Source organism: Egbenema bharatensis FJBBOT/2019, from assembly GCF_048077055.1.
Lineage (GTDB): Bacteria > Cyanobacteriota > Cyanobacteriia > Elainellales > Elainellaceae > Egbenema > Egbenema bharatensis.
On sequence record NZ_CP182236.1, the window covers coordinates 6,875,979 to 6,933,649 of the forward strand.

The window sequence follows — 57,671 nt, forward strand, 5'->3', positions numbered from 1 at the left end:
GTTGACGGCTTGACTCGCAATCAGGTTGAAAACTTGCCAGAATACGATGGACAACGATCCCTGGATGATTTTGACCAGGAAGAACGGGTTAGAGGCGTTTACCGCAATATGGGTTCCTCTAGCGTAGAAAACAGCACGGCGGTTGAATCGGGAGCACCTGTTGATCCAACTCGTCGCGGAACGGCTGCCACCCAAAATCGGGGCTACGATCGCAACACCTATAACTACGATCGGGATCCTGCCCTGTACAACATGAACGAGCAGAATCACCAGAACCTCAGACTCTACGAAGAGCGGCTGATTGCCAATCGTGTCCGTCGCAAGACTGGAGAGGTTGCAGTTGGTAAGCACGTAGAAACGGAGCAAGCGAACGTATCGGTGCCCGTAGAGAAAGAGCGTGTTGTGATTGAACGGGGTACGCCCACGGATGCTGGAAGAGCTGTTAACCCAGGCGCAGAAGCGTTTAAGGACGGTGAAGCAGTACGGATGGATGTGTACGAAGAGACTCCTGACATTCGTAAGGAAGCTTACGTTCGGGAAGAAGTCCGTGTCCGCAAGGAAGTCGATCGGGATACGGTTGAAGCGAATGAAACTATTCGTAAAGAACGACTGGACATCGACAAGGAAGGTCGGGTCATTGATGGCCCCGCGGATCCTTCCGTTGATCGCTCCCGTGATGCTCGCTCCCGCGATGCTCGTCCCCGCGATCGACGGTAATGATCGGTAATTGATCTGTGATGATCTTGCTCAATCGTTTTCCCAATGCCTATCTGAAGACTCACTAGAGTTTTTGGAGTCCAAAACCCCTGACGGGGTTTTTGGATAGGTTCTTAGAACTTCATCAGGACTCTGTTGGAATCTATTTGGAATCTATTAAGGAAAAGACAGGCAAGATTTCATAAGTCGCCGCCTTCTTAACCGAGGCGCAGTGGGGGACGGTAGCCGTTCCCCATTATTCTTTCCACCTGGATGCGGTCAATGCCGAGGAGGCGGAAATAACAATAAATTGCATTCCATTAAACGCCCCATCCATTAAAATCAGAACTGCTTTAAGAACTCAAAATGAACACTAATCGAGACGATCGCTTTATTACCCCTGATCCGGTTCATCCATCTGATCTGCCCAGAAATCCGAACGAGGAACAGAACCTCCGCTTACTGGAGGAGCGAGTGCTGGTTAATCGGTATCGACGCAAAGTTGGCGAAGTCATCGTCCGGAAAGTAGTAGAAACGCAGATGATAGAAGTTCCGGTGCGGCTGGAAAAGCTCGTAGTTGAGCAGATCAGTCCAGAGCGGAAGCAGCTTGCCTGCGTTAACCTGAATCCGGAACTTCTCGCCAATATTGCCATTCCTCAGGATGAACTTGACTCTCAGCAACCTGCAATCAATGAAACCTTTATTGATGCCAGAACCGCCGATCGAATTCTAGAGGAAATTGCAGAGAATCCGGTTTATCGAACTGCCAAAGTCAAAATTGTTTTTGAGGACGCTGCCCTGCAATCTACCTATGAGCAATGGCTGAAGCACCGCCTATCGGAAGAAGCCCAAACCCCAGCAGCTCCAATCCAGTCACCGACCTCCCACCCCGCCAACGAAGTGAGGTACTAGCCCTTTAGAGTAAACTCCGGTTTCGCTCTGAGGTACCCAACTGGAAGGAATTCTGTAGGGGTTGATTCGGTGCGATAGAAGGCGGAAGGGTAGTGGGATTACCCCAGGCTGCCTGAAGTTGCTGGAGTAAAAGATCCTGTTGGGCGTGGGGAATCTGTAAATCCCCGACTCCCAGGTTAATAATCGTGAACCAGATCAGTCCCTGATCCTGAGTGGGAATGACTCCAGCCAGGGAACTGACCCGATTCAGGGTTCCTGTTTTTAGCACTGCCCCAGCCGGAATTTGGCGACCGAGTAGTGTTCCGCCATCGTTGCCAATAATTGGATACAGGTCAGCGATCGATAACTGACGCGGCTGAAGGTATTGCTGAGTGGCAATCAGCATCGCAGTTACTGCGCGCGGGGAAATTTGATTCCCTTCTCCTAAACCTGACCCATTCTGAAGTCGAATTTCTTCCACCGGAACATTCGCCAGTTCAGCTGCCTTTTGGGCCATTGCTCCAGCTCCCCCCAAGTTATCGGCCAGCATATCAGCAATCACGTTATTGCTATAGATGTTCATTCGCTTCAGGATATTGAACAACGGAAGAGACTGATGCAGGACGATCGGCTTGACGGATCCCACCTCAGGGGCATTGGCCAGCCGGACGGTACCAGTGATCGCCACTGAAGGACGAGGTGTGTCGGGCGGCAACGTTTGATACTGAGTTTCCACTTCATTTGACCATTGACTTTGATCCAACCCCTGCTTCAGAAACGCTCCCGATTGAAGCGGATCCGTTTCAAAGTTCATGGCAAAGTTACCCATGATGACCAAATCGCCGCTCACCTGACGAATTCCCATCTGGTTCAGCGTATTGCCCAATCCGATCGCCTCTTCCCAGACAAAAAACGGGTCATTACTACCCTGAATGATCAGGTTCCCTTGCAGCACCCCATCCTGAATCTGTCCATCTGTTGCCACGATCGTCTCAAATTGGTAATCGGTTCCCCAGGTCGCCAGGGCTACCAGGGTAGTAGGAATTTTGGTTAAGGAGGCGGCGGGTAAGGGAGCCGTTCCCAAATGTTCTGCCAATACCTGATTACTGGCGATCCAAATCCCCTGTTCCGCCTGGGCGTAACCCTGGCTGGCCATCGCGGCAATGTGCTGCTGCATCAGAGCGGCGGCGATCGGATCGGGTGGGCTAATGGCGGCAATCTCCGAGTCTGGACTATCCAACAAAGACAGCACGAGGGATTCGTGGACAACGGTATTCCAGTTGGCTGCTTGAACCTCAGTTTGAGGAGGAATACCCAGCAGTAGGGAGAGGAATCCGCTCAGTAGTTCTAGCACAGGCACGTCCCTTTAGATGGTTAAGAGCAATGATTGAGCAATGGTTCAGTGGTTCAGTGGTTCAACTAAACGGGGCAAAACCGATCCAGATCAACGATCGCAATGGATCGGTTTCATCTAGATATCGTACACAGGATCACCAAAATGGGTTGGGGAGGTAAAGGTTTGTGTCAAGATTGAGTTGAGAGTTAGATATGGCATTGGACAGTCAACTCAAATTATGGCAAAAGCAGATCAAAATCAGGTGTTACGGGTAATGCCGATCGCCGTCGGTATTCTGGCAGGGACGCTACTGATGGTGAATCGTTTGCTCACCCCAGCGTTAACTGATTCCCAGGCGCGATCGGATGCTTTGGGCATAGTTTTGAGTGCGCTGTTAATTTTAACTGGCTTACTGTGGCAGCGAGTTCAACCCAAATCCCCCGATGCTGTACAGCTTGTCGGTGAAGAAGGGTTTGATCTGGAGAAGACTTTACCGGATCCGGTCAAAACTGAGCTGGCCTGGGCTTCCCATCTGCTGCTGACCAATACAGCCACCCGATCGATCGTCGTCTGGTATGGTGGGCAGGTTTTAATGCGTCGAGGCATTTTGGGCAAAGCTGAAACCGTGACTCCAGGGGCGATCGTCCAGCGGGCTTTGCAGCTCCAACGTCCGGTTTATTTAGTGAACCTGCCCCTTTACCCCGGCAAGATTGAATTTGACTACTTACCGGAAAACACTCAGGGAGTGATTTGTCAGCCGATCGGCAGTCAGGGAGCCATGATTCTGGGAGCCAACGCACCTCGCAGCTACACCAAACAGGATGAAACCTGGGTTGCTGGGATTGCCGATAAGCTTGCCAGTACGCTGACTCAATTGATGGAACCCGTTCCCGAATCGCTACCCTAAGGTAGAGCAACAGGGGCAGCCAACCCCTGAGAATAAAGATATTGAATGATTGAGTCTATTAAATAATCTAAATAATCTATGGTTGGACTTTACTGGTTTTTAGTGGCTCTTATGGGGGTCGGTGCGATCGGAGCATTTGTTCCCGGTATTCCTGGGGCCATCTTGATCGTCATAGGGGTCGTAGTTTGGGGAATTGCCACCGGGTTTGCTGGACTGGGATTTCCCCTGACCGTAGCAATTCTGGTTTTTCTCGCTGGGATTGGCATTGACTTCCTGGCAACCTATTGGGGAGCCAGACGCGCTGGAGCCAGCAAATGGGGGCAGATTGGAGCCATTGTGGGCTTACTGCTGGGGGTCTTTGGGCTTTTACCCGCCTTACCTTTTGGTGGGCCGATCGTCGGTCTGATCATTGGGCCATTGCTGGGGGCCATTATTGGCGAGTTGCTATATCAGCGAGATCTGCGCCGTGCCTTGAAAGCAGGGGTGGGCATCGTCGTTGGCTCTGTCATGGGCAAAGTCGTGGAAGGGAGTCTGGCAGTTGCTGCACTGATTGTTTTTCTACTCTACACCTGGCCCCAGGTGATGGGCTAACTTGCTTGTGCCTGCGTCAACCCTGCCCAATCTTCCCTAGCTATCAGTCCGCTTAATCAATACTCCTGATCAATCTCTGGATAAATGGGTGGTTCACTGCTCCACTGATTCGGATCGGAACGATACACATCTTCTCGGTTGCGCCGCCGCAAGGGCCGTTCCTCCCGGTAGCCCCCGCTGGAGTAAACATCATCCTGGGGATAGGCTTCCTCCCTGGGTGCGCGACTTTCCCGCAGTAATTTAGGGGGTGGATCGGGACAAAACTCTAAACGGACGCGGATTCTGCCGCGTTGCCAGCCCTGATTGCTAAAGCGCAGAACCTCACATCTTGCGCCGCGATCGTTGAACCAGCCTTCCTGCTCTTCGGTTCATTGGTCTTCCTGTTCGCTGACCAACTGCGCCAGGGCATCTAAAAACTCAATCACTTTGAAGGTCGGGTTGGCCATCAGCACCCGGCCACCCCGCACAAATACCACTTCATCGTCATTGAGCATCCCGAAGTCATTATCCATCTTGACTGTCCTAACTATTGTTTACTGTGCCAACCTGGGACGATCGGATTCTCCCTGAAAAACCACTAGAAAAACCAGCCGTAGCTGTGCAGTCCTTTGCCCAGGAGGTTTACGCCCAGGTAGCAAATCCAAACCACCAAAAAGCCCGATGCTGCCAGGATAGCCGGACGACGGCCCTGCCAGCCACGGGTGATGCGGGCATGGAGATAGGCGGCAAAAACCAACCAGGTAATCAGGGCCCAGGTTTCCTTGGGATCCCAACTCCAGTAAGATCCCCAGGCTTCATTGGCCCAAACCGCTCCCGCAATGATACCAATTGTCAGCAGGGGAAAGCCTAATCCAATAATCCGGTAGCTGATGTTGTCGAGGGTGTCCGCCAGGCTGAGGCGTTGGGGGGATAAAGGAGTCTTGGGTTGAGCAGTGGTCGATGGATGGGTGACAGCATCTAAAACGGCAGTGCCTCCCATGCTGTTGTTTGCAGAGGAGATGTTTGCAGAGGAGATGTTCGCAGATGGGGCGATCGTCGAAGAGTCCAGAACTGAAGCGTCTTTGGATGAAGTTTCTTCTAACTTACGCAGGCGGTACTTCGTATCTCGATAAGCTCCCGTTCCCACTGAGCTGCCCTTGAGTTCGACTTCTTGACCGCGCGTGATCACCAGAAAAGCGATCGCCACCAACGCCCCCACCATTAACGCGGCATAGCTGAGTAACATGACGCTGACGTGCATCATCAGCCAATTGGACTTGAGAGCGGGCACAAGGGGTTCAGACATTTGCATCTGGGACGGCAGGGAGAGGGCGGCAAAGGCGGTAATCCCCATCGCCACGGGAGCGGTCACTGCACCCACCAACGGACTGCGGCTCATGTTCTCCGCCAGGAAATGGACGGCCGTAATGCCCCAGGCAATAAAAAACAGGGACTCGTACAAGTTGCTCAAGGGGAAATAACCCGCCTCAATCCACCGTGCCCCCAATAGGGCAGCAATGCAAAGGTTAGCAATTCCCATCCCCGTCGATCCCAAAATTTGCAGGTAGGGAATTTTGGGGAAGGCAGCACTGGTTCAGTACAGCAGCATGGTGAGAAACAGAATGGCAAATGAGGCATTGTCCAGCCAGCTCTGAAGGGCAACCAAGTCCATGGAAATTTCTCCAATCATCAAACCAACAGTCAGCGTTCATCTTTATCGTATCGAGTCTTGGGATCTTCTGGTTGAATTGGAGAGAGGAGAGAGGAGAGAGGAGAGAGGAGGGGGGAGTGAGGAGTGAGGAGTGAGGAGTGAGGAGTGAGGAGTGAGGAGGGGGGAGCGATGAGATTGCTGGGATAGAGGTTGAGATTTTGTACCTACAACTTCTTGAAGTATCTGGCGATCGATAATAATCTAAAACCCAGCTTTTTGTGGGTGTGACGGGCAGGGGCGTGACCGGGATCTCCTCTAGTTTCGACCATCGCAATCGCCATTCCTGCCGCTTTCATTTGATTCAGATTAAAAAACATCCCGCCAGGATCACTAGCGGGGTAAAACTTAGTAATTATGGCGAAACAAAAACCTTAGGGGGTCGGTACAGAACGCTTTGCTGCTTCTCTTTCAGGATGATAACCCTTGGCAAGTTCATCAACATTTAGCTTTTCGCCCAGAGTACTGGGTTTGTTTTCCTCAGATTCTCTCACTGATGAAGCCTGACTTTGCCACTCCCGACGAGCAGCTCTGGCGGCGGGTTCCTTTCCAGGCATTGCATCACTGCTGACATTATTCGGCTGTCCAAGACGGGTTTGTGTATCCGAGTGATTGGCGGCCATCGCTGCGGTTTGAGTGAAGTTCAGGAGCATCACCACAGTGATGAGCAGTACGGCAACCCGTTTAGCGATCGCTTTAAGAGAATTGAAAGCGTAAAACACAGGATTTCTCATATTTACCTTTTTAAGAGTATTGGACAAAACCATAGTCCAGGGAAATCCGTCAAATGCACGTCTTCCACAAGGCAGAAAAAAGGGACATGAAAAAAATCTCTACCCATGTCGGTAGAGATGTGGATGGAACAGTATCAGAAATCCCAGGACTAAACGCTTTAGCCCCCTCCTGGCTCTACCATAGGGAAAGAGAGGGTTCCACGTCGGAGGAAGGGTAGCATGGATGCAGATATGAATCAGGGACAAACCGCCAATCAGGAACAAACCGTAAAGTCGATCGCGCCAAGCGTTCACCAGACCTCCAATAACACTCCAAATATGGGGGGTGGTGTACCTGCGGTGCAGTATTGGGCAGAGCATACCCTGTCTCCAGAAGGCGTGAAGCTGTGGCAAACGTTATTGCATAAAAGTGCCTGTCTCTCCTGCGCCTGGGGAACGGGGGGACAAAAGGGGGGATTTACGGATGAAACGGGCGAAACGATGCAGCGATGTATGAAAAGCGTCGAAGCGATCTCAGCCGAAATTCAGCCTGCTGTCACCCAATCCTATTTTGATCAGCATCCGATCGCTTCTCTCCAAACCCTCACCTCCCTGGAAGCCGATCGCCTGGGACGGTTGAGCTATCCGATGATCCTGCGGGCGGGTCAGTCTCACTATCAGCGCGTGAGTTGGGATGAAGTCTACTCCATTGCGGAGGCGGCATTCCGTCAACCAGCCGAACGGGTTGCTTCTTACAGTTCCGGGCGATCGTCCAATGAAGCGGCCTATCTGTTGCAGTTGATGATGCGAGCGATGGGATCGAATAATCTGGCGGATTGTTCTGATCTGTGTCATGCTCCGTCTACGGTTGGGTTAAAACAGGTGTTTGGCTCTGGGACTTCAATGGTCAGCCTGGAGAACCTGAGAAAATCTGACTGTGTGGTATTAATCGGTTCCAATGCACCTGCCAATCATCCTCGCCTGATGAATGAGTTGATTAAACTACGCGATCGCGGCGGTAAGGTGATTGTGATTAATCCGATCGTGGAAGTGGGACTTGTTAAATTTGGTTCTCCGGCATTCCCAATTAAATCTCTATTTACTGGGTCGGATATTGCCTCTCTATATCTACAATTGATTCCTGGCAGCGATACTGCTCTATTCACAGGTATCCAGAAAGTCCTGATTGAGCGGGATTGGGTACAGTGGGATTACCTGAAGGCCCATACGGAAGGCTGGGAAGCGGTCATTGAACAGGTGCGATCGACTTCCTGGGAAGCGATTACATCCACCTGCGGCATTTCCCAGGAGGAAATTGAGCTAACGGCACGGGTGATTCATGACACTCAAGGGGTGGTGTTTGCCTGGGCGATGGGGATTACGCATCACGAAAATGGCGTGGATAACGTTCATGCGATCGCCAATACGGCTTTAATGACGGGCAATGCAGGCAAGGAGGGAGCCGGAACCATGCCGATCCGGGGGCACTCGAATGTGCAGGGCTATGGTTCGATGGGGGTGACGGTGCGGTTGAAGCAGGAAATTCAGCAGGCGTTGGAGAAGTTGCTGGGGCGATCGCTGAGTCGGGTTCAGGGGTACGATGCCCGTGCCCTAATTGAGGCGGCAGATGCGGGGAAGGTGGACACGCTGATTTGTATTGGGGGTAATCTCTACGCAGCCAATCCTGACCTGAATCAGGCGAAGCAAGCACTGGGCAAGATTGAGACGATTATCTATCTGGCGACGAAGCCGAATTTAGGACATTTTCACGGATTAGCAAACCAGAATACGTTGATCATTCCGGTGTTCAATCGGTTTGAAAATCCCCACAAGACGACGGTGGAGTCAGGCAATAATTTTGTCCGGCTGAATGATGAGGGCAAAACCCACCTGAAGCAGGCTGATCTGATTTCAGAGGTGGAATTCCTCACGGAACTGGCCCATCGTCGCCTGGGAGACAACCCGATCGACTGGCGCAAACTCCAGGACACCCAGTACGTTCGTCAACTAATCGCCCAAACCATTCCCGGTTTTGAACAAATGGCAGCGATCGACCAAACTCAGGAAGAATTCACCATCGGCGGACGCATTTTCACCACGCCCCATTTCCCCACTCCGTCCGGCAAGGCGACGATGTTCCCCACACCCCTTCCCCACCTATCTTTACCCACTCCAGCAGACTTTGGGCGATCGGATATTGACTCTGGCATTATTCTCACGTTGATTACAGCACGGAGTTATTCCCAACACAATACGGTCGTTTACAAACCCGGTGATCCCTACCGAGGGATGCCCCACCGCAACTGCATCTTAATGAATCGATCGGATGTGAAACGGGCAGAATTGCAGGAACATCAGCGGGTGACGGTGCAGGGGGATGCGGGTCAGTTGGAGCAGGTGGAAATTATCTATGGCGATGTACGGGAAGGTTCGGCTTTGATGTTTTACCCGGAGGTGAATGTACTTTTCAAAGCCAGAATTGACAAACGCTGTGGAACACCTGCCTACAAACGAGTTCCAGTTTTGGTGTTTGCGGAATCTGCGTAGAGGGAAGGGGGAGGGGCGATCGGATTTACAGAAGCATTATCTTTTGGCTCAGAAGTTTCACTGGAGTTTAAAGAAACATCTGAGGCGATCGGTTATTGTCTTTCTTGGTAATTCATTCCTTGTGTCTCAAAATTAAATGAAAATTCTTTCAGATTGTTAGTTGGAAATACATGTGTAGCAAAACTTTAGTATTTCCAAGCCCCTGATGGAGACGTTGAATCCATGCTGTTCCTGGAACCCTTCATAGCCTTTCCTATTTGACAAACTCAAAGATAGAAATTAAACCAAGAAAGATATGAAATTGTATTTCGAGAAACCTATCGGTAAAGGTACCTTTGCTGACATCTGGCTAGGAACTGACGAGATAGGTCGAAATGTTGCAATCAAAATCCTGCGAAAAGAAGGTAAAGATGCTTCCACCGTGCTTCAACATGCTCAGGCTTTGGCTAGAGCGAAGCATCCCAACGTTGTGGCTCTTTACTCAATTGAAAAATTACAAGTACCTGGACAAGGAGAAGAGCAATGTATTGTCATGGAGTATGTGAATGGATTGACTCTAGCTGAGAGATTAGCTGATGGGTTTGAACCTAGAGAAGCTTTTAACATTGGTAAGGCAATACTCTCTGGAGTTCAATTTATTCACGCTCAAGGTTTAGCTCACATGGATCTCCATGATGAAAACATCTTGATTACGAAAGAAGGAGACGTGAAAATCATAGATATTATGTATATGCATTCTTTGTCAGACGTTACTGAGAACGTTCGATTAAACTGTTTGAATTCTGATGTAAGACAACTTATAAAAATTTTAGCTCAAATATTGGCAAAAACTTACTTTGGATATGAGGCAGAAACTCAGTTTTTAAGCAATCTAAACAGCTTGCCTACTCTATGCAATATTAGTCGAAATTACCTTGATATTTTCACAGTTATTAGTGAAAAACTTGAAGATGTAGTTGATTTATTCAAGGTAAATCCAGTGGGTTTGAAGCTTTATAAGTTTCGAGCCGAATGCCAACATGATGTTGATTTAATCGAGAGTGCTTTAGGAGAAGATGTTGTGAGTATAAGTAAATCAAAACATCGTTTTCCTGATATAGAGGTTAAGTTAGTAACGGTTCTGACATTAGACGAAATTCGAGCGAGAATGAGAGAAATAGAAGATTCCCATGTCATGCTTCAGACTATTGCCCACCACTTAGACTACACAGGCAACAGAGAGTACGATCTTATGTAGCCTTAGAGGATATTTAAAAGTGATTTATGGTGATTTGTAAGCACCTCAGTTTTTTAAAGCACCCTCTTATAAAGCTAAGGACAAATAGGAAACGATTTGATGAGCTGAAATGATATTAGAGAACTCACTCTCCCAGCAATTCCCCTAACTCCTGCTGGAATTACAACAGAAGCGATCGCCCTTTACTCCTACATTTACCAAACAGAACAGAAACTTGTTCTCTTACAATGGATGCTAAAGCTTGGAATTGGAGACAGTCATGAATTCTGCGGATCATTCCCAGGAAGATAGGGAAGCTTCAGGGTCGGCTGGTGGGGTGGGCGTGGGGCTAGTTTTAGTTAGCAGACAACGGGGATGGTGTGAGGCAGGTAGTGGGTAATGGGTAATGGATGATGGGTGATGGGGAAGCTGAGTGAGAGTCGATCGCCCCACCCCTCGCGGGATGGAGAACGATCGCCGATAATATTGACAAGGCTTTAGTTGTAAGGAGAACGATGCAATGGCAGTCAACACGTTGAACGTTAGCTTTGAAGAACTAAAAACAATCATTCTGCAACTGCCTGTAGAAAATCTCATGGAGTTGTCCCGCGAAATTGAGGAGAGGCTAGAAACTGTTGGAATAATGCAGTTAGCAGAAAGTGGTTTTCAGGAGTGGAACGACGAGGAAGAAGATATTTACGATGTCGAATCCTAAGCCTGGAGAAATTTGGTTAGTTCGTTTTCCTTTTACTGATCTAGTATCTGCTAAAGTCCGACCTGCTCTAGTATGGGCAAGATATAGACAAGACGCTATCATACTGGGAATTTTTTCAAAGCTCCCTACTGGAACACGCCCTGAAACAGGTGTCTTGATTGCAGATAATCATCCCAGTTTTACAGAAACAGGCTTAAAGAAAGCATCCTTGCTCAGAACCGAGAAGATAGCCACTATCCATGAATCGGTATTTCAGAGACAATTAGGAGATTTACCACCAGATTTGTTGCATCAAACGCAAAAAGCTTTGAGAAGAACCCTCAATCTTGAGTGAAGCGTGCGTAACCGCCGAATGCAGTGAAGACCGATCGCCTGTCGCGCAAGACAATCGGTTACTAGTTCCTTCGTTTTAGCTGGCATGAGCAATCACCAGTTCCACATCGTCGGGAAACGATCGTCCCTTCACAAAAAACACACGATCGCCTGTCTCCCAGCAATTCCCCTGACTCCTTGATGGAATTGCAATAGAATCGATCGCCTTAACGCTCACAGGTTCCTGTTGTAGTCACATGAGAACTTGTAACTTTTTTGGTGGAAACTAGTCTGAACTACATTGGAACTCTTACCATTTGTGCAATCACAGTACCTAATCTTGTGAAGTGACTAGAATTAAGCGTTAGCAGTTGGTCTGCGGATACTTTGAGGGCAGCTTGAGCAATCAATGCATCAAAAATTCCACCGCCCCGAAGATTGAGAGTTGCCATTTGTGCAATTACAGCTTGATAATCTACTATTTCTAATGAAACTTCCAAATACTGTAAGCATCTCTGAAGCAGATTTTGGGCTTCTTGAGGAGACATCCGGGGTTGACTAGGCATTCGAGTCATCACAGAGTAGACCTCTGCCAGGCTATGGGTAGAAAGATAACCCTGAATTTGATTCAATTCTGCCGCCTGTAATTCAGCAAAGCAGGGTGTATGACTTGGGTGCTTTGGGATTACAGCAGCAATGATGACAGAGGTATCAAACAAAACTTTCACTGTTCTATTTACTCCCACGCCCGCTCCTCACGACTTTGAGCAATCAGTGCATTGAAGTCAATATGGTCGAGAGATTCTGTTTCAAAAACGAGAATTCCCTCTTTGTCCCTTAGTCCAGTCTGAGCCGTTGCAGGAGATGACCCAGGTGATTGCAGGCTTTTGACCTTTTCAGTTAAAGTTTGGACAATAAACTCTTCTGGCGAAATCCCTTGTCTTATTGCGATTTGCGCGATCGCCTTTTGTAGGTCAGAAGAGAGATTCATAGGAAAAACTGCGAAATGCAATACTACTAGTTTAGCTTTTGGTGGATTGCCGCTGACCATTCATGCTCACCGATCAACGCCTGAGGACTTGAGAAACCATAACCCCTTGCAAACCGCTGCCACCGCCCTCACTCAGCAATCCCCCTGACCTCCTGCTGGAATTGCAATAGAATCGATCGCTCTTTACTTCTACATCTACCAAACAGGACAACAACTTGTTCCCTTACAATGGATGCTAAATCTTGGAATTGGAGACAGTCCTGAATTCTGCGGATCATTCCCAAGAGGATAGGGAAGCTTCAGGGTTAGCATCTGTAACCGAATTACAGAACCAGTTAAACGACCTCAGTAGATCGCAAATTCTCTAGGAAAGGGGTAGGGTCAGGCTAAACGCATTAAAACAAAGCCATGACGATCTACCCAAGTTCATTATCGCCTGCTCCAGCTTTGACGGATGAAGCGACGTTGGAGGTAGCCCTCGACTGCCTATTGGAACACTTATCCCTGGACATGCAAGGTGGATACACACTCCAAGATCTGTTTGAGATTTTGCTACGGGCCGCCAGTCGCAGCGATAGCATTGAACACACAACACAACGATTGGAGGGCGTACCCAGTGGCAATGGCATTCGCTATCATCTCGATAAGTTAGACGATATCACAACTCTGGAATCTCAACTCAATGCCGCTCTGCAAAGCCGCATCCCCCCAAAAATTCGTAAGGGCAAGCATCGTATTGCCATTGACCTCCATCTGATTCCCTATTACGGCAGTGTGAACGTCGCCACTGAGCCTTACATCTACCGCTCTCAAGCTAAGGCAGGCACGACTTCGTTCTTTGCCTATGCCACCGTCTATGTGATTTGTCGTAACAAACGGGTTACTTTGGGTATTCATGCCGTGCATCGGCATGAAACATTGGTTGCAACCATCACTTATTTATTAGCCATGCTGACTCCCTTACGAGTCCGCGTCAAACGGCTTTATCTTGACCGTGGGTTCTATAGTGTACCAGTCATTCGTTGGCTCAAAGCTCTCAATATTCCGTTTCTCATGCCTGCGGTAATTCGAGGCAAACGTGGAGGTACTCGCCAGTTGTTGATTGGGCGCAAAAGTTATGCCACCCGTTATACCCTCAACAGCCCTCAATATGGTTCAGTTACCTGTCAGATGCGGGTGATTTGCAGCTATTACAAAGGGTTCAAAGGGAAACATGGTATCCAATACACCCTATACGTGGTGCATCGTGTGAGGGTTGCTTTGGAGCAGATGCATCAGCATTACAAAGACCGTTTCGGTATCGAGACCAGCTACAGGATGAAAAATGGGTGCCGTATCCGCACCACGAGCAAGAATCCAGTCACCCGTTTGCTGTTTGTGGCTCTGGCGTTTATTTTGGTCAATCTCTGGGTGTATTTGCTCTGGTTCTTTGTGAGCCGTACTCAACGAGGAGGACGGGTCGTTTACCGAGAACTCTTTAGTCTCAAGACCATGTTGGAGTTTCTCTCTCAGGCTGTCGAGCGACATTTCCCAGTCATCACAGCCATCTATTTACCCTCTCTAGAATGAATTTGCGATCTACTGGACCTGCTCAAACAACTCTCTCCAGAACGGTTGCAGGTACTCACTGAGTTTGCCGCCTACTTAGCCAATGCAGCAAGCGAAGCCGCCACCCAGGAGCTTTTAGAAATTCCGGGGCTGCTAAAGCGAGTGAAGCAAAATCAAACCACTCCCAAAGCCGATTACGCCGACTGGAGAAATCTGCGCTCCAATGTATGATGTCCTGCTCCATCCAGATGCCCAGAAAGTTTACATTAATGCAGACAAAGCTCTGGCAAAGAAAATTGCCCGATGCTTGCAGCAACTCGAACAAACTCCTCGATCGCATCCTAATTTGACTCCCAAGATTAAGTCCGATCGCCCCTTACTCAAAAACCGCGATCGCCCCTCTTGCAGGCTGACTGAACGAACATCGCATTTGGATATACTAGGGCTAGCAAGCGTACATTGCAGAATATCTCACACCCATGTCAAAACGTGAGCAATTAATTCAAGAACTTGAACAAGCTCCTGAAAAGCTAGTTCAAACAGTGTTGGACTTTTTACACCGGGTCAAGGCAACCCGTAAACCTCATCCCCTTGCAAAATTTGCAGGAATTTTGAGCGATGCCAAGGCAGCAGAACTTCAACAAACGATCGCAGCAGATTGTCGGCAGGTTGATTTGCATGAGTGGTGAGATTGCGCTAGATATATCCGTTGCTATTCGTTAATAAGGCGAGAAGCAGGTGAGAAGCAACTTATCTAATCTAAACATGGAGTTTCATTCGAGGAAGCAAAATTATGTCCCACTTCACCTCGATCCAAACCCAGCTTAGGCATCCCGAAGCCCTAATCAAAGCTCTGGCAGACCTGGGCTTGTATACTGTTGAAGTTCATGCGATCGCCCAGCATCTCCACGGATTTGCAGGGGATATTCGATCTGAAACGGCGGAGATCATCATTCGGCGACAGTTTTTGGGGCCGATGAGTAATGACATTGGGTTCAAGCGACAACCCGATGAAACCTTTCAAGCCATCATTTCGGAATACGATCGCCTGCAATATTCTCCACAATGGCTCGATCGGCTGACCCAACGCTATGCTTACCATGCCCTGGTGCAAACTGCCCCAATGGAAGGATTTGCGATCGAACAGGAAGAGGTTTTACCCGACGGCACGATTCGGCTGGTTTTAGGAAGATGGGTTTAAGCTCGCAAGTTGTTCGCCAAACCAGAAAAATGGATTGGCTGGGGCGGACTAATTGAAACCGGATAGAAACCTTAATTTATGCCCCTCCTGCGGTAAGCTGATTAAGTGCTTAAAATCGCCCGACTACTCAACGTTTCGCAGTTTTTCTAAACACTTCTTTACAGATGGTTTCAAGTCCTCCTCGTCCAATTCGGATCGGTTCTCGCAAAAGTCAGCTCGCCCTTGTGCAAACCTACTGGGTGCAGGAACAGCTTCAGCAGCGGTTCACCGATCGCAAATTTGAAGTTCACACCATGAGTACCCAGGGTGACAAGATCCTGGATGTGGCCCTGGCAAAAATTGGTGATAAGGGTCTATTTACCAAAGAATTAGAAGTTGGGATGTTGAATGGCGATATTGACTTTGCCGTGCATTCCCTCAAGGACTTACCGACTCGCCTGCCCGAAGGATTGATGCTGGGTTGCGTCACCGAGCGGGAAGATCCAGCCGATGCCCTGGTCGTCCATGCCAACCATCAAGACAAACAGTTGGATACCCTTCCCGAAGGCGCAGTGGTTGGTACGTCTTCCCTGCGTCGCCTGGCGCAACTGCGCTACCACTACCCCCACCTTGCCTTTAAAGACATTCGCGGCAACCTCAATACCCGTCTGCAAAAGCTGGATGATGGCGAGTACGATGCCATTATTCTGGCTGTCGCTGGCTTAAAACGGTTGGGAATGGGCGATCGGGTTCATCAGGTGATTCCCTCCGAAGTCTCCCTGCATGCCGTTGGACAGGGGGCACTGGGCATTGAATGTCGTGCTGCCGATGAAGAAATCATCGAACTCCTGCTGGCATTACAGCATCAGCCCACCGCCGCTCGCTGCTATGCCGAACGCGCCTTTCTGCGAGAACTGGAGGGTGGATGTCAGGTGCCCATTGGCGTAAACACCACTTTAGAGGGTGATGTATTGAGCTTGACGGGCATGGTGGCCAGTGTTGATGGTAAAAAGATGGTGAAGGGAACCGTGACGGGGCAGGCATCGGATGCAGAGGCGATCGGCATTCAACTGGCCAAAGATCTACGGGAGCAAGGTGCAACTGAAATTTTGGCAGCCATCTTCGCTGAAATTCAAAGGGGTTAGAAACAAGAGAACTCATTGGCAGAACTCATTGAACTTTTGACGGAGGATTGTTGTAGATTGGTAAAAACTTGGTAACAAATCTCAATCTTTAAAGTCCAGCGAGATTTGCGGCCGAAGCTTGTTGATAGCAGGGAACACAGGGATTACTATGCGAATTCTGTTTGTTGCAGCGGAGGCAGTTCCGATTGCGAAGGTCGGGGGAATGGGTGATGTGGTGGGTGCGTTACCCAAAGTCCTCAAGGCGATGGGGCACGATGTCCGAATCTTTATGCCCTACTACGGTTTCCTGCCTGACAAGATGAAGGTTCCCAAGGAGCCAGTCTGGAAGGGTACGGCAATGCTCCAGGACTTTGAAGTGTACGAGTCTAAGTTGCCCAAGAGCGATGTGCCGCTTTATCTCTTCGGGCATCCCTCTTTCTCACCCCGTCGAATTTATTATGGAGAAGATGAGGACTGGCGGTTCACGCTGTTTGCCAATGGAGCAGTTGAGTTTTGCTGGAACTACTGGAAGCCGGACGTGGTGCATTGTCATGACTGGCATACGGGCATGATCCCGGTCTGGCTCCACGAAGATCCCAGCATTAAAACCATCTTTACGATTCACAACCTGGCCTATCAGGGGCCGTGGCGGTGGCGGCTGGAGCAGATTACCTGGTGTCCCTGGTATATGCAGGGGCACAATACGATGGCGGCGGCGGTACAGTTCGCTGACCTGGTGACAACAGTTTCCCCCACCTACGCTGAGCAAATCCGTACGCCCGCCTATGGCGAACAGTTAGACGGGTTGCTGTCCTTCATTAGCGGTAAGACCGTCGGGATTCTCAATGGGATTGACCGCGATTCCTACAATCCTGAAACCGATCGCTATATCAACCAGAATTTCAATGCCGAAACGCTGGATGATCGGATCGAAAATAAAATTGCTCTACAAGAGGAAATGGGGCTGGAGGTGAATTCTAAAGCCTTCCTGCTGGGGATGGTGTCTCGCCTGGTGGAGCAAAAAGGGCTGGATCTAGTGCTGCAAATCCTCGATCGCTTTATTGCCTACAGTGATGCGCAGTTTGTAGTGCTGGGGACGGGCGATCGCTATTACGAAACGCAATTATGGCATCTGGCTTCCCGTTATCCGGGTCGGGTTTCCGCCTACATTCTGCACAATGAAACCCTGGCCCGACGGATCTATGCCGGAACCGATGCCTTCCTGATGCCCTCCCGGTTTGAACCCTGCGGTATCAGTCAGATGATGGCACTGCGCTATGGTTGTGTGCCGATCGTTCGGCAAACGGGAGGATTGGTGGATACCGTCACCCACCACGAGCCGATGAACAATGCCGGAACTGGCTACTGCTTCGATCGCTATGAACCCCTCGACCTGTATACCTGTCTGGTGAGAGCCTGGGAGGCCTACCACTTCCCCGATGCCTGGCGGAGATTGCAGCAGCGTGGCATGGCGCAAAACTTTGGTTGGGATAAGTCGGCGGTGGAGTACGTTAAGGCGTACAAGCGGGTGCTGGGTTTACCGGAAGATAGCCCTGAGCCAGGGGAATCATCAACGGATAGCCCAACGTCTCAACCTATATCTGGAACGCCAACCACCCCAGGGGATAAGCATCCGGAGTTGGTTTAATCCAGGTAAACAGAACACAGATGGCAGGAGTGCGAGCATTACCTGCATGAAAAGTCAGAATCAATCCTCTAAAACTTTTTCTGAAACTCTTGTAGGGTGGGCATCTTGCCCGCCCCTTTCGTTTAGCTGATCGTTTATCTCTGAAATCCTTCCTGTCCTTGAAATCTTCCTTAAGGAGATAGGACAACTTAGGGCAATGAACTTACGCTGATGGTTGGAGATTTACACTACCGTAAACTCCTCATCCGTCACTGAATGAATTTGCCGATAAGGAAGGAAAACTATGCCGCTTTTTGATGTGATCCGGGGCGCACTGAGCAATCCCAATCAACAAGCCAGTAATGATCAACTGGGAACCATCCTGCAAACGGTGCAGCAGATCTCGAATCAGCAAGGGGTAAACCCGATCGCAACCCAGGCGGCCCTGTCTGTTGTTGGCAACTATGTCCGATCGTCGCTGCAACAGCAGCGCAATACCCAGGGAAATGCTAGAGCAGAGGCGATCGTGGATCAGTATGCGGGAACTTCCCCCAATCGATCGGCGTTGGATGCGTTATTCAATTCCAACCAACAGCAGCAAGTTGCCCAGGAAGCCTCTGCCAAGTCTGGAATTAATGCCAGCACGATTCAGGCAATGTTGCCCCTTCTGGTGCCGATCATTCTTTACCTGTTGAAGACGGGAGCCAGCAAATCAAACAATCAGGCTCCGGCTGCGAATACTGCGAGTAATGCGGGGGGTGGGATGAACTCCGTCCTCAGTGCCTTCCTGGATGCAGATAACAGCGGATCAGTGGATATTGCCGATGCTATCTCGGTCGCCAGTCAGTTCCTCAACCGGCGATAAACAATCGGGACTGAAGTTCAGAAATTTAACTTAGAAAAATAGGAACTGCAAAATGCAGCTCAGATGCTTGCTGTGGGGAGGGATGACGGCGATCGTTGCGTTAATGACTCCGTCAATGCTCTTGTTTTCTCCTGAAATTGCTCTAGCTCAACCAACCGACCTTGGGACTGACCATCAAAATGGCGATGGGAGTCCGATCGAGGGTGAGACTACGCCTGAAGCAGAGCGTATTCCGGGTGATTTAACGCGACTATTTGAAAAAATTTGGCTTGTCACTGAGGCAACCACCGAACCTGCCTTCGGTAGTCTCTATGTATTCTTGCCCAACGGTACGCTTTTATCCACATCCTGCGGCGAAACCTATCGCATTGCAACGTGGTTGGTGCCCGATCGAGAAATCCCGGATGTATTGGAAGTGACGGAGGATGGCGAAGTTGCCTACAGGGCGGAATTTCTGGAGTTGACCAGTACCACTTTACGGTTGCGCCAGGATCTAGTTCGTAGTGGTGAGACAGTCGAAGTTACCTTTACTGCGGTTGAGGAGGAGTTCGTCTGTCCAGATTTGCCTCGGTGATCAAGGAGGGGCGCACAGCAGTGCGCCCCTATCTGTGCGTCCCCCTATTAGGTTGGAACTGCCCAATTGGTTTACCGTAATTTACCGCTTCGCCAACTTCTTCGACAGTTTCCGCAGACGAATCGATTTGGGTGTCACTTCTAGCAGTTCATCCGGGCCAATGTATTCCAGTGCCCGTTCCAGGCTCATATCCACCGGAGCTTGAAGCTGCACCAGTTCCTCACCGCTAGAGGCCCGGTGGTTGGTGAGCTGCTTGGTTTTACAGACATTCAGCTCCAGATCCTGCGGGCGATTGTGTTCACCGACAATCATGCCTTTATAGACCTTTGTACCCGGCGTGATGAAGAACACTCCCCGATCTTCCGCGTTCTTCATGGCATAGAAAGTGGCCGTGCCCTCTTCAAAGGCAATCAGAACTCCGTTACGACGAGTTTCCACATCCCCAGACAGCGATCGATAGTCCAAAAAGCTGTGGTTCATGATGCCATCCCCACGAGTCAGGCGCATGAATTCACCCCGGAAGCCGATCAGTCCACGAGCCGGAATCACAAACTCTAGCTGAGTCCGTCCGTTGCCGCCGACCCGCATATCCTGCATTTCGCCCTTGCGCTGACCCAGCCGCTCAATACAGCCGCCCACTGCCTCTTCGGGGACATCCAGCACCAGTAGCTCAAACGGTTCGCAGGGTTGCCCATTCACTTCCCGGTAAATCACCTGCGGCTGAGACACCTGGAACTCATACCCTTCCCGCCGCATGGTTTCGATCAGGATACCCAGGTGCAGTTCGCCCCGTCCGGAAACCAGGAACTTATCAGGCGAATCGGTTTCATCCACCCGCAGGGCTACGTTCGTTTCCAGTTCCCGCATCAGGCGATCGCGCACCTGCCGGGAGGTGACATAATCGCCCTCCTGTCCAGCAAAGGGGGAGTCGTTGACCGAGAAGGTCATTTGCAGGGTGGGTTCATCGACTTTAATTAGAGGCAGGGCCTGGGGTTCATTGGGATCGGTAATCGTTTCCCCAATATTGGCATCCGCGAATCCAGCCACCGCGACAATGTTTCCGGCCAGACTTCCTCCAGGTCAATCCGCTTCAGCCCCTCAAAGCCCATGAGCTTGCTGATTTTAGCTTTGACGATCGACCCATCTTCCTTCACCAGAGCCGCCTGCTGTCCCATGCGCAGTGTGCCGTTGTGAATTCTGCCGATCACAATTCGGCCCAGATAGTCGGAATAGTCCAGGGTGGTGACTTGCAATTGCAGCGGCTTAGTGGCATCCCCAACCGGCGGCGGCACATGGTCGAGGATTTCCTCAAACAGCGGCTGCATATCGACCGATTCTTCCTCCAGATCTTTCTTGGCAAAGCCCGATAGACCAGAGGCAAACAGGTAGGGAAACTCGCACTGATCATCATCGGCTCCCAATTCCAGGAACAGATCCAGCACCTTGTCGATCGCCCCGTAGGGATCCGCCTGGGGTCGATCGATTTTGTTGACAACGACGATCGGCCGTAGCCCTTTCTCCAGAGCTTTTTTCAAAACAAATCGAGTTTGGGGCATCGGGCCTTCGTTGGCATCCACAATCAGGATACAGCCGTCTACCATGCCCAGCACCCGCTCGACTTCACCCCCAAAATCCGCGTGGCCAGGGGTATCTACGATATTAATCACCGTCTCTTTGTAGCGAACGGCAGTATTTTTTGACAGAATTGTAATCCCCCGCTCCCGCTCCAGAGCGTTAGAGTCCATCACACAGTCCGGAACGTCTTCACCTTCGCGGAATGTGCCAGACTGTTTCAAAAGGGCATCAACGAGCGTTGTTTTGCCGTGGTCAACGTGGGCAATGATGGCAACATTGCGAATGGCTGCACTCATAGGAAAATTCCGGTAGGTTTATAGGACTGAGCTAAGGTGAACGGGAAATTCGGGATTTCGGATTTTAGACTTTGGCTGGATTCAGGTGGAAGCAGGAGCGGTGATGGCTCGATCTGCTCAACTGAATGCCGGAGAAGGGCAAAACCCCGATCGGTTCTTAAGAAAGTTTTCCTTGTCAAACAGAAATCTTTATGTAAAGAAGCCGTAACGATCTTAGCTTAATGTGAAGGCGATCGGTTGAGATTGATCGGAGATTGTGAATGAGGAAAAAACGCTCAGGCTGCTTCATCCAGTGGCGCGATCGCAGAATTTGAGAGTTTAAATTTCTAATCTATTCAATAAATGCAACGGATTAATGCAATAAGCGCATGACGTTCGGATTTCTGTATCCCAGGTTATAGATCATTCCCCCGTAGATTGAGGCAAACTAGTGAGTGAGGTCTGTTTGATAAGAGTCAAGGTTCATAATGAGTGACACACTGCAATCCCCAAAAAAATCGGAAACCGCGTTTCAAATAGCAGCAAATAGCCATATTGACCCTACGTTTAACTTCGACCTATGGGCGGGTGCGGTCAAGCGGCAGATGCTGGCTTCCCTTAAAAGACGTGAAAGTATGCGTAATGCATAAGTGACTAGTTAAAAGCCAGTGAGAATCAGGTTTTGATCGGATAGGAAAAACTGGTTAAAGTGAGTGGGCGATCGACGGCTGCCGAGATGCAGTTCATCGATCGCTCTTTGTTTGGTTTAAACTGATGCTTTTTTATGCTCTGCTTAGAATTTAGACCAAATGTGTTGACATCCACGACAATACGCGACAATACGCGACAATACGACAATAAAACGCTGCCCGGATTGGATTTGGGTAAGAATCCTGTCGCTTCAGCGGCTCATCTTCAGCCAGCTCAATCGGTAGCATCTATCCTGATTCCAGATTTATTATGTTCCTGAATAAAAGTGCTCTGATTTTGGACAATCCCAGTCAACTCAATTACGGGGTTGCGGTAACTGATATTGATGCGGATGGAGCCTTCGAGCTAGTGGTTGCCGGATTTGGGCAGCGAAATTTGGTGCTGCAATGGACGGAGCAGGGGTTTGTCGATGTTGCCCCTGAGGAATTAGCTGATCTGGGCAGACAGGCGATCGGCGTGGCGGCGGGTGACTTTGATGGGGATGGACAGGAAGAAATTTATGTGCTGAATACCGATTCGTTTCAGGGGCGGAAGCAATTTGGCGATCGATTGTTTGATTGGCAGGAGAATCAATGGGTCGATTTGTTTTCCCTACCGCAAAATCAGGATTCGCTCAACCTGACGGCTGGGCGATCGGTGGCCTGGGTCGATCGGGATGGCGATGGGCGGTATGGCTGTTTGGTGGCAAATTATGGGGGGCCGATTCGGTTATATGAGTTAAATGGAGATGGCATGATTGCGGATGTTGCCCAGGAGGCAGGATTGGCCTTCGTTACGGGGGGGCGAGGCATTGTGGCGCTGTCCCTGGTGTCCGATCGGATGGATATTTTCATGGCCAACGAAAATAGTCCTAACTTCCTGTTTCGCAATCAGGGAGATGGCACCTATGTCGATATTGCGGGAATGGCTGGGGTCAGCGATCCGCTTCAGCATGGACGGGGGATTGCCGTACTGGATGCCGATGGCGATGGCCGGATGGATCTGGTCTATGGCAACTGGGAAGGGCAGCACCGTCTGTACGCTCAGTATGCTCCTGGCAAGTTTCAGGATATTGCCTCCCGCGCGTTGGCAATGCCGTCTCGAATTCGCACAGTGATTGCAGCGGATTTTGATAATGATGGCCACGAAGAGATCTTCTTTAACAATATTGGTCAGCCCAATCGGCTGTTTGGCTGGCGGAACAATAAATGGACGGCTCTGGACATTGGGGAAGCCCTGGAACCGAGGGGACTGGGCACTGGAGCGGCCGTTGGCGATTTTGATGGCGATGGTCGGCTGGAATTGCTGATTGCCCACGGCGAATCGGGCGAACAACCCCTCTCGCTCTACCACACTGCGTCCAACCAAAATTTCTGGCTGCGTGTTCTCCCCCTCACGCTGCAAGGGGCCCCTGCCCGTGGCGCGGTTGTAACGCTCACTGCCAATGACCGTACCCAAATTCGATCGATCGATGCGGGAAGTGGCTACCTCTGCCAGATGGAGCCAGTCGCTCATTTTGGTTTGGGAAGTGAGTCGGCGATCGATGCCGTAACTGTACGATGGCCCGATGGGAAGGCAGTGCGGATTTCATCGCCGCAAGTGAATCAGGTGTTGCGGGTGGAGTATCCTGGAGTGCCGATATCAGATGAAGTAGAATAACAGCACAGGGAAAAGCTTCTCCAGCCAAAGACTTTGCGGCGTTCCTGGGACAGTCTTTATGATTCAAGCCATTCCTCAACCGCTGACGTTTGATGAGTTCATCGATTTGGACGATGGCAATGAACTCCTTGAGTATGAACTGGTGGATGGGAGGCTGGTACTCATGCCCGAACCCGATGACTGGCACGAGGAAATTTTGGAGTTCCTTTCGTTTATATTTGAGTTGCAGTATCGGCGTTCCAGGCTGAATTACTCGGTGCGGAAGCGGAATGCTCTCTTGCTTGAAAATCGTCGGGGCAGACGACCAGATATTGCAGTGATCGAACGCCCTCCAACTCGGCGGGAGGATCGGCAACCCGGTATCCGAACCACGCCACTGATGATTGTTGAGATTGCTTCCGGCAATTGGAGTAGCGATCTGGTGGAGAAGCAGGAGGAATATGAGGCGTTAGGGGTTCCCGTCTATTGGATTGTTGATTATCGGGGGCAGATTCCAGCGAAATATTGTCAGCGGGGCAAGGGAAAAAAGGTGATTGTGCTGACTCTGGAGCATGGAGTGTACCAGAAGGCGGAATATGGGGAAGGTGAAAGGGTTCCCTGCACTCTATTTCCAGAGTTAAGACTGACGGTGGATCAGATTTTGGCAGCAGAGGAGTAAGAGCGATCGCTGCTTCTGTCACCGCTACTCGGTATGAACCCCTGACCCCTCCTAGGAGAAAAGAACCCACCCCTGACCCCTCCCAGGAGGGGAAGAACCCGCCCCTGACCCCTCCCAGGAGGGGAAAGAGCGATGAGCGTCATGGCTGGAATGGGTCTATCCATCAATGGATGTATCGAACTGTAGATGCAGGAATCGGGGATGTGTCGCATGATATTGGACGGTAGATAGCGGACAACCTGGGTCTACGACTCAATTCGTCTGGATGTTGCAACGCTCTAACTGTCCTGATGCCCTTTGCCTTCTCTCTGTTTGATCAACCAATCCCCAAATCAACTTCCCGCCGCTCCCATCCCCTGCAATGGGTCAGCAAGCTGGGCTTACTGCTGGTTGTCATCACAACTCCCATTTCGGCGATCGCTCAGGAATTTGAAGGGGAAGCGACCGAGCCTGAACCACTGCCGCCTCCGGCTGCAACGGTAGAAGAAACAGGGGTTTTCTTTGCGGATGTGCTGGTGCGAGGATTGCCCGTCTTTCAGGTGGGAAGTTTGGGGGAACTCAGCGCGACGGAGCGGGGCCAACTGATTAATCGGCGGATTGCGGGAATATTGAGACAAACGCCAACACCAGGTACAGTGACGGTGCAGCTTGATGAACAGCGAAATATTGCCACGCTCCAGGCAAATAATCGCGTGATCATGACGGTTACTGAGCAGGATGCGTTCGACTTCAACACTTCGCTGGCAGAATTGGCGCAGCGGTGGGCAGAGGAATTGAATCAGGCGTTGGTTCAGCCTAACTTAGCTGTAGATGTGGCGCAACGACTGGATGCAGCGAGTCGGCAGTTGGTGCGGAGTACGTTGAATAACCTGCCTTCTCTCCTGGGGGCATTGGTGGTAATTGGATTGACCTGGCTGGTGGCCATGCTGGTGCGGCGAGGGGCCGAGCTTTGGCCGAGAAAACCGAGGGCGATCGCAGTACGGAAATCCTGGTGGGGCGGTTGGGCTATGGCAGTGTTTGGATTGTCGGTTCTGTGCTGGCTCTGGGAATTTTGGGGCTTGACTTTGCGACGCTCCTGGGCACGTTGGGCTTAACCAGTGTGGCGATCGGGTTTAGCCTCAAGGATGTGTTGAGCAACTACATTTCTGGCGTGATTCTGCTGGCGGCCCGTCCGTTTCGGCTAAATGATCAGGTGGTGATTGGGGAGCATGAGGGCACTGTGATTCAGGTGAAGCTCCGAACAACCACGATTCAAACCTACGATGGGCGGATGGTATCAATTCCGAATCAGTCCGTGTTCAATCGCAGCATTATCAACAACACGGCATCGACGGCGCGGCGGAGTCATGTCATGCTGGGCATTGATTATAAGGCCGACATTGCCACCGCACAACAGGTAATCAAAACAGCCCTCGATCGCCTGGAAACCGTAGAGAATACTCCAGAACCGATCGTGTTAGTTCGAGAACTGGCCACCAGCACCGTGAATCTGGAAGTGCGGTTTTGGGTGAATTCCCGGCGGCGAGAGTTTCTTCAGGTGACATCAGAAGCGATTCAAGCTATGAAGGAAGGCTTGCAGGCGGCTGGAATTGAGATGCCCACGGAAATTTATACCCTGACCTTTCGCAATCCCCAACGTATTGAGATGATTTCTGGGGAACCGGGTTCCAACGATCGCACCACGGAGCGAAACGAGGGTGACAACGAGGGGCGAAGCACAGAGGGAAACACCGATCGAAACAATCAGCCCAACAATTATCAAACCAGCAGTCGAGACTTTTCCGACCCAGCCAGATCCTGACATGGCGATCGGGTGATGTTAGGGTGGAGGGAATCTGCAAGTAGAGCCACTGGTGTTCAGCTTTTTCTAGTTCCTATTCCTTTTCACCCACGCTATATCTAGAGGAGTTTTTGCTCTTCCAATGCTGGCTAATCGATATCGAATGATTAAAAAATTGGGAGAAGGAGGGTTTGGTCAAACCTTCCTGGCGCAGGATGTGCAGATGCCGTCCCAGCGCACCTGCGTGATTAAGCAGCTTAAACCCATGACGGCCAATCCTGAAATCTATCAGATGATTCAGGAACGGTTTCAGCGTGAGGCGACTGTGCTGGAAAAGCTGGGAGAAAGAAGCAGGCAAATTCCCAGTCTCTATGCCTATTTTTGTGAGAATCAAGAGTTTTTTCTGATTCAGGAATGGATCGAAGGGGCGACTTTAAGCGATCGGATTCATGCTCAGACGGTTTTATCGGCAGGGGCCGTCCGAGAAATTTTGTTGAACCTATTACCCGTTTTGGAATTCATCCACAGCCAGGGGATTATTCACCGAGATATTAAACCCGATAACATCATTATCCGTCAGGCGGATCAACTGCCAGTTTTGATTGACTTTGGGGCAGTGCGGGAAACGATGGGAACGGTGTTCAACTCTAAGGGCCATCCCACCAGTTCGATCGTGATTGGCACACCGGGATACATGCCCTCCGAACAGGCCGCCGGTCGGCCGATCGCCTCCAGTGATCTCTATAGCCTGGGATTAACGGCGATCTATGCCCTGACGGGTAAAATGCCCCACGAATTTATCACCGATCCCCAGACTGGAGAAATTTTGTGGCGGAATCGTGCCCCTGATCTCAGTCCAGAATTTGCGGACGTTTTGGAGAAAGCCACCCGCTCCCATCCCCGCGATCGCTACAGCAGTGCTCATCAGATGCTGGCTGCTTTACAGGGGGAAACTCTGACTCAATCCATCCCGCCGATCCAGCCCATCTCGCCGCTGAATGCCCCAACGATGGCCGTATCGGTTCCCTCAGTTCCGCCCACCGTTGCCCCCACGGGACAACCCACCATCCCCGCCACTGCCCAACCGTTCGTGCAACCCACCGTTCCAGTCACCGCTTCCCCCCCCTCGCTATCCAACGATGCCGCACCTCCTAAATCAACTACTTCCCTGGTGCTACCGAGCCTGATTCTAGGGGGATTAGTCAGTGCAGCAATTCTGATTGGTTTTGTGTTAACCCGATCGCCCGCTTCCATCGGCAACCTATCCTCTGTCCCCAATCCTGCCCCCAACCCTGCCAGCCCATCGCCTGATCAGGACAGTCCTTCCCCCGATTTACCTGATTCCACGCCAGACCCGACTTCCCAAACGGTTGACCCCATTGCTTCTCCGTCCCCTGATCCAGAAATCGTAGCTTCCCCTGAAGTCGTTCCGCCTGAACCGAATCGTCCGATCGCCCAGCCGATTTCAGAAGAGCTGGTTCTCGTATCGGCAGCCGGGGATCCTGTGAATATCTATGCACAACCCTCAACCCGTTCTGCTGCTCCCCACTACGGACTGGAGGGCGATCGGGTGACAGCCCTGGAGCAGATTCAGGGAGAGGATGGCTACACCTGGTATTTTGTGCAATTTCCATCGGGGGCAGATGGGTGGATTCGCAGTGATGCGGTGCGATCGAGTCAGGTTCCTCCCCCGGTTCCAGAATCCCCCGTATCGTTTCCCCAGACGGCTCAGATTATTGGTCAAACTTCAGGCAGTCGGGTGAATGTGCGATCGACTCCCTCGACCCGCGCCAATTCGCCGCACTACGGATTGGTGGGCGATCGGGTGACGGTTCTGGAGCAGGCTCAGGGGGATGATGGGCGAACCTGGTATTCGGTGCAATTTTCCTCTGGGGCGACTGGCTGGATTCGGGAGGATTTTGTTGAGTTGCAATAGGACGGCAGGTAGGAACAAACTCATCTTTGAAAAAATCTGCCGTAAGGGCGCACAGAACGCCAGAAAGCAGAACGATTAGCGGCTTATTTGCGATCGCTGGGCATTGATCCGGATCACTTACCAGAGTAGAACTTTACGATTCCTTTGTCTGGTCGGCAAAATTGCTTCAGCTTTATGAGAACTCTTTCACAATCCCTCCTGTTCCAGATGTGTTCTGATCAGGGACAGGCTAAACTTTAACGGGACAGAATGCTGGCTGGGTGCATTAGTTGAGTTGAGTGTGGATCCTGACCCTGTTGGATCGATCTCGTATTCGTGTAGATAGAGTGGCTAATTATTCTAAGTCTTAAGACTGATAGCTCTCAAGTCAGAGTATTCGGGACGTGGTAGGAACAATCGATGAGAGAACAACAGACTAACGCTGGCTTGATGCGTCTGGCTCGGCTGCTCCGAGCGATTGGGTTGGTGGTAGTAATCAGTGCGATCCTGAGTGGACTGGTGCTATTGACTCCAGCGATCGCCCAGAGTGCTTCCAGAGCGGCTGTCGTGGTGGATGGTAACGCCATTTTTCAGGTCAGTGATTCTGGGGGGTATGAGGCCTCCGATCGGGCCGATGACATTAATAACCTGCTCCAGCAAGTTGTGGCATCGGGAGAAGTTCCAGAGATTCAGGTGCAGGCCGATAACCCAAATTTGCCAACGATTTTGATCAACGGACGGCATCTTCTAACCGTTACGGATGGGGATCTGGTTCCGGGCCGCACCAAGGTTTCCCAAGCTCGCCGCTGGGCTTCTGACCTGGATGCGGCATTTCTTCAGGCCCAACAGGAGCGATCGTTACCTTATCTCCGCTGGGCAGCCGTTCAGGCCGCTGGAGCATTGGCCATTGCGATCGTTTTACATTGGGCCTTAGGGCGATTCTGGCGGCGCAGGCTGGGGCCAGAAATTCGGGCCGTGACTCAGATCCCTGATCCCGACAGCAACCTGACCCAGAATGCTCCGAATTCAGTGGAGCTGTTGCTGAACCTGCTGTTGGCGATCGCCCGGATCGCAGTATGGTTGGGGGCTACGCTGTATATCACCAACCTTTTTCCCTGGTCGCGTCAGTGGAGCTATCGGTTCATTGATATTTTGATTGGCAGCTTCATTTCGCCGCTGTTTACCCTGGGAGAAAACCGCTATTCCGTCATCGATCTGCTGATCCTGGCGGGAATGCTGATGGCCCTGGAAATTGCGACCAAAACCGTTACCAATGTCCTTAAAACTCGTGTTCTGCGGGTAACAGTGGCCAATCGGGGAGCCAGGGAAGTGATTGCGCTGGTGATTCGCTACGGGCTGCTGTTTATTGGGGCGTTGGTGCTCTTACAAATTTGGGGTATTGACCTGAGTTCCTTAGCCTTGCTGGCCAGTGCCCTCGGTATCGGGATTGGTTTGGGTTTACAGGATATTGCCAGGGATATTGGTAGCGGGGTGGTGCTGCTGTTTGAGCGACCAATTCAAGTGGGTGATTTTGTTCAGGTCGGTAGTTTTGAAGGGACGATCGAACGGATTAATGCCCGCAGTACGCTGGTGCGGACGCTGGATCACATTTCCATCATTGTGCCCAACTCCCGATTTTTATCGGATGAGGTGATTAACTGGAGTCATGGGAATCCGGTGTCCCGCTTACGAGTTCCCGTTGGCATTGCCTATGGTTCTAATATTGAAGATGCGCGATCGGCCCTACTGGATGCAGCCCAAGAACATTCCCGCATCCTTTCTGCTCCTAAACCGATGGTAATCTTCAGGGGGTTTGGCGATCACTCATTGAACCTGGAGCTGTTTGTCTGGACGGCAGAACCCAGCAAACATATTTTGATTAAAAGTGAGCTGTACTTCAGCATTGAAGCCAAGTTCCGCAAGTACCAGGTTCAGGTGCCATTCCCGCAACGCGATCTCCATGTTCGTACGGGCAGCTTGCCGATCGAGCTTTCCCCAGAAGTGGAACAAACGCTGCAACAACTCCTTAGAATGTCTCAGAATAGAAATGGTAAGTAGGGTTGCGATCGGCGCTGGAGGTAGTGTTCCAAACGGAGCCCCTTCAAATCCAGCCTTAGACTCGAATTAATCGTCGATAAACTACCCAAAGGTTCCTCAATCAAACAGCAACTATGTCCAAAACCCTCACCATTACCCTTTCTGATGCTCTAGAGCAAGCCCTGGCCCAGACCGCTGCCCAGACGAACCAATCTACCGAAGAACTTATTTTACAATTGCTGACTCAAAACTTCGTTGGGCAAGAAACTTCTGAAACGACAGTTCCCTTAAAGTTGACCGACGATCCCCTGTTACAGTTAGCAGGCTGTATTACCAGCGATGTCGGTGATGCAGCCGATCGCCATGATTACTACCTTGGCAAAGCCATCTACGACGAAATGCACCAGGATGACTAAGCTGTTCGTAGATACCTCTGGATGGGCCAGTTTTTTCGACAGTAAAGAACCCACCCACAGGCAAGCCGTACAGATTTTGACAACGGCTTATCAAAAGCAACACACTATTGTTACGAGCAACTACATTCTTGCAGAATTAGTTTCGCTTTTGCATAGTCCACTGCGGATTCCCCGACCAAAAATCTTCACCATTATCGATACTATTAAGGCTACCCTCTACTTAGACATTCTTCATATTGATCCTGCCACAGATACCGAGGCTTGGAATCTCTGCAAGTCTCGTCCTGATAAAGTTTGGTCGTTAGTGGATTGCAGCTCATTCATCTTGATGCAGCAGCAAAATATTCAGGTTGCACTCACTACCGATCATCACTTCGAGCAAGCAGGGTTTGTCCGTCTACTAAAACCTACCCCATGAGTGAATCGACTATCCAACCCGCTTTAATTACAAATGTGTTGCCCGACTCGATCGCAGCAGAAATTGGCTTTGAGGCGGGCGATCGGCTGGTGGCAATCAATGGGGAGCGTCCCCGTGATTTGATTGACTATCAGTTTCTCTGTGCTGATGAAGTGCTGGAACTGGAAGTGCTGGATGCTCAGGGGCGAACCCATCAGATTGAGATTGAAAAAGACTACGATGAAGACCTGGGGCTGGAGTTTGAATCGGCGCTGTTTGATGGACTGATTCAGTGCAACAATCGCTGTCCGTTTTGCTTTATTGATCAGCAGCCACCGGGTAAGCGACAAAGCCTTTATCTTAAAGATGATGACTATCGCCTTAGTTTTCTCTACGGCAGCTATTTAACCCTGACGAATTTAACTCAAAAAGAGTGGGATCGAATTGCCCAGATGCGGCTCTCGCCCCTGTACGTTTCGGTTCATGCGACGGAACCTGAGGTGCGAACCCGACTGTTGAAAAATCCCAGGGCTGGATTGTTGCTGGAACACTTGAAATGGTTTCAGGAGAATCGCTTACAGATTCACGCGCAGGTGGTGGTCTGTCCGGGGATCAATGATGGAGAACATTTAGAACGCACCCTCCTGGATCTGGCCAGCTTTCACCGGGGAGAGATTCCAGCCGTTACTTCAGTGGCCGTGGTTCCGGTGGGGCTGACTCGCTTTCGACCCACGGAGGATGAGCTGATCCCGGTGAATCAGGAGAAGGCAAGGGAAGTGATTGCCCAGGTGCAAGGGCTTCAGGACAAGTTTCGCCAACAGTTTGGCACGACCTTTGCCTGGTTAGCGGATGAATGGTTCTTGATTGGACGGCAAGACTTACCGCCGGAGGTTCACTACGAAGATTATCCGCAGATTGGGAATGGGGTTGGCTCGATTCGGCAATTCCTGAAACAGTTTCGATCGGCGGCTAAACAATTACCTGATCAGATTTCCGCTCCGCGTCACTATACCTGGGTAGTGGGGAATGCGGTAGAGGATGCCTTTCAGCCGATCGTCCAACGGTTAAATCAGGTGGAGGGGTTGCGGGTGGAGATGGTGGCCCTGCGGAGTGAGTATTGGGGTCAGGAAATGACGGTGACGGGACTGCTAACGGGGCAGGATCTTCTGCATGGCTTGAAGGACAGGGTGTTGGGGGATGGGATTCTGTTACCCTCCTTAATGTTAAAGCATGATGACAGTCGGTTTTTAGATGACATGACCGTTGAGGCTTTGGCGCAACAGCTTAACGCTCAAATTTACCCGATCGGCGATATTGCAGAATTCATTGAGCGGTGTCATCAGTAGAAGAATTCTCTGGGCAGTTGCAAATACTGGGAGTAAGAAAGGAAAGTTCCGCAAATCTATTGAAGTACTTACAGTCGAACTGGGTAATTTTAGAAGTGGAAGGTTCATGACAGTGAGTCAATTCTCCTTCCCAATGTACTTCAGGAGTAATTGCAATGATCAAGCTTGGAGTCTGGGTACAGGTTATCGATCCAAATTCAATTTTCTACCGCCAGGTTGGGCAAGTTCAAGATCAGCAAATACAAAACGGGCGGCGGCTGTGTAAGTTATTTGGTTTCTGGTTTGATGATGTGGATCTGCAACTCTGGTTAGGGATGCGATCGTAGTTAGGTTTGAGTGGTAGTTTAGAGGTTCACCTTATAGGAAGTGTAGTAGTTTGAATGGGCGGGCAAGATGCCCACCCCACAAGAGGTGTAGTGGTTTGGATGGGCGGGTAGGAGTTCCAATCCACAAGGGTTGTAGTGGTTTGAATGGGTGGGTAGGAGTCCCAATCCACAAGAGATGTTGGGTTGGATTCAGCCATCTGTCACATCATCTGACCTATCATCGGTCATGCGGTAAAGGATGACTTTGCCATCTCGATCTTCTTCTACAAAGATCAGGTATTCACCGTTGCTGCGTTGATAGGCTCGAATGCCCTGGAGGATATCGATTAAGCCTAATTCTTCACCCACAATTGCCGGATCGGGTTGTAGGGTTCCGATGCGCCGACCTGAATTGATATCAAACACATAAACATCCTGGGAATAGGATTCAACAATGAATAGATAATCTCCTGATACAGACATGGACTTAGGATGGATGGGGGGATCGCTCTCAGTATCAAACGGAACCGCAATTTCCCAGCTTGGAGTACGATTACCCTGACTCCAGTGATCATAGCGGGCTACGACTCGACCGATTAAGCCAACGGTTCCTGGATTGCGGTATACAGTGGAGTTAAAGCCGCTCAGGTACATCGTATCAGTTTCAGGATAGTACTCAATCCGGTTCACATCGCCCGGATACTCTTCCCGCATAAACGGCACAGGATTTTCAATTAGCTCCATCGTGTCGTAGGAGTAAATCGGATTACCGTACTGATCCAAACCCTGCAAGGGAAAGTATTGGATGCCCTCCTCGCGGGTTCCCTTCCAAACGCCACCTTCACTATCCACCCACCAGGCCCAAACGTAGGGATTGTCGTCCATTGGAGCCACTTCAAACTCCCCTGCATCAAAGGCTCCATTCCCGTTAGCATCGATCCAGATCCAGGAACGATTGATCTGAGGTTGATGGGTAATCCAATTCCCTTCAATGGCTTGATTGGTATCTCGATCGCTGCGTTTGGTTAGCATTGTAGACGGAATCGCAATGTCCCCATCGCTTGCTTCATCGAATCGAAAGGCTTGCAAATAATTAGCAGCACTATTACTTAAGTACAGATATTTTCTGCCCTGAATTCGTCGCACAAAGGTTTCGTGGGCATCTAGATGAAGACGGGTATCCTGGGGATATTGAAATGGGTTAACGGTATGAGCAACATATTCCCATTCCTGTCCAGTAGATTGGTTATAATCCATCGCAAATCGTTCTTCTTTTGTGTACACCTCTCGTCCATCCGAAAGCGGATCAACATCGGCAATATCCTGAAAATGCAGACCATACAGCACCCAATTGCGATCGCCATTGGGCTGATAGCTTTCCAGACCAACATTGGATTGACTGACATAAATATTGCCGTTTCCATCCACATCCACATCCGACAGGTTATGGAAGCGCAATGGAGCCACTCGTCCGGGTCTATTTCCAGCAAAGACTCCTCCCGTTTCACCGAAGGTTTCCACCAGTCTGGGGGTAGAATCCAGATGATCATAAATCCGGATCTGCTGATTGATGCCGTTATCGGCCACCAGGAGGCGATTCTGAGGATCAACGGCGATACCCACCGGATCATCCACATCATCGATCACCTGAGGTAAAAGCGTACCATCCGATCGCAGTTTAATGATTTGGGATGAATACTGCGAGTCGGCGGTTTGAATCACCCAGAGATTGCCTTCTAGATCTAGCCGAAGTTTGCCAGGGCGATCGACTGACCATCGCGCCATCTGCCGCATCTGTTCTGGTTCATAGACCCAGATTTCGTTTGTCATGGGATTACTCAAATAAAGATGGGTGCGATCGGCTGCTAATCCTGCAATATTGGCATCACTAAAATCCGTATAGCCCGCCGCAGTTTCCTGATTCACCTTGAGAAAATTGGCATCCTCCGACATCCCATCCGCAAAGGGAACCGGATTGCCCTCCAGATCAAAGCGGGACACCCCATACCAGTTTGTCTGCACGGGTGGAAATGCTGTGCCCTGGAATGCGCCATCCAGGCTCAGTTGCACCAAACTGGCGAAGACGTACTGACCATTGCTCGTGACTGCCCAACCGCCAACTCTGCCTGCCGTATGGGTTCCCTGAAGTTGTCCCATCACATCTCCATCTTTGTAGATGCCGCCCTCCCGTCCGCCTTCATCCCAAATCGTGTTGCAGTACACCGTTCCATCATCCGCCACGGAAATTGCAGCAATGTTGGACTGAACGTGCTTTCGATCGGCTCCCCCAAAGCTGTTGCCTAGCCAGGAGGTAGTATAGTGTAAGCCATTGGATTGATGGGTTTGAGCGATCAGATTGGATGTTGCCGAAGGGACACAGGTGGCACTGAAGACGGCCATCAAGAAACTGAGTCCGGTCAGGAGTAGCGATCGTAGGGGCGATCGAGTTTTATACCAATTTTGATTCACTTTCTGATTCATCGTGGATAATAGAGCTAAAGTCAATACTTAAATAAATTTTGGCTAAAATGAAGATTTTATTTTTGGATCAAAGCGGTAATCTGGGAGGTGCAGAGCTATGTTTAATGGATATCGCCAAGCCTTACCGTGAGGATTGTCTGGTTGGGTTATTTGCAGAGGGTGAATTTAAGAAGTTATTAGAGGATGAACAGATTCCGGTTAAGGTGTTGAATCAACAGCCGATCGAGATTCGTAAAGAGAGTGGTGTAGTTCAGGGTATTGGGCAAATAGGGCAGCTTTTGCCGTTAATTCAACAAGTGACTCAAACAGCAAAGGCATATGACCTGATCTATGCCAATACGCAGAAAGCACTCGTGATTGGTGCAATCTCTAGTCTGCTCTCCCGTCGTCCTCTGGTTTATCATTTACACGATATTCTCTCCGTCGATCACTTTAGCCGCACCAATCGCTGGATTGCCGTCACCCTGGCTAATCGCTGTGCTTCCTGGATCATTGCCAATTCTGAATCCAGTCGAACGGCATTTATAGAAGCGGGGGGCAAAGCAGAGCGGGTTTCAGTGGTGTATAACGGCTTTGATGTGGAAAAATATCAGGCTTCACGGCGATCGTCCTCTGAGATAAGACAGGCGTTGGGTATAGAACAGAAGTTTGTGGTGGGTCATTTCAGTCGGCTCTCTCCCTGGAAAGGTCAACATATTTTAATTGAAGCATTGGCGCACTGTCCCGATCCGGTTATGGCTTTATTGGTGGGAGATGCGCTGTTTGGCGAACAGGATTATGTTGAACAATTACACCAACAGGTTCATGCACTGGGACTAGGCGATCGAGTCAAGTTCCTGGGATTTCAATCTGACGTGATTTCCCTGATGGCTGCCTGTGATTTAGTTGCCCATACCTCCACTGCTCCTGAACCCTTTGGACGAGTCATTGTAGAAGCGATGCTGTGTGGAACTCCAGTGGTGGCGACTGCGGCAGGGGGAGCGATCGAACTGGTGCAGCCGAATCAAACGGGGTGGTTGACTCCGCCCGGTGATGTTCAGGCTCTAGCTGCCGTCGTTAACCAGTGTCATCACTCTCCTGAAACAGCACAAACGATCGCCCATGCGGCTCAGGAACAGTCCCGACAGCGATTTAATCTGGAGGAGGTGAGTCGGCAGATTCATGAGATTTTGTTGAGGGTTGGTAGTCGGTAGTCGGTAATTGGTAACTGGTAAGCATTGACCAGTCGAGAAGGATAGAGCCTGGGGATCGTGAATTCAATCACTTGTATAACCTTCTGCCTGGTTGACTGGGCGGGCAAGATGCCCACCCCACAAGAATTTCAGATTACTCAATAACTTTTCTCTCCCAACAGAACTGATCTAACTTGGGGGGCGATCGTTTGCCAGTTGAAGTGGGTGTGGGCGTAGGTTTGGCAGTCCGTTCTGGCGGGTAGGGGAATGCGTTCGGTGAGAATGGACTGGAGATGGTGGGCGATCGACTCTGCATCGGTGGAGGTGGTGATCAGGTCTGGCGCGAAGGGGTGGAGGATTTCCGGCATACCACCAATGGGAGTGCAGAGGACTGGAGTGCCGCAAGCCAGGGATTCCACCAGAACTAGCCCAAATCCTTCCAGGGCTTGGCTGGGAATGACGGTGAGATCGGCAGCTTGATAGGCGATCGGTAATTGTTCGTCTGGTAAAAAGCCGAAAAAACGAACGTGATTTTGTAAACCCAGTTCATTTACCTGCTGTTCTAAAGACGATCGCATTGCCCCTTTTCCTGCAATAGCCAGGAATACATCGGGAATACGCGATCGAATTTGCGAAAGAGCCAGTAGTAACCGATCAATACCCATCCGCTGGACTAAGCGACGGGGGGTAAATAGAATGAATCGATCGCTGGGTAAATCCAACTGTGCGCGAGCTTGCTGACGGTTGAGATTGAGTTGAAACCGGGCGGTATCTACCCCCCCTGGAATACTATGGATTCGTTCCCAGGGCACTTTGTACGATTGATGCAGGATTTCACCAAATGCCTGACTGAGCACAATGAATCGATCGCACTGTCGATACACACGCTGCTCCATCCACTGCTTGACGAAGGCACTGATTTTGCTCGTTCCTTCCTGCTGACTTTCCATTGCCCAGGGGCCGTGAAAGGTGAAGGTCAGAGGTACATCGTCTGGTAGCACCTGCATCAGGGGAAAGCTGTAGAGGGCAAAGTGGAGATTGATTGCATCAGGTTGCAGAAGTTGGCGTTGGGCGAAGTAACTGCGGGCTGACCACAATCGGCGTTCGATCGGGTCAGTGGGTGAGGCAAGATTGGTCAGGTGAAAGGGTAGATCGGGGGGCGGGGCAGGGAGTCCAATTCCACAGAGTTCAACGGTGTCACCGCTGGCTGCCAGGTGGTGAGTCAGTTCGTAAACATAGCGTTCGATGCCGCCGGGAGAGGTGGGGAACCAGCCAAGGGCGATTTGCAGGAGGGAGTGGGGCTGTGAGGGTATGGGGGAGTGGGTGATCATGGTCAGGGAATAGGGGAATAGGGGAATAGGGGAGTAGGGGGTCAGGGGGAGGTGGTGGATTGGAGGGTTTGGATGAAGCTTTGGGCGATCGCAGGGGTGGTGTAATGCTGGAGAACGTAGGGTCGGGCTTGGTGGACAAAGGTTTGTCGTAGAGTGGAATCACGGATCAGGGTTTTGAGGCGATCGGCTAGGGCTGCGGCATCGGCTTCGGGAAAAATTAGTCCACCGTTTGTGGCTTGAATCAGGTAGGGAATTTCACCGGAGTCAGAACCGATCACGGGAGTACCACAGGCGATCGCTTCAATCAGGACGCGCCCAAACTGCTCCTTCCAGTGGGGACGAGTTTCGGAGGGCAGCACCAGCAGCTCAAAGGCGGAAAGGTAGCGGGGAGCTTCGGTGTGGGGAATGAATCCGAGGGACTGAATTCGATCGTCTAGCTTCAGGGATTGGGCGATCGTCTGGAATTCGGCCTCATCGGTTCCGGCTCCAACGACGATTAGCCGCCAGGGTAGGGATTCGATTTGCTTCAGGGCATACAGCAAGGTTTTCAGTCCTTTTTCCTCGGAAATTCGACCTAAATAACCAATCAGCACTTGATCAGGGGAACGTTTGAGGGATTGCCGAATGGTATCAGCATCAGAATGGGGTTTGTACAGGGATGGATCAATGCCCAGGGGCAGAACCGTCGATCGAGCAAAGCCTTTTTTACTCAACACGGCTTCAACACTGTGGGACACGGGAAAAGCAAATGAACTGGATTGGAACACCATCTGCTCTATCCAGCGAATCGGCAGGGGATAGGTTTTAAAGATATTCTGGGCTGAGTAGAATCCGATCGGTCGTTGCAGGGTGAGCTGATTGGCTAAATAGATCTGGGCAGTAGCCAGGGCATAGGGTTCGTGGTGTACATAAATTGCGTCTGGCTGTAAGGCTTGTAATAATTGAATGAAGGTCGATCGGTAGAGATGAAGGGGAATATTGCCTGTATTCCAGACGGGGATGGTTTTAAATTCTCCTTGATAGGTTGACCAGCGTTCAGGAGATAAAACTTGACCGTATTCGTTTTTCCAGTTAGAAGGAGTGATAATTGTGAGATTCCAGCCAGTCCGCTGCTCTACTTCAGCATAGAACTGCTGATTGACAGACGTTGTGCAGGGATGGCTAATAATCAGGAGTTTCATAGGAGAAAGTTGGATCAGGGACTGGATCTAAGATATTCAGGATTCGATCGACTTTGGGTACTTTTCACTTCAATAGTTTGATTCAAACATTGCGCCATATATTGACCAACAGCAGTTTCAGAACAGTAGTCTTTCCACCAATTCAGGCTCGCTTGATGGAGTGATTGCAGGCGATCGGGATGATTTAGTAAATTGCTGAGGATAGTCTCTAACTCATTCCAGTTATTAATCTGAATGGCTGGAGAATCGGTGTAAAACCAGCGATCGGGCAGGGCTTCAGTGACCACAATACAGCCATACCGCAGGGCTTCAAAAAATCGGAAGGTTTCAAAGGATGTGCCTCTGGGAACCAGACAAATTTTGCTATTCATCATCCGTTCCGAATAGCTGCTCTGATCGGAGTCCCGGCTGGCGTTAAAGTCGGTGGTTAATCTCAGCTTAAGTTTCCAGTCAGGATGCAGTATTGCACTCTCCTGAAGCTGTTCTAACATTTGCTGTCTGGAAAGATTTTTGGGTGTACCCATATATCGTTTTAGCGACCAGAGGGGATAATCTCCCTGAATCACACTGCCCGCAAAAAAGACATCATCCGGGCGATGGGCGATCGGCTGAATCGGCAAATCTATCTGGTTATAGTAACCCAGAGGAATATCGTAGATGGCAGATAGGGAAGTCGATGAGAACTGCTTGGGTGAAACCTGCTTGAGTGAATTTCGCTTGAGGGAATGCCACCAGTAGTGTAAAACACCAGGAATCCGAATCAGCAAAATTCTAAAAAACTGAAGGGCGGTCAGAATGTTCAAATAAGACGGATGCCGCAACGGATCACATCCCAGAATCGGGCGCGTTCCATAACACTTAAAAACGGCTCGCACTCGATGGGCGTATTGAGGCATCCGACACCATTCATCCCCCTGGATCACTGCCACGACATTGGCTCCATAGGATGGCAGTGCATTCACATCCCAGGTGAAATAAACCGTTAATCCCTGAATACTCAGATGTTGCTCCATGACCTCAAACACCTTACCAAAGTAAGCACAGTTGGCATCGATCGTCTGGGCTGGATCAGGCGGAAACCAGGCGATCGGCGGTTGACCGGGTTTGCAGATGAAATAGTGGGTCATGGTTCAGCAACAGTAGTGAGGTGCCAGAAAAACGGAATCAGGATTATTCAACTTCAGTCAATTGGAAAGCTGCGATCGAGGGATGGGAATAATATCGGTAGGCGCAAATTAACAGTCCCAGGAATCCCCACAGGAATACGCCATTAATGCCGATGAACACGTTGCCAAGAATCACTTGAGAAAACACGCTGAGGCTGATGGCCAGGGATGCAACCGCAACTGCATCGAAATGCCGTTCCACAAACTTGGGGAGGCTGATCAGCATAATCAGCAGCCCACCCAGGTAGGGCAGTGTGCCCACCCAGCCCAGCAATACGAATAGATCCAGAATACCGCTGTCAAATCCGACCCTTAAGCCGTCCTTCTCATATCCCAAACCATTCCCGACGAATTCAAACAGACTGGCATCAAGAATTTTGAGATATTCTGCGACCCGCGCCTGATAGCTGCCATCGCCCTGAATGTCTCCCAGCGTCTCAACTCGATTCAGAATGATCGATGAAAAGGGTTCGATCGTGGCAATCACTACAATACAAGTGACCAGAACAATAAAACTAATGGTCATTCGCTTTCGCATTCTGGGCTTGGAAGCAGCAAACACCACCAGGATGCCTAAAATCCAGCCCCCCCAGGCTGCCCGTACCGCAGTCAGCAACACATTCAAATAGCCAATGATTGAAAATAGTACCCCTTTCCAGCGGAGGCTGGTTAGCATCAAAACCCCTGCCATAATCATGATGGCAAAGGGCCCCGGAGAATTTAAGGTGCTAAACACGCGAATTTGAAACGGTTCAGGACGACCAAAGCTGGTGTTTCCCAATTCAAAGACATTTTGCAACCAAAACCGATCCCAGGCGGGAGCAACTAGATATTGAATAATGCCGTATACTCCTGTGATTACTGTTCCCCACAAAAATGTATTCTGGATCATCTGGCGATATTTGGGATAGTCGCGCCAACCCACTGCGATATGCAAGCCAAAAAAGATGGGAACAAACCAGTTCAGTGCAGCAAGAATGACGGCATTTTGACCGTTACTCACGAAGCCAATTAGAATTCCATAGAATACGCCAAACCCAGAGAGATAAAACGGAAAGTTGTAAGGGCGATCGAATTTATTCAGATACCGAGCAAACGTAAAAAAAGTAATACTTGTCACCAGAAATGGAGCAAGGAGGGTCGTATTCGGCTCTGCCCAACCCGCCCGCCAGTCAATCATTCGCCGCACCCAGGGGGTGAGAAACCAGATCCACCAGGTAAAGCCCAAATACAACGTTGGATTGCGAAAATATAAATATGCGCCGACTAAAAAAGACAGACCTGGATAGGCCAGCCGCATCCGACCGGGCAGGATCAACATTCCCGCCGCTGTCAGCAGGATAAAACTGACTAAAATAATTCGCGTCAGCCTGGCATCGGAAATCTGAATTCCCTTCGTTGCAGGGGGCAAGCTGTAAGGATAGTAACGAACTTTCACAGGTTTTTCTCCATACTGAATTGCATAAAAGCTGATTGAAAAAACGCACAAAAAGAAAGAACGAAGATTGTATGCCAATGAGAAAGTAATGAAGAAGCAATGAAAAAGTTAGGATGTTCGCTGCTGCCAGGTGTGCCAACCCTGCCATCGTCCCTGGAGAGACGCTAACCATTTTTGTCCAGCTAACTTACCGTCCTGAGGCAAAAACCGCAACCATTGCACGATTCCCAAAGCACTGCGCGTACCGATTAACACAGACCAGATTAAAAAGATGATGCGCTGGAATGGATTCAAATATTCCAACAAGATTAATGTTTCGTTGTGAACGGCATTGCGAAGGGCGATCGGGTTAAACGCAAAGGTGCGCTGATCGGCATCAAACCGTTGACCTAAGTAGTGATCGACTGCGATATTGGGGTCATAGATTAGCTTCCATCCGGCTCGCTTCAGTCCCAGACAGAAAGCAATCTCAAAGTGAACCTCTGCCCCTGTGCCTTTCATCCGGGCATCGAACTGCTGCTGTCCTACGGCCGATCGCCGAAAACTCATGTTCACGCCCTTCAGCAAATCCACCTCGCGGGCTTGACCTGCACCGATGTGATGATTCCCCGTCAGCCTGCCGTACCAGGACACCTTACCCACGGGCTGATGCGCTCCCGGATGGATAGATGCAGTGTGCAGCGATTGACCGACGTGCAACCAATCCCGTCCCCCCACTCCCCCCACCTGCTGATCCGCCAGAAAATGGGCTTCAATTCGCGCCAGCCAGTCTGAATGAGGCACCGCATCATCATCTGTAACGCAGAAGATATCTCCCGTCACAGCCGCCAATCCTGCATTAAGCGCCGCGACCACGCCAGGCATTGAAACAGCGATCGGAGTGAGTGGTAACGACGGAAAACTTTGCTCCTGCAAGAGCTGCCAGGTTGCAGGGTCATCATTACGGACAATCACGAGCACTTGATCCGCAGGGCGCGTCTGATGCTGAAGGGATTCCAGGCAACGGGCTAAATCCTGAGGGCGACGGTAAGAGGGAATCAGGACGCTGATCTTCATGACTGACCTCCGGTAGGCGTACAGAGTGATGGGATGGATTGAGGGGATTGAACGGACGAAGAGTAGATTTCTAAAGGAGGGTGTAAAACTCGTTCAGTATTCTGCATTTCCCACAGCTTGGCGTAGCGAATATACTCACTGGTAGCCAGCAGTAAGGAATGGATCAGTCCCCGCATTCCTAACCGAAATTCCCCATGACGGACATAGCACCAGAAAAATCGTAAAAGGGGACGCAGTAAGAGCTTCAGGGCATTCGATCGCACCCCTCGCAGCTCTAGCATTTCAGCTTCCAGGGTGGCATAACGATTGGCGGAGGTAATGTATTCATCCATCATGTAAGCGCGCCAGTGAATTAAAGCCCCTTCCAGGAGAATGGTTTTACCTGGAACCCAAACCTCTTCATGGACTTTAACGGATGTATCGTAGCCGCTGAATTGGCGATTAAACAGCCGTACAAACTTTAGCTTGCGGTGGCGGGGAGATGAGTTAGGTAGCAGGACTCCGTAAAAATCTCCCTGGCGATCGACAGAGTAACCATCCTGGGGATCGGGGGAACCGGCCATTACCTGCTGAATGGAATGGGCCAGGATCGGAGTCACGATCTCATCCGAATCCAGAAAAAAGATCCAATCATGCTTCGCTAAAGAAATCGCTTTATCCCGTTGAGCGGCATAGCCCAGCCACTCCTGCTCGTATACCGTTGCACCCAGAGACAGGGCAATTTCACGAGTGCGATCAGTACTACCAGAATCCAGCACCAGGACTTCATCAGCCCAGGCAACACTGCGAATACAGCGATCGATAAAGGCTTCTTCGTTTTTGGTGAGAATGATGATAGAGAGGGAAGGCATGGGAGTGAGGAGTGAGGAGTGAGGAGTGAGGAGTGGGGAGTGGGGAGAATGGGCATTGCCGCCATTCTTAAGCCGTTTCGCTCACCGATGACCGTTGGGTGAGGATAGGTGGAACGAAGCTGAGGAGGAGGGCTGCGATCGTCCGGAACTGGGGCGATCGGGTGAGGGACTGGAGCAGATAGGGGCGGGCTTCTTTGGGACGGTTGGCTCGGATTAAGTTGATGCCGATACTGGTCATGGCATGGGCCCAGGCGCGATGAATCGGGGGGTGAATGGGGGTAAGGCGATCGTCTGCCAGGAAGTGTTCGTAGCAAAGGACGTGGCTTTTTTGGCGTTGAATATTGGTGTCTGTGTCCCTGGCGGAGTAGGAAGAGGTGTGGCTCTGGGGATGGACTCGATAGCGCATCAGGCGATCGGGGCAGTAGTAAGCTCCCTTGCCAGTGCGAGCCGTCAGGAAATGAACGTACATATCCCACGCGCCTCCGACCTCAGAGGGAACTTCGTTCCAGTTCACCGCCGATCGCCGGATCACCGCTGCACAAATTGCCACCGGGCCACCCACGAGTCCCAAGGGCCAATAGGGTTGATAAATGCCTTCCTGGAGCCGATCGCGTCCATGCTGATGGGCAAATTTTTCGGTTTCGGCCAGATCAATTTCTCCCGCAGCATTCACCATGTAATGATCGCTAAAGGCAATGACTAGATCGGGATTGGAATCCAGGGGAGGGACTAATTTAGCCAGAAAATCAGGTTCTAGCTGATCATCATCGTTGACGCAGACCACATAGGTTCCCTGAGTTTGCTTAAAAGCATTCATTGTATTGGTAATCAAACCCAGGTTTTGTTCATTCCGAATCAGCCGAATTCGATCGTCCTGAAAGGATTCTACTAAGGGCTGCGGATTTTCAGAGCTACAGTTGTCAGAAACAATAATCTCTAGATTGGGATAGGTTTGTTGAACCACACTCGTTAAAGCTTCCTTCAGATAGTCAGGTCGATTGTAAGTCGGGATGATCACACTAACGAGGGGCAGAGTAGATGCAGTCTTAAATAATGGTTGGTGAGTGGTTGATACGGTCATAGTCTTCATCCTGATTTTCTCATTCTGAATTGTGAGCGGCAATGAGGCAATTAGCGAAACATTTGAAATCTATAGGGCTGGTTGATCGAGGTATTATTCTTATAGGGATTGCTGCAAAAATTTATGTTTAAGCCAGCGAATATCCTCTCGATTGAGGAGCAAACTGGGCGGACGAACTTTCAGCACCAGGGGGAAACTGAGGAGGGCGAACACCAACCGTAAACTGGAGGCACACAGTAACGAGAACCCTGCTCCCACTAACCCGTAATGGGGAATGAGCATCAGCATCAGCGGCACACTGGTTCCTAAGCCGATCGCCTGCAATAGAGTGGCAATTCCGGGTTGTCCCAATGCCATGAATGCCTGAGTCAGTACCCAGGCTGTACCGCCGATCGACACTTCCAGCAGCAACAGACGAAACACGGGGATGGAACCCAAAAACTCAGAACCGTACAGCAGGCGTAGCAGGACAGGCCCTAAACCCATGACGACGATCGCCACCAGCAACGTGAACGCCATACTGATTCGAGCCACCTGCCCGGTCAACATAACCGCTTCATGGACGGGACGAGCCGCTGCCTTGGGAAACAGCACCGTTACCACTGAACTTTGAACAATGGAGATAATCCGCGACAGGCTGAGGGCAACTGCATACATTCCCATTGAGGCAGGTTCCAACAATCCCACGACGAGGGCTTGATCAATTTGTCCAGATAAGGTTCCCAGCAGATCAATCCCGTAAGCCCGAATCCCATAGCCCATCAGTCGGCGATAGGTGGGCAATAGATCGCGCCAAATGGGTTGATATTGTCGCCACAACCGCTGAATCATCCACAGGGCGATCGGCAGTCCGGGAAGCAGATAGGCAATGCCTGCGGTGACAGGAGTGAGCATTTGGGTGGATGCCAGTCCAAGCAGCAGCAGCAGGGTTAAAAACGGGGAGAGATACCTGACTTGATTTGCGGTCGTAAAATCATCATTGGCTTCAAAGGCGGCCGTGAAAACCACTCCCAATAGCGAGAGGGGAGCCGTTAACATGAACAACTGAGCCGATCGAATCACGTAGGGACTGTATTGGTTCAACCAGTGAGGAATGAACAGAATGCCAACCAGCGTTGCAAATAGCCCCAGTCCAGTTCCCAACAGTAAGGCTGCTGCAAAGGTTTCCGATCGCTTGTCAGGATGTCGTTTCAGGTTATAGAGCAAGGCACTGGGCAAACCCAGAGTCAGCGCGAAGGCCAGGAATTGCGGCCATAGGGTAATGGCGGCCTGTTCGCCTCGACCAACAGGAGCGAGTGTCCGAGCCGTGATCACCCCCGTCGCTACATTCGTCGCCAGGATTAAAAAACGAGTCATGATGGTTTGAATGGTTGCAGCCATTCCACTGCCACCCCCCATCACCCAGCGAACACTGCTGCTAATACTCTTCATCAACAACTCCTTGAGGCTGCGAATGGAATCTCTTGCAAGGTTGGTGCGATCGGTTCTGGGCAGTGCTGAATTAAGTTCGCCAGTTGAGCAAACATTTGGGGTTTTGCGTAGGAACTAACGACCATTTGTCGGGCTGCCAAACCATATTGTTCACGATTTTCAGAACACTTGAGAATGCCTTGGGCTAAAGCTTCTGGTTGTCCTACAGGAACTTTCATTCCATTCTTATCCTCTAAAACTAGATGATCAAATGCCGGAATATTACTGGTTACAACTGCCGTTCCACAACTCATTGCTTCCAGAGCGACTAGAGGAAGACCTTCAGCAGCGGAGGGTAAAGCAAAGAGACTACAGTTTTGATATCTATTTCTTAATTCAGCCTTATCTTGAACAAATCCTGAAAATGTCACCCGTTCAGATAAATTTAGTTCCTGAACCAATACTCGAAGCCGATCGCCATCGGTTCCAGTCCCAACGATGTCCAGCCGCCAATCAGAATCCAAATAGGTGAGAGCACGAATCAGATCAGAGGTGCGCTTCTGGCGATCGGTGAGACGAGCGACGGTCAGAATCAATTTCTCCTGACGGGGTATGGTGGAATCAGGACAGTAAAATTCCGTATCCACTCCATTCGGTAGAAAAACGGCATCTCCCCCAAACTGCCTCACTTTCTCCACCTGTTCGATCGTCTGACAGGTCAGCTTATAGGCTTTAGGGAGCGATCGATGTTTGTGAACTGGAATGATCAACGCATCATTACCGCCATGATCAGAACCTATGATCGGAATTTCCAGATGCTCGATTAAATAATCAAAGCGAGTCGTCCAATACTCCTGAATGTAGAGAACAGAAATCTGATCGTCCTGTAGTCCGGCGCGGAGGGAGCCAATCAGAGCGATCGCATTCACTCGCTCTTGCAGATAGGTTCCCAGTCTGGAACGCTTGAAGTAGGGCAATCGACAGGAAAGGGCATACCAGGGAGCAAGGGGTAAAAATCTCACCTGAAAGCCATCATGGGTGTGATACAAGCCCTGATGTTGTAAGGAGGCAATATAGATAATCGGTTCAATGCCATTCTCCCGCAGTCCCAGGGCATAGTCCCAGGCAAAATCATTCCGATAATGGTTCAAGTAGCTCTCTTTGTCAAAGCCGAGAACGCGGGTAAACCAACCCTCAAATCGATCGCAGTGCAGTAACAAGGCCACTCGTTTCATTTCTGTTGATCCATCAAATGGTAAATCTGGGAATCGACCTCGAACCTGGAGAATGTAGCGCGGGCATCTTGCCTGCCAGTCAAACAAATCCAGCAAGACAAATCAGGATTTAACTAAATTTGCATCCCTTGATGCGTTGCCCATACTGGTTCGGCGAGAAATCACCTTTGCTGGCACCCCCACGGCAACCGAATAGGGGGGAATATCCCTGGTGACGACAGCTCCCGCTCCAACGACGCTACCCTTACCAATGGTGACTCCATCCAGCACCGTCACTCTATGCCCCAACCAGCAATCATCTTCAATCACAATTCCCTGCTTGGTGACTCCCTGTTCTCGAATCGGGCGAGACAGATCATCAAAGCGGTGTTGATTGGCAATAATTCCAGATTGGCAGGCGATCATACAATCTTGGCCAATTTTGATATTCCCTGTGCCCACGATGTAGACATAGGGGCCGATAAAGGTTCGATCGCCAATATCAATCGTTGTGTGATCCATTGAGCCAATGTCTACTCCTCGCTCCAGAGCGACTCCCTTTCTAAGTCGTAGTAAATTATTTTCACCCTGAGCATTCAGCCGCACGCCACGAAACAAGAAAACGCGATCGTCCAATCTAATTTGATTGGAACCCAGGAGTTCTACACCATCCTGAATGAAAACGGAACGACCCAGACGAAGTAAAATTACTCGGTATAATCGGCTGCGTAAGATTTCACCCAGAAGCAGTTTTGGAATCCAGCCGAGCGATGTGGTGACAATAATCTCCTTCAAACGCACCCATTGCTGACGAAAACTAAATTGAACACTCATGGCACCAAAAGTTAACAATACGACTTTAACAACATGACTTTAACAACAGCGACTCAATCGCCCGATCGCGGCTCCACATTTGATTGCAAACTGCTTCCAAAACTGTTGCCACTTTGAATAAACGGGAATTGGCACACAGGCATACCGCCAATATGCCTGATCCGTTAAGCCAGGAACCATCCCCCTGAGGGCACTTTTGATCAATGATTTGCGCCAGGGTTTAATTTCTGCTCCCGCCGCGTGAGACATTAAATCCAACGACACTCCCCCAAAGTCCATCCCCCGGCAACCGATCGGGCTGAGGGGATAGGTTGAAACCATCAAAGCCAGGTTAAAAACGCACTGATCCCCCTGAAAATAGGGGTAACCCCTGGTAAGCTGAAACCGCTTCAGGTCAATCAGTCCATCCAGTTCCAGCATTTCCAAGAGCTTCTGCCAGTCCAGTAAAATCCCTTTCTCCCGGCGATGCAATCCAATAAACCCAGAGTTGTAATACCAACCCAGTTCACGCTGGCTAGTAAAACCGTATCGCTGGGCGAGTTCCAACCACATGAGCCGGTAAGGGTGATGGGCAGGCATTCGATCGTACCAATCTTCGCAAAGCGCGATTCCATAATGCACCCACTGTTCATAGAACTGCCAATTCCGCTTGTTGACAATATCTGGGTCAAAATAGTACAGAGCCTCAATCTCTGGGTCATACCGATCCAATACATCCAGCATGAAATCTGGTTTGTAGTTAGACAGAAACTTGTCAGTATGAAGCTCAATAAATCGTAGAACACAATCAGCAGCGACTGCGAATTCTTGATAGCCTCGTCGGGTCACTAAGGGAGCGGCCCAGGGGGGGAGTGCACCTCGATAACCAACCCAGATTACACCTCGAAACCCTTGCCGGTACAGGGAATTACTCAATACGCCAACCCCATAGTGATAGTCACGCTCATACAGCGTGCAAATGGCTGCCTTCATCTTTGGCACTCCTGGACGGTGAGATAGAAGATGGGATAGACAAGCGATCGACCGATCTGGATTCGCCTTGAGCACACAGATTTTGAACCACCTGCTCAATCTGCTCAAAGAATACAGCTTCACTGAATCGATTCACGGCATGATCCCGAATCTGGGCATAGTCCCACTGAAGATCTCTGGATTTCAACAGAGCCGCCACCAACGACTCAGGCGTTTGTTCCTCAAAAAATAGTCCCGTTTTCCCTGGAACCTGGGTATCTAAAACACCTCCTGCCCCATAGGCGATCACGGGTGTGCCACTGGCATTAGCTTCGATCGGCACCAGTCCATAATCCTCCAACGCAGCCACCACCACCGCTTGCGCTTTGGCTAACAAAAGACGACGCAACAGATCATTCAAATGACCGAGAAATGTAATGTTTTTGCCCGCCTTCGCCTCTAACCGCTTGCGTTCTGGGCCATCTCCTAAAATCATCAGGTTCCATCCCAGCCGATTAAATGCTTCCACAATCACATCTACCCGCTTATAGCTAAGTAAACGAGCTGCTGCCAGGTAAAAATTCTCCTTTTCAGCCGAGAAAGCAAACTGATGGGTGTCGATCGGATAATTAATGGTGACAGCCGCTTTGCCATAGATTTTCTGAATTCGCTGGGCAACGGTTGAGGAATTAGCAACGTACAAATCTGGCTCCTGGGCATACATCACATCCGTTTTTCGCATTGCCTGAAAAATCTGTTCCAGGAAGGGATAAAACGTCTGAAACTCTTTGTACTCCCGCAAATAGGTTTGCGTATCCCAAAGGAAGCGAGTCACATTATGGCAGAAACAAATGTGTTTGGCGTGGGGAGCCTTGCGGACAGATTTGGCAAAGCTGGATGTGCTGCTGATGATCAAATCATACCCTTGCAAATTCAACGATCGAAAGGCGGGGTAATAGAACGGAGCAAGTAAACGGAAGTATTTAGTAGCATTGGGCAAGGATTGAAGTACGGTGGTTTGTACTAAACGATCGCCCAGTTCGATCGTGCGTTTAGGGTCATAGAGCGAGGTAAAAATATCAGCATCTGGAAAGTAATTGCAGAGCAACTCAAAGACTCGTTCTGCACCCCCTTTCTGGGTTAAGTAGTCATGAACCAAAGCAATTTTCATCGCCAGAGATCCTCAATGAATGGCAAATCCTCACCCCTTAGCATCGCTGCACAAAGGGTTATTTTGTAGGTTTGCTCCAGGGAACAATATAAAAACAAATTCGATTCCAAGAACCAGCCGGGTTGTTGGAATTTGAAGCCTACTCCGGCTTCAGAAATTATTTAGTTTAGTTGAGGCTCAAAAACTAATATCTGTGTGCTCTGCTCCGCAGGAACCTCATGAACTCACATTTCAATAGGTTGCGTTTTTAATAGGTTGCGTCAATCAAATCTTTCGGAATTTAGAACTCTCGTATCCTTAACTACGGCTGCAATCCAATCTGTTCCGGACTAAAACGTGGTGAAATTTCAAATTCAATCCCATTGATAGTTTGGAAGCCGAATCCATCATCTTCCAGGATGGTGAACTCATGCTTTACTCAACCATCATTTCTGAAATTCAATTTTCCATTCGATCTTCAAACAGGAGTTTAGGCGTGAGCACTGTAAGAGCGTGATTGATTAACGCCACTGGTAGAACTGTTCAGACAACAAAACAATGATTTTAAATTCCCTGATTCGTAGGCTTTCAGACCATTTTTGAAATGGTAGCCAAAGATATCTCTTAACTGCATTAACTGTTTCTTAAATTAAGCCGATCGCCATATTCGCCACCATGTTTTCCATAGAAAATGTAACCCTAACCATCTAGGCTGAACGGAATGAAGTTACAGAAAACATTCAAAAATGACAATCAAGAAAAATGGTAATCAAACATGATTTCGACCTGCTTGGTAATACACCCAGACTCGTAGCAGCCTTTCCAACCTTGCGGAACGTTACTATCCCTCGAATCACAGTATCAGTTGATCCTTCAGTTGATACTGTGGGCTTTACTAGCGGACTTTACTGATCTTTATAGTCGAAATTATAGCGTGTTGCCCAAGACTTACTGTATTTCTCCTAACAGCTTTACAGAAAATTCATGCTAAAGTCACCCCGATTGATGAAAAATTTTCTGAAAAAATCATGTTTTCCGTATAAGCCCTGTGATTTTTGCTGTCAATGCATCCGATCGCACAGGGTGCAGGGAGGTTGGGAACAGGACTTCAAGCCTCAGCATCAGAACCAACGACTCGATTTCGTCCCAATGCCTTAGCCTTCAGCAGGCGTTGATCGGCACGTTGCAGTAAACTGTTGCCCTTGGCATCATCTCTGGCTTGTAAAGTTGCAACCCCGGCACTGATAGTAATCTTCAGCTCCAAATTTTCATCGATCGCAAAGGGCTGTTCTCTAATCAATTGACAGATGCGATGGGCAATTTGCTCAGCTTCCTGGCAACCCGTATCACTTAAAAGAATCACAAATTCCTCGCCACCATAGCGAAACGGCGTATCGTAAAAGCGCAAATTATGACGTAATCGGGCAGAGAGGAGCTGAAGGGCCGTATCTCCCACCAGATGCCCGTAGGTATCATTAATTCGCTTAAAGTAGTCTACATCTAACATCAACAGGCTAATGGGGGCGCGGCGGTGACGGGCATTTTTAATTTGTCGGGGTAACTCCCACTCAAAGGCACGGCGGTTGTTGAGTTCGGTGAGCGGATCAGACAGCGCGATCGCAGACAGAACATCATTAGTCCTCATTAGCTCACGGTGGTTCTGGACTCGACGCAATCCAGCAAACACATAGGCTTGCAAGAGGCGATTCCAAAAAACTTGCTGAGTTGTTATGGCGGCTTCAGTCGGAAAAGCCAGGTAGGCATCGGCTCCAGCATTGAGAGCTGCTGTTTCAATTTCAATTTTTCTCAGTCCATCCTGCAGTTGCTCATCAATGACGATGCAGTAAATCCAGGACAGACGATTTTGTGATTTGAGCTGACGACAAAGATTGAGACTGTCGGGCTGACTGGCTTGTACCAGCAGCAAGTCTGGCTGTTGAGCCTGAATCAACGGAGTTGCCTCAAACGGATCGGCTGCAACCTCGATCGCCAAAGTTGCCAAATCTCGAATTAAATCTAAAACAGAAGCCTGGAAGCGATCGCTCCCAATCAAAAGTACTGAAGCATCCATCCAATCTCTGTGGTATCGAAGGTACAGCTTGTTTTGTGGAAGAAAGAAAAAAATAGTCTACAGCAAACCAGGACTCAGGCCTACAGCATTTTTGCCGCAAACCTGTGATCAGAAAACTTTGGGTCAGGTCTTGAACCCCCGTTGAGGATCGATTACAAAGATTGATTACACCATCGGGTCAGCCTGGACGCTGAAACTTTCGACGAATTCGCCCCACGATTTGCTCCACTTCAGCCAGCCGCAATTGGGACAGGATTCCAGCAAATACACTGAGTCCCACCAGTCCCGCCAAGCTCAGTTGCAAAAGTTGCAGGAAAAACCCTTCCGTGCCCCAAACCTGCTGAAGTCCCCAGAGTACGCCCCAACAGGTCAGCCCGGTCAACAGGCTCCCCAGCGTTAACCCAATAATCGGCTGGCTCCAACTCCGCCAGGGCAAACCATTCAGCTTGCGATCGAGCACAACCAGTAGCCAGGTCATGGAGATCACGTTGACCCCCACTGTGGCCAGTACCAGCCCCGGCGCACCAAACCGCTGGATCAGCAAAAAGTCCAGAAGCGCGTTCAAAAAGATGTTGACAATACTAATCCGAAACGGCGTGTCGCTGTCTCCCAGAGCATAAAAGACCCGAACCACTACATCTCGCCCCAGGTAGACAAACATGCCGATCGCATAGGCAATCAGTACCGAGGTGACAATCTGGGAGGCTTCTTGATCGAAGGCATAGCGTTCGTAGACCACACGGACGATGGGATGGGCCAGGGCAATGAGGATAGCACTGAGGGGCAGCATGGTGATGGCCGTCATGACTAAACCCTGACGAATTCTCACCTTGAGTTCATCCCAGTCAGCGGGATCAGCCAGTCGGGAAAAAATGGGCAGAAAGGGCACCAGGATCACGTTGGAAATAATGCCGAGGGGAGTCTGAACCAGCAGATTGGCATAGGTCAGCGCAGCGGCCGCCTGGGGGATGAAGGAGGCAAAGAATAGATCGGTATAGACATTAATCTGCATCATGCCGGAAGCCAGGGTTGCAGGCCCCATCAGCCGCACCGTTTCCCGTACGCCAGGGCGATTAAAGTCAAACCGCAGCCGTAACCGTCCCAAGCCCGATTTCCACTGGGCTGGAACCTGAATCAACCACTGCAACAGGGCCCCCGCTAACGTCCCCCAGGCCAGCACCTGTCCACCCAGCACCGCATACCGAGCTGCCGTTACGTCTTCCCCCAGCACACCAGCCAATGCGCCCAGAGCGACGAGTACCGCCAGACTGGAAAACAGGGGACTCACGGAGGGCAACCAGTACTGATCATCCGCATTGAGCACACCAAAACCAATGCCGATCAATCCAGACAGGAGGGCCATTGGAGCCATGATCCGCAACTGCTCCACGGCGATCGCTTTCGTTTGAAGACCAAACTCGGTCTGACTCAGCCCCGGAGCCACCACATCAATCAAAGGATCGGCAAAGAGAAACATCAGCAAGCTGGCCAGGAGCATGACACCGCCCACCAGAGTGGTAACGGTTTCAATCAGGGGGGCAATTTCCTCCCGCTGCCGCCTGGAAACCACACTGACGATCGCACTATGAAACGGACCATTGATCCCGCCCAGCAAAATCAAAAAGAAGCCTGGAATCACGTAGGCATAGTTATAGGCATCTGCGACTACACCCACCCCAAATGCCGCTGCCAACGCCTGTTGGCGAAGGAGTCCCATCACTTTACTTAAAAGCGTGGCCGCAGCGACAATTCCAGCAATTCCAGCCAGCGATCGAGCCGATTTCTTAACGTCAGACACAGAGATTTAGAGGTAGAGCTTAAAAGAACATGAATCAATTCCAGCGTTCAGTCTAGCAGGAGTTTTGTCGTTCTTGGCTGCAAAGTTCTCAGGATCGTGACTCAAATAACCTGGAATTATTCTGCTTTGTTGACTGGGCGGGCAAGATGCCCACCCCACAAGAATTTAGGTTATTAAATTTGCATTATCTAATTAAGATGATCCCGGTGCCGCACCAAACTCTTGAATCGCCTTTGCCAGATCATCCGGTGTACCTACATCCAGATAATGACCCTCTGGAAAAGTCTCCGCCTGCACCTGCAAGCCGGCCTCAATGCCTGCCTGAATTACATCGCCGATTGGCACTTCTCGGTCGGGGGTTGCAGACTGCACGTACTGATGCAAAAACTCTGTGAAGGTCGGAGTCCAGACGGCGATCGCCCACATATATTTCAAATCACTTTGCGGCGGCTTTTCAATGATCTGGCACACGCGCCCCGTTTGATCAAACTCCACCACTCCCACCTTGCGAGGATTATCCGTGGGAAACAAACCCAGCACCACATCCGCCTGGGTCATCGCCTGCCGCTTCAGTAGGGCGGTATAAGCATCCTCTGGCTGAAATAAAATGTCGGGGAATCCCAATGCCACCATTGCCTGCTGGACAAAAGGATAGGCTTGATTCAGCGTATAGGGCACTCCATCCGCCACATGAACCGTCAGATAGCCCAAATGCATCTTCAGCATGGAACCATCCCCAAAGTAAGCTGGAATGTCCCACTTGCCCGGACGCAGGATAAAAAACGCCTTCTGCACTCCCGCTAACCGCATTTTCTCTAGCAAATAATGGCTCACGACCTTCGGTGAGAGCCGATCGGCTCCTGGAAGCTGATGAAAGCCGATCGGATAAATTTCCTTGCTCATGGGGAGTGGGGAAAGCCGAGTTGCTCTGCCGCCTGCCGGGAGAAGCCCAATTAGCTCTGGTTTGGCAGGAAGGTTGGAAGGGGAATCTGCTGGGGGTTGGGGTTGTCCTCTGTTCATTGCCTGGCCTTATTAGTCCTCAGTTGATTAGGCGAGCAAGATGCCCACCCACCAAAGTTTCCAGCCTGCCTCAGTCCTCAGTCCTCAGTCCTCATCAGGCGAATTCGCAGGTCACAACTAACTATCTCAATGGGGGCGGAGAGACTTGAACTCTCACGACCTTGCGGTCAACGGATTTTAAGTCCGTAGCGTCTACCATTCCGCCACGCCCCCGAAATTTCAGTCTTCCATCATATCATAGTCTGCCGTCCAGATCGAAGTGCTTGCGAAAGCGTATGATCAGTGGGCAACCCTTATTCATTGCTCTGGTCTATTCCAGCATTATGGGGTAACACCGGGCAATAGACTATGAATAACGCCTCTAGAAGGTTACATCAAATTGAGACATGGTATCCATCCAAAATCAAATTGTTTTGGTGACAGGTGCAAGCAGCGGCATTGGCGAAGCCTGCGCTCAGGTCTTTGCCCAAGCCGGAGCAAACCTGATCCTATCCGCTCGACGGCTCGATCGCCTGGAAAAATTAGCGCAATCGATCGCTGATCAGCATCATGTTCAGGTTTATCCCCTTCAGCTTGATGTGTGCGATCGCACCCAGGTAGAGACTGTATTGAGCGGGTTGCCGGAACCCTGGTCGAACGTTGATATCTTGATCAACAATGCGGGGTTAAGCCGAGGGCTGGACAAACTGTACGAAGGGGAAATCCAGGACTGGGAAGAAATGATCGATACCAACGTGAAGGGATTACTCTACGTGACGCGATCGATCGTACCCGGAATGGTGCGCCGAGGTCAGGGACATATTATTAACATTGCCTCTGTCGCGGGTCATCAAGCTTATCCAGGGGGCGGAGTATATTGTGCTACCAAAGCAGCGGTTAAAACGTTGTCATCTGGATTAAAAATGGACTTGCTGGGAACACCGATTCGCGTCAGCAATGTGGATCCAGGGCTGGTTGAAACGGAATTTAGCCAGGTGCGATTTCATGGTGATACGGAACGAGCCAGAACAGTCTACGAGGGTTTGACCCCGCTCACCCCAGGGGATATTGCAGAAGTCGTTCTGTTCTGCGCCACTCGCCCACCTCATGTGAGCATCAGCGATGTTTTAATCCTGGCGACGGATCAGGCCACTGCTACGATGGTGAATCGGCGATCGTGAAAAAATTTCAGTACTCCCCACTCCCCACTCCCCACTCCCACCCGATCGAACTAAAGAATTAGCTTCAAATCCTCCGCCATCACCGCCAGGAGATTAACTGCATCCACCCCTACAGCAACCCAGGCATTGGCTCCGGCCTTGGCTTTGTTCCGGCGATCGAACAGCGTTTTGCCTCTGGTCCATTCTCCCCTAGTTTCAATCCAAACCTGGGCCCGTCGAAATGTTAACGTTTCAGGATAGAACAAATAGGCCAGCGTTGCCGCATCATGTACCAGAAAGCCCGGTGTTCCTTCAGTTTCTCGAAAAGCCAGGGCAGTGCCCGTCATGAACTGGCAGAGGGAAATCATGAATTGTGCCACTTCACTTTCGGGTTTTACCTGTGCGATCGCCTTTGCTATCTCTGTTGTAAGAATCAGCTTGCGAGTGATATCCAGGGGAATTACAATTAGGTGATCACAGGTATCAAATACCAATTTCGCCGCTTCTGGATCATAGGCAATATTGAATTCAGCTTCCGGCGTAATATTTCCAGGAACTGCAAACGCACCCCCCATAATCACAATTTCCTTAGCCAGCTTCAGGATACCGGGGGACTTTTGCTCCGCAGCCGCCAGATTGGTCAGAGGGGCGATCGCAACGATCGTCATTTCTCCGGGGGATTCCTTCAGTTTTTCAATCAAAATATCATCCGAACTACGTGCCGCTTCATAGGATTGAATTGATTCAGGCAGCGTATGGGACAAATTTCCCATGCCATCTTTACCATGAATCGCACCCGCATCCTCCACATCATCCCTATCCGATCCGCCAATGATGCCGCGCCCCACCTCCACATCGGCAAAACCGCCCAGGGTTAACAACTTGGCTGAAGCTGCAAAGGTCAGTTGGGCATGAACATTGCCATCCACACTCGTTACCGCCACAATCTCAGCCAGTCCCTGTTTTGCCAGACTCATTAACCACAAAAACGTAAAGGAATCATCTCCGCCTGGATCGGTATCCAGAATAATTTTGGGTACTTCAATACTCATAGAATCCGATTCCCCTGCCCCAACAACCGATCGCCTGCTATTTTCACAACCGTTTCAAACACCTCCAACCGGGTGTAGTAACCATCAAGCTCAACCATTTCACAGGCAAATGTTCCACCGCTGGTGTGGATTGCGCCTTCCAGCATCAGGTTGTCATGCATCTCAAAGGACTCGATCGACTGCCCCTGTTCATCGATGCCAGGGGTGTTTGTGGGAACGCGATCGACATAGAGCCGTCCATCGTTGCTATAGCCAAAGACAGGTTTAGCTTGACCCGCAAAGTAACCCATTTCAAATGCCGTACCGACATCCATACTGCATCCCCGAAACGGAGTCATGTTGGCAATGATCAGATCGCAGCGATCCATCAGGGTAATATTACTCTGGTAAATGGCCATGCCTGCTTCAAACGGAGACAGATTTGCCAGATCCAGGGTGGTATCCAGGGGAAACAGTCCCGTGAAACCGTATTTTTTACAAATCGCTTGCTTGGCTTTTGCAGCCGCCATTGGGTCAGGTAAAAATACCTCTGGCCCAGCTAGATAAACCTTCACGATCGTCCCTCCTCAAATCACCGTACACCAACGAATCGATCGGCGATCGACGGAAAAAAGATAGGCGAGTCCGAAGAATCCCAGGACACCGATCAATGAAATCACTCGTTTCATGAATATTCCGAAGATACCACAGGATAAAGATTAA

Annotated in this window: 53 protein-coding genes, 1 tRNA gene and 4 pseudogenes (1 of these 58 only partly in view); 29 read left to right on the top strand and 29 right to left on the bottom strand. The window is 50.3% G+C overall.

What is annotated here, in order from left to right:
- Together ACM1PF_RS31985 and ACM1PF_RS31990 are read left to right on the top strand one after the other, a co-directional pair.
- Nucleotides 1-717, top strand: the 3' portion of a protein-coding gene (locus ACM1PF_RS31985; RefSeq protein WP_416670459.1) for a DUF2382 domain-containing protein. The gene continues 243 nt to the left of window position 1, outside the view; the window shows 717 of its 960 coding nt (coding positions 244-960); its start codon lies off the left edge, out of view; it ends in the stop codon at nucleotides 715-717.
- Nucleotides 718-1,062: 345 nt separating this feature from the next.
- Nucleotides 1,063-1,608 carry a DUF2382 domain-containing protein gene (locus ACM1PF_RS31990; RefSeq protein ID WP_416670460.1) on the top strand — a complete coding sequence of 182 codons (546 nt, stop codon included), beginning with the start codon at nucleotides 1,063-1,065 and terminating at the stop codon, nucleotides 1,606-1,608.
- 4 nt (nucleotides 1,609-1,612) lie between these two features.
- On the opposite strand, the gene ACM1PF_RS31995 is transcribed toward ACM1PF_RS31990, so the two are convergent.
- Nucleotides 1,613-2,941 carry a D-alanyl-D-alanine carboxypeptidase gene (locus ACM1PF_RS31995; RefSeq protein ID WP_416670461.1) on the bottom strand — a complete coding sequence of 443 codons (1,329 nt, stop codon included), beginning with the start codon at nucleotides 2,939-2,941 and terminating at the stop codon, nucleotides 1,613-1,615.
- Between the two features lie 220 nt (nucleotides 2,942-3,161).
- On the opposite strand from ACM1PF_RS31995, the gene ACM1PF_RS32000 reads away from it, so the two are divergent.
- Together ACM1PF_RS32000 and ACM1PF_RS32005 are read left to right on the top strand one after the other, a co-directional pair.
- Nucleotides 3,162-3,830: a cofactor assembly of complex C subunit B gene (locus tag ACM1PF_RS32000; protein ID WP_416670462.1), complete on the top strand. Its 669-nt coding sequence runs from the start codon at nucleotides 3,162-3,164 to the stop codon at nucleotides 3,828-3,830.
- A 78-nt stretch (nucleotides 3,831-3,908) separates the two neighbouring features.
- Nucleotides 3,909-4,421, top strand: coding sequence for a DUF456 domain-containing protein (locus ACM1PF_RS32005; protein WP_416670463.1), 513 nt, complete (start codon nucleotides 3,909-3,911; stop codon nucleotides 4,419-4,421).
- Nucleotides 4,422-4,672: 251 nt separating this feature from the next.
- Here ACM1PF_RS32005 and ACM1PF_RS32010 read toward each other — a convergent pair.
- The 5 genes and pseudogenes from ACM1PF_RS32010 to ACM1PF_RS32030 form a co-directional block, all read right to left on the bottom strand.
- Nucleotides 4,673-4,768, bottom strand: a pseudogene (locus ACM1PF_RS32010) (KGK domain-containing protein); the annotation flags it as partial.
- Nucleotides 4,769-4,789: 21 nt separating this feature from the next.
- Nucleotides 4,790-4,933, bottom strand: a complete 144-nt coding sequence (locus ACM1PF_RS32015; protein ID WP_416670464.1) for a hypothetical protein — start codon at nucleotides 4,931-4,933, stop codon at nucleotides 4,790-4,792.
- Nucleotides 4,934-4,998: 65 nt separating this feature from the next.
- On the bottom strand, nucleotides 4,999-5,940 hold the full coding sequence (gene ccsB / locus ACM1PF_RS32020; RefSeq protein WP_416670465.1) for a c-type cytochrome biogenesis protein CcsB: 942 nt from the start codon (nucleotides 5,938-5,940) through the stop codon (nucleotides 4,999-5,001).
- A 335-nt stretch (nucleotides 5,941-6,275) separates the two neighbouring features.
- Nucleotides 6,276-6,422, bottom strand: a pseudogene (locus ACM1PF_RS32025) (GNAT family N-acetyltransferase); the annotation flags it as partial.
- A gap of 60 nt (nucleotides 6,423-6,482) precedes the next feature.
- On the bottom strand, nucleotides 6,483-6,830 hold the full coding sequence (locus tag ACM1PF_RS32030) for a hypothetical protein (RefSeq protein ID WP_416670466.1): 348 nt from the start codon (nucleotides 6,828-6,830) through the stop codon (nucleotides 6,483-6,485).
- A gap of 231 nt (nucleotides 6,831-7,061) precedes the next feature.
- Here ACM1PF_RS32030 and ACM1PF_RS32035 point away from each other — a divergent pair, with 231 nt between their 5' ends.
- The 4 genes from ACM1PF_RS32035 (at nucleotide 7,062) to ACM1PF_RS32050 (ending at nucleotide 11,633) form a co-directional block, all read left to right on the top strand.
- Complete coding sequence (locus ACM1PF_RS32035; protein ID WP_416670467.1) at nucleotides 7,062-9,368, top strand: FdhF/YdeP family oxidoreductase; 2,307 nt, start codon at nucleotides 7,062-7,064, stop codon at nucleotides 9,366-9,368.
- Nucleotides 9,369-9,663: 295 nt separating this feature from the next.
- Nucleotides 9,664-10,605: a serine/threonine protein kinase gene (locus ACM1PF_RS32040; RefSeq protein ID WP_416670468.1), complete on the top strand. Its 942-nt coding sequence runs from the start codon at nucleotides 9,664-9,666 to the stop codon at nucleotides 10,603-10,605.
- A 499-nt stretch (nucleotides 10,606-11,104) separates the two neighbouring features.
- Entirely contained in the window at nucleotides 11,105-11,299 is a 195-nt protein-coding gene (locus ACM1PF_RS32045) for a hypothetical protein (RefSeq protein WP_106175141.1), read from the top strand.
- Nucleotides 11,286-11,633, top strand: a complete 348-nt coding sequence (locus ACM1PF_RS32050) for a type II toxin-antitoxin system PemK/MazF family toxin (RefSeq protein ID WP_416670469.1) — start codon at nucleotides 11,286-11,288, stop codon at nucleotides 11,631-11,633. Before ACM1PF_RS32045 ends, ACM1PF_RS32050 begins: the two co-directional genes overlap by 14 nt.
- A gap of 75 nt (nucleotides 11,634-11,708) precedes the next feature.
- Here ACM1PF_RS32050 and ACM1PF_RS32055 read toward each other — a convergent pair whose 3' ends face one another.
- The 3 genes from ACM1PF_RS32055 to ACM1PF_RS32065 are packed head-to-tail and all read right to left on the bottom strand — an operon-like array spanning nucleotide 11,709 to nucleotide 12,662.
- A complete protein-coding gene (locus ACM1PF_RS32055) occupies nucleotides 11,709-11,849 on the bottom strand; it encodes a hypothetical protein (RefSeq protein ID WP_416670470.1) in 141 nt (46 codons plus the stop codon).
- Nucleotides 11,850-11,907: 58 nt separating this feature from the next.
- Entirely contained in the window at nucleotides 11,908-12,339 is a 432-nt protein-coding gene (locus tag ACM1PF_RS32060; RefSeq protein WP_416670471.1) for a type II toxin-antitoxin system VapC family toxin, read from the bottom strand.
- Between the two features lie 8 nt (nucleotides 12,340-12,347).
- Nucleotides 12,348-12,662: a hypothetical protein gene (locus tag ACM1PF_RS32065; RefSeq protein ID WP_416670472.1), complete on the bottom strand. Its 315-nt coding sequence runs from the start codon at nucleotides 12,660-12,662 to the stop codon at nucleotides 12,348-12,350.
- Nucleotides 12,663-13,010: 348 nt separating this feature from the next.
- Here ACM1PF_RS32065 and ACM1PF_RS32070 point away from each other — a divergent pair, with 348 nt between their 5' ends.
- The 9 genes and pseudogenes from ACM1PF_RS32070 to ACM1PF_RS32110 all read left to right on the top strand — a co-directional run bounded on the left by ACM1PF_RS32070 (nucleotide 13,011) and on the right by ACM1PF_RS32110 (nucleotide 19,520).
- Nucleotides 13,011-14,171, top strand: a complete 1,161-nt coding sequence (locus ACM1PF_RS32070) for an ISH3 family transposase (RefSeq protein ID WP_416666610.1) — start codon at nucleotides 13,011-13,013, stop codon at nucleotides 14,169-14,171.
- A gap of 9 nt (nucleotides 14,172-14,180) precedes the next feature.
- Nucleotides 14,181-14,381, top strand: a pseudogene (locus ACM1PF_RS32075) (hypothetical protein); the annotation flags it as partial.
- On the top strand, nucleotides 14,374-14,643 hold the full coding sequence (locus ACM1PF_RS32080; protein WP_416670473.1) for a type II toxin-antitoxin system RelE family toxin: 270 nt from the start codon (nucleotides 14,374-14,376) through the stop codon (nucleotides 14,641-14,643). The pseudogene ACM1PF_RS32075 and the gene ACM1PF_RS32080, both read left to right, overlap by 8 nt.
- Nucleotides 14,630-14,839: a hypothetical protein gene (locus ACM1PF_RS32085; RefSeq protein ID WP_416670474.1), complete on the top strand. Its 210-nt coding sequence runs from the start codon at nucleotides 14,630-14,632 to the stop codon at nucleotides 14,837-14,839. Before ACM1PF_RS32080 ends, ACM1PF_RS32085 begins: the two co-directional genes overlap by 14 nt.
- Before the next feature lie 104 nt (nucleotides 14,840-14,943).
- A complete protein-coding gene (locus ACM1PF_RS32090; protein WP_416670475.1) occupies nucleotides 14,944-15,351 on the top strand; it encodes a DUF1257 domain-containing protein in 408 nt (135 codons plus the stop codon).
- A gap of 164 nt (nucleotides 15,352-15,515) precedes the next feature.
- Complete coding sequence (gene hemC / locus ACM1PF_RS32095) at nucleotides 15,516-16,475, top strand: hydroxymethylbilane synthase (protein ID WP_416670476.1); 960 nt, start codon at nucleotides 15,516-15,518, stop codon at nucleotides 16,473-16,475.
- Between the two features lie 148 nt (nucleotides 16,476-16,623).
- The gene (glgA, locus tag ACM1PF_RS32100; RefSeq protein WP_416670477.1) at nucleotides 16,624-18,102 is read left to right on the top strand and encodes a glycogen synthase GlgA; all 1,479 of its coding nucleotides are present in this window, start codon (nucleotides 16,624-16,626) and stop codon (nucleotides 18,100-18,102) included.
- 283 nt (nucleotides 18,103-18,385) lie between these two features.
- The gene (locus ACM1PF_RS32105; RefSeq protein WP_416670478.1) at nucleotides 18,386-18,946 is read left to right on the top strand and encodes a DUF937 domain-containing protein; all 561 of its coding nucleotides are present in this window, start codon (nucleotides 18,386-18,388) and stop codon (nucleotides 18,944-18,946) included.
- A 52-nt stretch (nucleotides 18,947-18,998) separates the two neighbouring features.
- Nucleotides 18,999-19,520, top strand: a complete 522-nt coding sequence (locus ACM1PF_RS32110) for a hypothetical protein (protein ID WP_416670479.1) — start codon at nucleotides 18,999-19,001, stop codon at nucleotides 19,518-19,520.
- 81 nt (nucleotides 19,521-19,601) lie between these two features.
- On the opposite strand, the pseudogene typA reads toward ACM1PF_RS32110, so the two are convergent.
- A pseudogene (gene typA, locus ACM1PF_RS32115) lies at nucleotides 19,602-21,391 on the bottom strand (translational GTPase TypA).
- Between the two features lie 939 nt (nucleotides 21,392-22,330).
- On the opposite strand from typA, the gene ACM1PF_RS32120 reads away from it, so the two are divergent.
- From ACM1PF_RS32120 to ACM1PF_RS32165, 10 genes are all read left to right on the top strand, one after another.
- The gene (locus tag ACM1PF_RS32120; protein ID WP_416670480.1) at nucleotides 22,331-23,719 is read left to right on the top strand and encodes a CRTAC1 family protein; all 1,389 of its coding nucleotides are present in this window, start codon (nucleotides 22,331-22,333) and stop codon (nucleotides 23,717-23,719) included.
- A 58-nt stretch (nucleotides 23,720-23,777) separates the two neighbouring features.
- The gene (locus tag ACM1PF_RS32125; protein ID WP_416670481.1) at nucleotides 23,778-24,377 is read left to right on the top strand and encodes a Uma2 family endonuclease; all 600 of its coding nucleotides are present in this window, start codon (nucleotides 23,778-23,780) and stop codon (nucleotides 24,375-24,377) included.
- Between the two features lie 290 nt (nucleotides 24,378-24,667).
- Nucleotides 24,668-25,471, top strand: a complete 804-nt coding sequence (locus ACM1PF_RS32130) for a hypothetical protein (RefSeq protein WP_416670482.1) — start codon at nucleotides 24,668-24,670, stop codon at nucleotides 25,469-25,471.
- Nucleotides 25,472-25,527: 56 nt separating this feature from the next.
- Entirely contained in the window at nucleotides 25,528-26,178 is a 651-nt protein-coding gene (locus tag ACM1PF_RS32135) for a mechanosensitive ion channel family protein (RefSeq protein WP_416676901.1), read from the top strand.
- A gap of 121 nt (nucleotides 26,179-26,299) precedes the next feature.
- Nucleotides 26,300-28,093: a protein kinase domain-containing protein gene (locus ACM1PF_RS32140; protein ID WP_416670483.1), complete on the top strand. Its 1,794-nt coding sequence runs from the start codon at nucleotides 26,300-26,302 to the stop codon at nucleotides 28,091-28,093.
- A gap of 399 nt (nucleotides 28,094-28,492) precedes the next feature.
- Nucleotides 28,493-30,130, top strand: a complete 1,638-nt coding sequence (locus ACM1PF_RS32145; protein ID WP_416670484.1) for a mechanosensitive ion channel family protein — start codon at nucleotides 28,493-28,495, stop codon at nucleotides 30,128-30,130.
- 113 nt (nucleotides 30,131-30,243) lie between these two features.
- The gene (locus ACM1PF_RS32150) at nucleotides 30,244-30,525 is read left to right on the top strand and encodes a hypothetical protein (RefSeq protein ID WP_416670486.1); all 282 of its coding nucleotides are present in this window, start codon (nucleotides 30,244-30,246) and stop codon (nucleotides 30,523-30,525) included.
- Entirely contained in the window at nucleotides 30,518-30,943 is a 426-nt protein-coding gene (locus tag ACM1PF_RS32155) for a type II toxin-antitoxin system VapC family toxin (RefSeq protein WP_416670488.1), read from the top strand. Before ACM1PF_RS32150 ends, ACM1PF_RS32155 begins: the two co-directional genes overlap by 8 nt.
- A complete protein-coding gene (locus tag ACM1PF_RS32160; RefSeq protein WP_416670489.1) occupies nucleotides 30,940-32,268 on the top strand; it encodes a TIGR03279 family radical SAM protein in 1,329 nt (442 codons plus the stop codon). The genes ACM1PF_RS32155 and ACM1PF_RS32160 overlap by 4 nt, the downstream gene beginning before the upstream one ends.
- A 155-nt stretch (nucleotides 32,269-32,423) precedes the next feature.
- Nucleotides 32,424-32,594: a hypothetical protein gene (locus ACM1PF_RS32165; RefSeq protein ID WP_416670491.1), complete on the top strand. Its 171-nt coding sequence runs from the start codon at nucleotides 32,424-32,426 to the stop codon at nucleotides 32,592-32,594.
- 189 nt (nucleotides 32,595-32,783) lie between these two features.
- Here ACM1PF_RS32165 and ACM1PF_RS32170 read toward each other — a convergent pair whose 3' ends face one another.
- A complete protein-coding gene (locus tag ACM1PF_RS32170) occupies nucleotides 32,784-35,054 on the bottom strand; it encodes a hypothetical protein (RefSeq protein ID WP_416670493.1) in 2,271 nt (756 codons plus the stop codon).
- Nucleotides 35,055-35,101: 47 nt separating this feature from the next.
- On the opposite strand from ACM1PF_RS32170, the gene ACM1PF_RS32175 reads away from it, so the two are divergent.
- Nucleotides 35,102-36,247: a glycosyltransferase family 4 protein gene (locus ACM1PF_RS32175; protein WP_416670494.1), complete on the top strand. Its 1,146-nt coding sequence runs from the start codon at nucleotides 35,102-35,104 to the stop codon at nucleotides 36,245-36,247.
- A 137-nt stretch (nucleotides 36,248-36,384) separates the two neighbouring features.
- Here ACM1PF_RS32175 and ACM1PF_RS32180 read toward each other — a convergent pair whose 3' ends face one another.
- The 16 genes from ACM1PF_RS32180 to ACM1PF_RS32255 all read right to left on the bottom strand — a co-directional run bounded on the left by ACM1PF_RS32180 (nucleotide 36,385) and on the right by ACM1PF_RS32255 (nucleotide 54,991).
- Nucleotides 36,385-37,557: a glycosyltransferase family 4 protein gene (locus tag ACM1PF_RS32180; RefSeq protein WP_416670495.1), complete on the bottom strand. Its 1,173-nt coding sequence runs from the start codon at nucleotides 37,555-37,557 to the stop codon at nucleotides 36,385-36,387.
- Nucleotides 37,558-37,598: 41 nt separating this feature from the next.
- Nucleotides 37,599-38,738 carry a glycosyltransferase family 4 protein gene (locus ACM1PF_RS32185; protein ID WP_416670497.1) on the bottom strand — a complete coding sequence of 380 codons (1,140 nt, stop codon included), beginning with the start codon at nucleotides 38,736-38,738 and terminating at the stop codon, nucleotides 37,599-37,601.
- 14 nt (nucleotides 38,739-38,752) lie between these two features.
- Nucleotides 38,753-39,865: an exostosin domain-containing protein gene (locus ACM1PF_RS32190; protein ID WP_416670498.1), complete on the bottom strand. Its 1,113-nt coding sequence runs from the start codon at nucleotides 39,863-39,865 to the stop codon at nucleotides 38,753-38,755.
- A 43-nt stretch (nucleotides 39,866-39,908) separates the two neighbouring features.
- The gene (locus tag ACM1PF_RS32195; RefSeq protein ID WP_416670500.1) at nucleotides 39,909-41,342 is read right to left on the bottom strand and encodes an O-antigen ligase family protein; all 1,434 of its coding nucleotides are present in this window, start codon (nucleotides 41,340-41,342) and stop codon (nucleotides 39,909-39,911) included.
- Nucleotides 41,343-41,450: 108 nt separating this feature from the next.
- Nucleotides 41,451-42,398: a glycosyltransferase family 2 protein gene (locus tag ACM1PF_RS32200; RefSeq protein ID WP_416670502.1), complete on the bottom strand. Its 948-nt coding sequence runs from the start codon at nucleotides 42,396-42,398 to the stop codon at nucleotides 41,451-41,453.
- The gene (locus tag ACM1PF_RS32205; RefSeq protein WP_416670503.1) at nucleotides 42,395-43,249 is read right to left on the bottom strand and encodes a glycosyltransferase family 2 protein; all 855 of its coding nucleotides are present in this window, start codon (nucleotides 43,247-43,249) and stop codon (nucleotides 42,395-42,397) included. The genes ACM1PF_RS32200 and ACM1PF_RS32205 overlap by 4 nt, the downstream gene beginning before the upstream one ends.
- A gap of 67 nt (nucleotides 43,250-43,316) precedes the next feature.
- Nucleotides 43,317-44,330, bottom strand: coding sequence for a glycosyltransferase family 2 protein (locus ACM1PF_RS32210; protein ID WP_416670505.1), 1,014 nt, complete (start codon nucleotides 44,328-44,330; stop codon nucleotides 43,317-43,319).
- Nucleotides 44,331-44,429: 99 nt separating this feature from the next.
- Entirely contained in the window at nucleotides 44,430-45,761 is a 1,332-nt protein-coding gene (locus tag ACM1PF_RS32215; RefSeq protein ID WP_416670506.1) for a lipopolysaccharide biosynthesis protein, read from the bottom strand.
- Nucleotides 45,761-47,071 carry a glycosyltransferase family 4 protein gene (locus ACM1PF_RS32220; RefSeq protein ID WP_416670507.1) on the bottom strand — a complete coding sequence of 437 codons (1,311 nt, stop codon included), beginning with the start codon at nucleotides 47,069-47,071 and terminating at the stop codon, nucleotides 45,761-45,763. The genes ACM1PF_RS32215 and ACM1PF_RS32220 overlap by 1 nt, the downstream gene beginning before the upstream one ends.
- 6 nt (nucleotides 47,072-47,077) lie before the next feature.
- On the bottom strand, nucleotides 47,078-47,788 hold the full coding sequence (locus tag ACM1PF_RS32225; protein WP_416670509.1) for an acyltransferase: 711 nt from the start codon (nucleotides 47,786-47,788) through the stop codon (nucleotides 47,078-47,080).
- Nucleotides 47,789-47,827: 39 nt separating this feature from the next.
- The gene (locus ACM1PF_RS32230; RefSeq protein WP_416670510.1) at nucleotides 47,828-48,760 is read right to left on the bottom strand and encodes a hypothetical protein; all 933 of its coding nucleotides are present in this window, start codon (nucleotides 48,758-48,760) and stop codon (nucleotides 47,828-47,830) included.
- Entirely contained in the window at nucleotides 48,732-49,910 is a 1,179-nt protein-coding gene (locus ACM1PF_RS32235) for a glycosyltransferase (RefSeq protein WP_416670511.1), read from the bottom strand. Before ACM1PF_RS32235 ends, ACM1PF_RS32230 begins: the two co-directional genes overlap by 29 nt.
- A gap of 1,087 nt (nucleotides 49,911-50,997) precedes the next feature.
- Nucleotides 50,998-51,960, bottom strand: coding sequence for a GGDEF domain-containing response regulator (locus ACM1PF_RS32240; protein ID WP_416670512.1), 963 nt, complete (start codon nucleotides 51,958-51,960; stop codon nucleotides 50,998-51,000).
- A 178-nt stretch (nucleotides 51,961-52,138) separates the two neighbouring features.
- On the bottom strand, nucleotides 52,139-53,758 hold the full coding sequence (gene murJ, locus ACM1PF_RS32245; protein WP_416670513.1) for a murein biosynthesis integral membrane protein MurJ: 1,620 nt from the start codon (nucleotides 53,756-53,758) through the stop codon (nucleotides 52,139-52,141).
- A gap of 192 nt (nucleotides 53,759-53,950) precedes the next feature.
- Nucleotides 53,951-54,778 carry a sugar phosphate nucleotidyltransferase gene (locus tag ACM1PF_RS32250; protein WP_416670514.1) on the bottom strand — a complete coding sequence of 276 codons (828 nt, stop codon included), beginning with the start codon at nucleotides 54,776-54,778 and terminating at the stop codon, nucleotides 53,951-53,953.
- Between the two features lie 130 nt (nucleotides 54,779-54,908).
- Nucleotides 54,909-54,991 (bottom strand) — tRNA-Leu (locus ACM1PF_RS32255).
- A 173-nt stretch (nucleotides 54,992-55,164) separates the two neighbouring features.
- Here ACM1PF_RS32255 and ACM1PF_RS32260 point away from each other — a divergent pair.
- Nucleotides 55,165-55,938: an SDR family oxidoreductase gene (locus ACM1PF_RS32260; RefSeq protein ID WP_416670515.1), complete on the top strand. Its 774-nt coding sequence runs from the start codon at nucleotides 55,165-55,167 to the stop codon at nucleotides 55,936-55,938.
- A 50-nt stretch (nucleotides 55,939-55,988) separates the two neighbouring features.
- Here ACM1PF_RS32260 and ACM1PF_RS32265 read toward each other — a convergent pair whose 3' ends face one another.
- Nucleotides 55,989-56,969 (bottom strand): nucleoside hydrolase, encoded by a 981-nt coding sequence (locus ACM1PF_RS32265; RefSeq protein WP_416670516.1) that lies wholly within the window; start codon nucleotides 56,967-56,969, stop codon nucleotides 55,989-55,991.
- Nucleotides 56,966-57,523, bottom strand: a complete 558-nt coding sequence (locus tag ACM1PF_RS32270) for a nucleoside 2-deoxyribosyltransferase (RefSeq protein ID WP_416670517.1) — start codon at nucleotides 57,521-57,523, stop codon at nucleotides 56,966-56,968. The genes ACM1PF_RS32265 and ACM1PF_RS32270 overlap by 4 nt, the downstream gene beginning before the upstream one ends.
- Between the last annotated feature and the right edge of the window lie 148 nt (nucleotides 57,524-57,671).

Coding starts and splice junctions, on each gene's coding strand:
- ACM1PF_RS32070 (WP_416666610.1), top strand. CDS start 13,011: ATGACGATCTACCCAAGTTCATTATCGCCTGCTCCAGCTTTGACGGAT.
- ACM1PF_RS32250 (WP_416670514.1), bottom strand. CDS start 54,778: ATGAACAGAGGACAACCCCAACCCCCAGCAGATTCCCCTTCCAACCTT.
- ACM1PF_RS32180 (WP_416670495.1), bottom strand. CDS start 37,557: ATGATCACCCACTCCCCCATACCCTCACAGCCCCACTCCCTCCTGCAA.
- ACM1PF_RS32215 (WP_416670506.1), bottom strand. CDS start 45,761: ATGAAGAGTATTAGCAGCAGTGTTCGCTGGGTGATGGGGGGTGGCAGT.
- ACM1PF_RS32240 (WP_416670512.1), bottom strand. CDS start 51,960: ATGGATGCTTCAGTACTTTTGATTGGGAGCGATCGCTTCCAGGCTTCT.
- ACM1PF_RS32090 (WP_416670475.1), top strand. CDS start 14,944: ATGTCCCACTTCACCTCGATCCAAACCCAGCTTAGGCATCCCGAAGCC.
- ACM1PF_RS32145 (WP_416670484.1), top strand. CDS start 28,493: ATGAGAGAACAACAGACTAACGCTGGCTTGATGCGTCTGGCTCGGCTG.
- ccsB (WP_416670465.1), bottom strand. CDS start 5,940: ATGGGAATTGCTAACCTTTGCATTGCTGCCCTATTGGGGGCACGGTGG.
- ACM1PF_RS32105 (WP_416670478.1), top strand. CDS start 18,386: ATGCCGCTTTTTGATGTGATCCGGGGCGCACTGAGCAATCCCAATCAA.
- ACM1PF_RS32110 (WP_416670479.1), top strand. CDS start 18,999: ATGCAGCTCAGATGCTTGCTGTGGGGAGGGATGACGGCGATCGTTGCG.
- ACM1PF_RS32175 (WP_416670494.1), top strand. CDS start 35,102: ATGAAGATTTTATTTTTGGATCAAAGCGGTAATCTGGGAGGTGCAGAG.
- ACM1PF_RS32235 (WP_416670511.1), bottom strand. CDS start 49,910: ATGAAAATTGCTTTGGTTCATGACTACTTAACCCAGAAAGGGGGTGCA.
- ACM1PF_RS32125 (WP_416670481.1), top strand. CDS start 23,778: ATGATTCAAGCCATTCCTCAACCGCTGACGTTTGATGAGTTCATCGAT.
- ACM1PF_RS32155 (WP_416670488.1), top strand. CDS start 30,518: ATGACTAAGCTGTTCGTAGATACCTCTGGATGGGCCAGTTTTTTCGAC.
- ACM1PF_RS32205 (WP_416670503.1), bottom strand. CDS start 43,249: ATGCCTTCCCTCTCTATCATCATTCTCACCAAAAACGAAGAAGCCTTT.
- ACM1PF_RS32015 (WP_416670464.1), bottom strand. CDS start 4,933: ATGGATAATGACTTCGGGATGCTCAATGACGATGAAGTGGTATTTGTG.
- ACM1PF_RS32000 (WP_416670462.1), top strand. CDS start 3,162: ATGGCAAAAGCAGATCAAAATCAGGTGTTACGGGTAATGCCGATCGCC.
- ACM1PF_RS32165 (WP_416670491.1), top strand. CDS start 32,424: ATGATCAAGCTTGGAGTCTGGGTACAGGTTATCGATCCAAATTCAATT.
- ACM1PF_RS32085 (WP_416670474.1), top strand. CDS start 14,630: ATGTCAAAACGTGAGCAATTAATTCAAGAACTTGAACAAGCTCCTGAA.
- ACM1PF_RS32225 (WP_416670509.1), bottom strand. CDS start 47,788: ATGAGTGTTCAATTTAGTTTTCGTCAGCAATGGGTGCGTTTGAAGGAG.
- ACM1PF_RS31990 (WP_416670460.1), top strand. CDS start 1,063: ATGAACACTAATCGAGACGATCGCTTTATTACCCCTGATCCGGTTCAT.
- ACM1PF_RS32050 (WP_416670469.1), top strand. CDS start 11,286: ATGTCGAATCCTAAGCCTGGAGAAATTTGGTTAGTTCGTTTTCCTTTT.
- ACM1PF_RS32185 (WP_416670497.1), bottom strand. CDS start 38,738: ATGAAACTCCTGATTATTAGCCATCCCTGCACAACGTCTGTCAATCAG.
- ACM1PF_RS32065 (WP_416670472.1), bottom strand. CDS start 12,662: ATGGTCAGCGGCAATCCACCAAAAGCTAAACTAGTAGTATTGCATTTC.
- ACM1PF_RS32230 (WP_416670510.1), bottom strand. CDS start 48,760: ATGAAGGCAGCCATTTGCACGCTGTATGAGCGTGACTATCACTATGGG.
- ACM1PF_RS32045 (WP_106175141.1), top strand. CDS start 11,105: ATGGCAGTCAACACGTTGAACGTTAGCTTTGAAGAACTAAAAACAATC.
- ACM1PF_RS32130 (WP_416670482.1), top strand. CDS start 24,668: ATGCCCTTTGCCTTCTCTCTGTTTGATCAACCAATCCCCAAATCAACT.
- ACM1PF_RS32080 (WP_416670473.1), top strand. CDS start 14,374: ATGTATGATGTCCTGCTCCATCCAGATGCCCAGAAAGTTTACATTAAT.
- glgA (WP_416670477.1), top strand. CDS start 16,624: ATGCGAATTCTGTTTGTTGCAGCGGAGGCAGTTCCGATTGCGAAGGTC.
- ACM1PF_RS32170 (WP_416670493.1), bottom strand. CDS start 35,054: ATGAATCAGAAAGTGAATCAAAATTGGTATAAAACTCGATCGCCCCTA.
- ACM1PF_RS32035 (WP_416670467.1), top strand. CDS start 7,062: ATGGATGCAGATATGAATCAGGGACAAACCGCCAATCAGGAACAAACC.
- ACM1PF_RS32160 (WP_416670489.1), top strand. CDS start 30,940: ATGAGTGAATCGACTATCCAACCCGCTTTAATTACAAATGTGTTGCCC.
- ACM1PF_RS32200 (WP_416670502.1), bottom strand. CDS start 42,398: ATGAAGATCAGCGTCCTGATTCCCTCTTACCGTCGCCCTCAGGATTTA.
- ACM1PF_RS32210 (WP_416670505.1), bottom strand. CDS start 44,330: ATGACCGTATCAACCACTCACCAACCATTATTTAAGACTGCATCTACT.
- ACM1PF_RS32040 (WP_416670468.1), top strand. CDS start 9,664: ATGAAATTGTATTTCGAGAAACCTATCGGTAAAGGTACCTTTGCTGAC.
- ACM1PF_RS32005 (WP_416670463.1), top strand. CDS start 3,909: ATGGTTGGACTTTACTGGTTTTTAGTGGCTCTTATGGGGGTCGGTGCG.
- ACM1PF_RS32140 (WP_416670483.1), top strand. CDS start 26,300: ATGCTGGCTAATCGATATCGAATGATTAAAAAATTGGGAGAAGGAGGG.
- ACM1PF_RS32150 (WP_416670486.1), top strand. CDS start 30,244: ATGTCCAAAACCCTCACCATTACCCTTTCTGATGCTCTAGAGCAAGCC.
- ACM1PF_RS32260 (WP_416670515.1), top strand. CDS start 55,165: ATGGTATCCATCCAAAATCAAATTGTTTTGGTGACAGGTGCAAGCAGC.
- ACM1PF_RS32265 (WP_416670516.1), bottom strand. CDS start 56,969: ATGAGTATTGAAGTACCCAAAATTATTCTGGATACCGATCCAGGCGGA.
- ACM1PF_RS32120 (WP_416670480.1), top strand. CDS start 22,331: ATGTTCCTGAATAAAAGTGCTCTGATTTTGGACAATCCCAGTCAACTC.
- hemC (WP_416670476.1), top strand. CDS start 15,516: ATGGTTTCAAGTCCTCCTCGTCCAATTCGGATCGGTTCTCGCAAAAGT.
- ACM1PF_RS32190 (WP_416670498.1), bottom strand. CDS start 39,865: ATGACCCACTATTTCATCTGCAAACCCGGTCAACCGCCGATCGCCTGG.